34 protein-coding genes and 1 tRNA gene are annotated in these 41,665 nt (G+C 67.2%); 26 read left to right on the top strand and 9 right to left on the bottom strand.

The features are described 5' to 3' along the window. The 16 genes from VL973_RS06430 to VL973_RS06355 form a co-directional block, all read left to right on the top strand. A partial coding sequence (locus tag VL973_RS06430; protein WP_325283202.1) for a TonB-dependent receptor occupies positions 1-2,055 on the top strand: 2,055 nt, incomplete at its 5' end. A gap of 105 nt (positions 2,056-2,160) precedes the next feature. Continuing rightward, positions 2,161-3,423 carry a glycosyltransferase family 4 protein gene (locus tag VL973_RS06425; protein ID WP_325283201.1) on the top strand — a complete coding sequence of 421 codons (1,263 nt, stop codon included), beginning with the start codon at positions 2,161-2,163 and terminating at the stop codon, positions 3,421-3,423. Then, positions 3,423-4,520, top strand: coding sequence for a KpsE/RkpR family capsule polysaccharide export protein (locus tag VL973_RS06420; RefSeq protein WP_325283200.1), 1,098 nt, complete (start codon positions 3,423-3,425; stop codon positions 4,518-4,520). Before VL973_RS06425 ends, VL973_RS06420 begins: the two co-directional genes overlap by 1 nt. Continuing rightward, positions 4,517-5,326 (top strand): ABC transporter permease, encoded by an 810-nt coding sequence (locus VL973_RS06415; protein ID WP_325283199.1) that lies wholly within the window; start codon positions 4,517-4,519, stop codon positions 5,324-5,326. The genes VL973_RS06420 and VL973_RS06415 overlap by 4 nt, the downstream gene beginning before the upstream one ends. Then, complete coding sequence (locus tag VL973_RS06410; RefSeq protein WP_325283198.1) at positions 5,323-6,717, top strand: ABC transporter ATP-binding protein; 1,395 nt, start codon at positions 5,323-5,325, stop codon at positions 6,715-6,717. Before VL973_RS06415 ends, VL973_RS06410 begins: the two co-directional genes overlap by 4 nt. After that, positions 6,714-8,006, top strand: coding sequence for a glycosyltransferase family 4 protein (locus VL973_RS06405; protein ID WP_325283197.1), 1,293 nt, complete (start codon positions 6,714-6,716; stop codon positions 8,004-8,006). Before VL973_RS06410 ends, VL973_RS06405 begins: the two co-directional genes overlap by 4 nt. Then, on the top strand, positions 8,006-9,169 hold the full coding sequence (locus tag VL973_RS06400) for a polysaccharide biosynthesis/export family protein (RefSeq protein WP_325283196.1): 1,164 nt from the start codon (positions 8,006-8,008) through the stop codon (positions 9,167-9,169). The genes VL973_RS06405 and VL973_RS06400 overlap by 1 nt, the downstream gene beginning before the upstream one ends. After that, positions 9,166-10,371 carry a glycosyltransferase family 4 protein gene (locus VL973_RS06395; RefSeq protein ID WP_325283195.1) on the top strand — a complete coding sequence of 402 codons (1,206 nt, stop codon included), beginning with the start codon at positions 9,166-9,168 and terminating at the stop codon, positions 10,369-10,371. Before VL973_RS06400 ends, VL973_RS06395 begins: the two co-directional genes overlap by 4 nt. An 18-nt stretch (positions 10,372-10,389) precedes the next feature. Then, positions 10,390-11,571, top strand: coding sequence for a CDP-alcohol phosphatidyltransferase family protein (locus tag VL973_RS06390; RefSeq protein ID WP_325283194.1), 1,182 nt, complete (start codon positions 10,390-10,392; stop codon positions 11,569-11,571). Then, a complete protein-coding gene (locus VL973_RS06385) occupies positions 11,564-12,484 on the top strand; it encodes a CDP-alcohol phosphatidyltransferase family protein (protein WP_325283193.1) in 921 nt (306 codons plus the stop codon). The genes VL973_RS06390 and VL973_RS06385 overlap by 8 nt, the downstream gene beginning before the upstream one ends. Beyond that, positions 12,481-13,572: an inositol-3-phosphate synthase gene (locus VL973_RS06380; protein WP_325283192.1), complete on the top strand. Its 1,092-nt coding sequence runs from the start codon at positions 12,481-12,483 to the stop codon at positions 13,570-13,572. Before VL973_RS06385 ends, VL973_RS06380 begins: the two co-directional genes overlap by 4 nt. Before the next feature lies 1 nt (position 13,573). Then, positions 13,574-14,269: an NTP transferase domain-containing protein gene (locus VL973_RS06375; protein ID WP_325283191.1), complete on the top strand. Its 696-nt coding sequence runs from the start codon at positions 13,574-13,576 to the stop codon at positions 14,267-14,269. 90 nt (positions 14,270-14,359) lie between these two features. After that, positions 14,360-15,772 (top strand): CehA/McbA family metallohydrolase domain-containing protein, encoded by a 1,413-nt coding sequence (locus tag VL973_RS06370; protein ID WP_325283190.1) that lies wholly within the window; start codon positions 14,360-14,362, stop codon positions 15,770-15,772. Between the two features lie 68 nt (positions 15,773-15,840). After that, on the top strand, positions 15,841-16,338 hold the full coding sequence (locus VL973_RS06365; RefSeq protein ID WP_325283189.1) for a sigma-70 family RNA polymerase sigma factor: 498 nt from the start codon (positions 15,841-15,843) through the stop codon (positions 16,336-16,338). A gap of 1 nt (position 16,339) precedes the next feature. Beyond that, entirely contained in the window at positions 16,340-17,254 is a 915-nt protein-coding gene (locus VL973_RS06360; protein WP_325283188.1) for a FecR family protein, read from the top strand. 91 nt (positions 17,255-17,345) lie between these two features. Next, a complete protein-coding gene (locus tag VL973_RS06355) occupies positions 17,346-20,366 on the top strand; it encodes a TonB-dependent receptor (protein ID WP_325283187.1) in 3,021 nt (1,006 codons plus the stop codon). A 62-nt stretch (positions 20,367-20,428) separates the two neighbouring features. Here the strand turns inward: VL973_RS06355 and VL973_RS06350 are convergent, their stop codons facing one another. Next, on the bottom strand, positions 20,429-23,458 hold the full coding sequence (locus VL973_RS06350) for a TonB-dependent receptor (protein WP_325283186.1): 3,030 nt from the start codon (positions 23,456-23,458) through the stop codon (positions 20,429-20,431). A 228-nt stretch (positions 23,459-23,686) separates the two neighbouring features. After that, entirely contained in the window at positions 23,687-24,436 is a 750-nt protein-coding gene (locus VL973_RS06345; protein ID WP_325283185.1) for a FadR/GntR family transcriptional regulator, read from the bottom strand. A gap of 230 nt (positions 24,437-24,666) precedes the next feature. Here VL973_RS06345 and VL973_RS06340 point away from each other — a divergent pair, with 230 nt between their 5' ends. Genes VL973_RS06340 through VL973_RS06325 form a run of 4 tightly spaced genes read left to right on the top strand, consistent with a single transcriptional unit; the run spans position 24,667 to position 29,526 of the window. Then, positions 24,667-26,067, top strand: a complete 1,401-nt coding sequence (locus VL973_RS06340) for a 3-keto-disaccharide hydrolase (RefSeq protein ID WP_325283184.1) — start codon at positions 24,667-24,669, stop codon at positions 26,065-26,067. Between the two features lie 17 nt (positions 26,068-26,084). Beyond that, positions 26,085-27,398 (top strand): Gfo/Idh/MocA family protein, encoded by a 1,314-nt coding sequence (locus VL973_RS06335; RefSeq protein ID WP_325283183.1) that lies wholly within the window; start codon positions 26,085-26,087, stop codon positions 27,396-27,398. A gap of 17 nt (positions 27,399-27,415) precedes the next feature. After that, positions 27,416-28,255 carry an FAD:protein FMN transferase gene (locus VL973_RS06330; protein ID WP_325283182.1) on the top strand — a complete coding sequence of 280 codons (840 nt, stop codon included), beginning with the start codon at positions 27,416-27,418 and terminating at the stop codon, positions 28,253-28,255. Continuing rightward, positions 28,252-29,526 (top strand): Gfo/Idh/MocA family protein, encoded by a 1,275-nt coding sequence (locus tag VL973_RS06325; RefSeq protein WP_325283181.1) that lies wholly within the window; start codon positions 28,252-28,254, stop codon positions 29,524-29,526. The genes VL973_RS06330 and VL973_RS06325 overlap by 4 nt, the downstream gene beginning before the upstream one ends. On the opposite strand, the gene VL973_RS06320 is transcribed toward VL973_RS06325, so the two are convergent. Both VL973_RS06320 and uxuA read right to left on the bottom strand, forming a co-directional pair. Then, positions 29,516-30,835 carry an MFS transporter gene (locus tag VL973_RS06320; RefSeq protein WP_325283180.1) on the bottom strand — a complete coding sequence of 440 codons (1,320 nt, stop codon included), beginning with the start codon at positions 30,833-30,835 and terminating at the stop codon, positions 29,516-29,518. The genes VL973_RS06325 and VL973_RS06320 overlap by 11 nt on opposite strands. Before the next feature lie 51 nt (positions 30,836-30,886). Continuing rightward, a complete protein-coding gene (uxuA, locus tag VL973_RS06315; RefSeq protein ID WP_325283179.1) occupies positions 30,887-32,101 on the bottom strand; it encodes a mannonate dehydratase in 1,215 nt (404 codons plus the stop codon). Positions 32,102-32,212: 111 nt separating this feature from the next. On the opposite strand from uxuA, the gene VL973_RS06310 reads away from it, so the two are divergent. After that, positions 32,213-33,382, top strand: a complete 1,170-nt coding sequence (locus VL973_RS06310; protein WP_325283178.1) for a Gfo/Idh/MocA family protein — start codon at positions 32,213-32,215, stop codon at positions 33,380-33,382. Positions 33,383-33,581: 199 nt separating this feature from the next. Here VL973_RS06310 and VL973_RS06305 read toward each other — a convergent pair. From VL973_RS06305 to VL973_RS06295, 3 genes are all read right to left on the bottom strand, one after another. Beyond that, positions 33,582-33,658, bottom strand: a tRNA-Arg gene (locus tag VL973_RS06305). 136 nt (positions 33,659-33,794) lie between these two features. Then, a complete protein-coding gene (locus VL973_RS06300; RefSeq protein WP_325283177.1) occupies positions 33,795-34,907 on the bottom strand; it encodes a M14 family metallopeptidase in 1,113 nt (370 codons plus the stop codon). Further along, positions 34,904-35,506 carry a DUF4136 domain-containing protein gene (locus tag VL973_RS06295; RefSeq protein WP_325283176.1) on the bottom strand — a complete coding sequence of 201 codons (603 nt, stop codon included), beginning with the start codon at positions 35,504-35,506 and terminating at the stop codon, positions 34,904-34,906. Before VL973_RS06295 ends, VL973_RS06300 begins: the two co-directional genes overlap by 4 nt. Before the next feature lie 165 nt (positions 35,507-35,671). On the opposite strand from VL973_RS06295, the gene ykgO reads away from it, so the two are divergent. The 3 genes from ykgO to VL973_RS06280 all read left to right on the top strand — a co-directional run bounded on the left by ykgO (position 35,672) and on the right by VL973_RS06280 (position 38,135). Then, on the top strand, positions 35,672-35,797 hold the full coding sequence (ykgO, locus tag VL973_RS06290; protein ID WP_066575973.1) for a type B 50S ribosomal protein L36: 126 nt from the start codon (positions 35,672-35,674) through the stop codon (positions 35,795-35,797). Between the two features lie 20 nt (positions 35,798-35,817). Then, positions 35,818-36,444 (top strand): HAD family hydrolase, encoded by a 627-nt coding sequence (locus tag VL973_RS06285; protein ID WP_325283175.1) that lies wholly within the window; start codon positions 35,818-35,820, stop codon positions 36,442-36,444. 71 nt (positions 36,445-36,515) lie between these two features. Beyond that, complete coding sequence (locus tag VL973_RS06280) at positions 36,516-38,135, top strand: alkaline phosphatase family protein (protein WP_325283174.1); 1,620 nt, start codon at positions 36,516-36,518, stop codon at positions 38,133-38,135. 21 nt (positions 38,136-38,156) lie between these two features. Here VL973_RS06280 and pyk read toward each other — a convergent pair whose 3' ends face one another. Continuing rightward, complete coding sequence (gene pyk / locus VL973_RS06275) at positions 38,157-39,614, bottom strand: pyruvate kinase (protein ID WP_325283173.1); 1,458 nt, start codon at positions 39,612-39,614, stop codon at positions 38,157-38,159. Between the two features lie 78 nt (positions 39,615-39,692). On the opposite strand from pyk, the gene VL973_RS06270 reads away from it, so the two are divergent. Continuing rightward, on the top strand, positions 39,693-40,058 hold the full coding sequence (locus VL973_RS06270; RefSeq protein ID WP_325283172.1) for a DUF1244 domain-containing protein: 366 nt from the start codon (positions 39,693-39,695) through the stop codon (positions 40,056-40,058). A 9-nt stretch (positions 40,059-40,067) separates the two neighbouring features. On the opposite strand, the gene glmM is transcribed toward VL973_RS06270, so the two are convergent. After that, positions 40,068-41,408: a phosphoglucosamine mutase gene (gene glmM, locus VL973_RS06265; RefSeq protein ID WP_325283171.1), complete on the bottom strand. Its 1,341-nt coding sequence runs from the start codon at positions 41,406-41,408 to the stop codon at positions 40,068-40,070. Positions 41,409-41,480: 72 nt separating this feature from the next. Between glmM and VL973_RS06260 the strand changes: the two genes are divergently transcribed. Further along, positions 41,481-41,665, top strand: a 185-nt coding sequence (locus tag VL973_RS06260; RefSeq protein ID WP_325283170.1) for a cation:dicarboxylate symporter family transporter, incomplete at its 3' end; no start/stop codon positions are given.

Genomic DNA, 41,665 nt, shown 5'->3' with positions numbered 1-41,665 from the left:
CCGCCGCCGCCGCCGCCGGCCCCCGATCTCATCGTCATTGCCAGCAAGCGCGATACGACCCGCGATCACTTCGCCGGACATGTCGCCACCGTATCGGGAACCGAGCTGGAGCGCGGCGGCACGGGCGGCACCGACCGGCTGGTCCAGCGGCTGACCAGCGTCACCTCGACCTATCTCGGTGCCGGGCGGAACAAGCTGTTCATCCGCGGCATCGCCGATTCGAGCTTTACGGGGCCGACACAGGCGACGGTGGGCCAATATTATGGCGATCTGCGGCTGAGCTACAACGCGCCCGATCCCGATCTTCGCCTGGCCGACCTGGCGGCGGTCGAGGTGCTGGAAGGGCCGCAGGGAACGCTGTATGGCGCGGGTTCGCTCGGCGGACTGATCCGGCTGGTGCCCAATCCCGTCGACTTGTCCGACGCCAGCGGAACCGCGGTAGTCGGCGCGTCGGCGACGACGCATGGTCGGCCCGGCTACGACGCGCAGGCAGTGCTCAACCTGCCCGTCGTCTCGGACCGGATCGGGGCGCGCCTGGTCGCCGGCAGCACGGTGGAGGGCGGCTATATCGACAAGCCGCTGCTCGACCGGGTGGACGTGAACCGGACGGTGATCGACAGCGGCCGTGCAACCCTGCATTTCGATCTCGGCGGCGACTGGAGCGCCGAGATCATCGGCATCGGCCAGCGGATTCGCGGCGACGACAGCCAATATGCCGACCGCGACGGTGAGCCGCTGACCCGCTCGGCCGCGGTGGTCGAGGGTTTCAGCGCCGACTATGGACAGGGTCAGGTGGTGGTGTCCGGCCGGCTGGGTGACGTCAAGCTGCGATCGACCAGCGGCATCACGGCGCACGACCTGCTCGAGCGTTATGACGCGACACTGCCCGGCGGACCCGACCGAGTGTTCGAACAGGCGAACCGCACGCGGATGCAGGCGAACGAGACGCGCGCCTGGCAGACGGCGCGTGACGGGTCCGGCTGGCTGGCGGGGGTCAGTTATATCCACAACCGCTCCCGCTTGCTGCGGCTGCTGGGCGCGCCCGATCAGCGGATGCCGGCGACCGGCGTGGTCAACAGCGTGACCGAATGGACCGCTTACGGCGAAGGCAGCTTTCGCCCGCTCGGTCCCGTGCTCGCGACGCTGGGGGTGCGCGCCACGCGGTCCACGCTGAACGGCCGTGCCGAGGACATTTCGTCCCGCAGCGACGCCGTCGCACTGGCGGAGGCCCAAGCAGAGCGGACGCAGACGATCGTCCTGCCGGCCGCGTCCGCGCTGATCGACGCGGCGCCCCGGCTGAAGCTGTTCGTGCGGTATCAGGAGGGCTTTCGCCCCGGCGGCCTCGCGATCGAGGGTGATGATGTCCGCCAGTTCAGGAACGACAGGGTTGCGACGATCGAGGCCGGCGCGCGCTATGCCTCGCCCCGGCTGGACTTCCGCCTGACGACGGCGCGGGCGGCATGGCGCGACATCCAGGCCGATTTCATCGACGGATCCGGCCTGCCCAGCACCGCCAATATCGGCAATGGCCGCTTGTGGACCATCGAGGCGGTGGCCGAGGTGCGGCCCGTCGACGGCCTGCGGATCGAGGGCGCCGTGGCCTATAATGACGGACGGATCGGGGAGCCGTCGACCGCGCTGATCGCGCTGGCCGCCGCGACCGGGGACGAAGCCGAACAGCAGTCGGCGCGCACCCAGGCGCTGGAAAGGCTGGCGCAGATCCCGAACATCGCGCGCATCACGACGCGGATCGGCGCGATTTACAGCGGCGATGTGGGCGGCGGCGAGCTGACGGTCGATGGCTGGGCGCGCTATATCGGATCGTCCCGCCTTGGCGTCGGCCCCGTGCTGGGCCAGCGGCAGGGCAGCTATCTGGATACGGAGGTGACGGCACGCTTCGCCGTTGCCGGGATCGGCTTTTCGGCGACGGTCAGCAATGTGTTCGACACGCGCGGCAACCGTTTCGCGCTGGGGACGCCGTTCACCACCGGGCGCGATCAGGTTACGCCGCTGCGTCCGCGAACCTTCCGGATCGGCATCGACACCCGCTTCTAGCGACCGACGCGCGGGAAAGGGGCGGACGGTCCAAGGTTTCGGCGTAAGGTCTCCGTCTGCGCCAGGATGGATAGGCAAAGTAGCAGCTTCTGGAACGCGGCGGAAATGGCGGCGCCCGTCCGTTTCCCCGGCCTTCTCCCCGTCCTTCTCGACGTCACCCGGCTGATCTCGCTGCGCTGGACCGCGCGTCCGGCGAACGGCATCGATCGTGTCTGTCTCGAATATCTCCACCATTTCCGGGACCGCGCGCGCGCGGTCGTGCAGCATCGGGGCATCATCCGGGTGCTGGACCGGGCCGCCTCCCGCCGGTTGTTCGACGATCTGGCGGACGGGCGCGCCGCCGGCGCGCGGAGCCGGATGGCCGGCCACATCGCCGGTGCGCTTGCCAGCCGTGCTCGTCCGGTGCCGGGCAGCCTTTACCTGAACGTCGGTCACACCGATTTCGACCTGCCCGTCCATGCGCGCTGGGTGGCGCGCCACGCATTGAGAGCGGTTTATTTCGTTCACGACCTGATCCCGGTGCTGCACCCGGAACACTGCCGCCCCCACGCGGTCGTGCGCCACACCGGCCGGGTCGATGCGGCATTGCGGCACGGTGCGGGGATCGTCGTAGGAAGCGCGGCGGTTGCCCGCGACCTGCACGACCATGCCGAGAGGATGGCGGTGCCCGCGCCCGCCGTGATGGTCGCGCCGCTGGCGGGCGCCAGGCTACCCGCCGCGCCTCCCGCCGGATCCACTGCGCCCTATTTCCTGTGCGTCGGCACGATCGAGAGCCGCAAGAACCACGCCCTTCTGGTGCAAGTGTGGGCGCGTCTGCGCGCCCGCCCCGGCGCGGCGCCCGCGCGGCTGGTCATCGTCGGCCGCTGGGGCAGCGGCAGCGCGTCGCTGCGTTCGGCGCTGGCGGCGTCGCGGATGGCCGGCGGCCTGATCGAGATCGTCGAGGATTGCGGGGATGAAGTGCTGGTGTCGCTGATGCTCGGCGCGCGCGCGGTGCTGATGCCGTCGCTGGCCGAGGGGTTCGGCCTGCCCATGGCGGAGGCGCTGACGCTTGGCGTGCCCGTCATCGCCAGCGACCTGCCCTGCTTTCGCGAAGTCGGTCAGGGCATTCCCTGTCTGCTCGACCCGCATGATGTCGATGCGTGGTGCGAGCGGATCGGCGCGTTCGATTGCGCGGCGGCATTGCGCCAGCGCCGGATCGATGCGTTGCGGGGATATTGCCCGCCCAGTTGGGAAGAACATTTCGAGCGGGTCGATCCGTGGCTGGCGACGCTTCCCCATGGCCGCGCCGATGCCGGCATTGGCGGCACGCGGCGCGCCATCGGTGCGCGCGGCATCAGCCGCGACCTGCGCCTTGGGACCCGGCGCTGATGTTGTCGCCTTTGCGTCGATTGTCGCCGCTGTTCATCGCGCTGGTGGTCGCACCGACCATCGCGGCGATCCTGTATTTCGGGGTGTTCGCCAGCGACGTCTTCATATCCGAGGCGCGGTTCGTGGTGCGTAGTCCGAGCCGCGCGGCGGCGACCTCGATCGGACAGGTCCTGAGCGGCGCCGGACTGAGCGGCGTTTCCGAGGAGAGCAACGCGGTCGTCGAATATCTCGAATCGCGCGCGGCGCTGCACGATGCGGACAAGGACGGGCTGCTGTCGCGCGCCTATTCGGCGACGTCCGTTTCGATCCTCGACCGTTTCGGCGGGCTGTTGGCGCCCAATCGCGAGCGCTTCTTCGACTATTATCTCGGCAAGGTCGAGGTCGAGCCGGACACGACCACACAGGTCCTGCACCTGAGCGTCAGCGCCTTCGACCCTGACCAGGCGCGCGCCATCAACGAACGGTTGCTGGAACAGTCGGAGGCGCTGGTGAACCGCCTGTCGACGCGCGCGCGCACCGATGCGCTCTCGGTCGCGGAGGATGACGCACGGGCCGCGCAGGCACGTGCGCGCGAAGCGGCGATGCGGCTCGCCGCCTACCGCAATCGCGCCGGGATCATCGATCCCGAAAAGGAGGCGGAAGCGCGGCTGCAAGGCATCTCGAAGCTGGAGGACGAGCTGGTATCCGCCCGCACCCAGCTTCAGCAGATGGAAGCGTTCACCCCGGCCGCGTCGCAAATCCCGTATCTGCGGACGCAGATCGACAGTCTGAAGCGCGAGATCGCGCGGCGGCGGTCGGGCGTGGCGGGCGGCCGCAACTCGCTCTCGGCGGCGGCGGCGCGCTATCAGGTGCTGCTGCTCGACAGCGAACTCGCCGCCAAGCATCTGGCCGCGACACTGGTTTCGCTGCAGGACGCCCATGCCGAGGCGCGGCGCAAGCGCGCCTATGTCGAACGGATCGCCGCGCCGAGCCTGCCCGACTATCCGATCCGACCCCGCCGGCTTGGCGGCATTCTGGCCGTGTTCGTGCTGGGCCTATTGGCATGGGGCATCCTGACCGTGCTGGTCGCCGGCGTGCGCGAGCATCGCGAAGGATGAGCGGGCTGCCTTCCGCGACCGGCGCCGTCAGGATGCGCGACAGCCTGGCGGTGCAGGGCCGTGTCCTGCACGCATTGCTGCTGCGCGAGATGCTGACACGCTATGGCCGCCACAATATCGGCTTTCTGTGGCTGTTCGTGGAGCCGATGCTGTTCACGCTGGGCGTCGCGGCGCTGTGGACGGCGGCGCAGGCCTATCACGGCAGCGACCTGCCGATCGTCGCGTTCGCGCTGACCGGCTATTCCAGCGTGCTGCTGTGGCGCAACATGCCGGGCCGGTGCATCGGCGCGCTGTGGAGCAACCTGTCGCTGCTCTATCACCGCAACATCCGCGTGCTCGACATCTATGTGGCGCGCGTCCTGCTGGAGTTCGGCGGCGCGACGATGTCCTTTGTCGGGCTGAGCGCGCTTTTCGTCGCGCTGGGCTGGATCGATCCGCCGCGCAACATCCTGGAGGTGGTGGGCGGCTGGCTGCTGATCGCCTGGTTCGGCGCCGCCCTGGCGATCACGCTGGGCGCGCTCAGCCATCACAGCGAGCTGGTCGACAAGCTGTGGCACCCGGCATCCTATCTGATCTTCCCCTTGTCGGGCGCGGCGTTCCTGGTCGACGCGCTGCCGGCGGCGGCGCAGGAATATGTGCTCTATATCCCGATGGTCCACGGCACCGAGATCGTGCGCGAGGGCTATTTCGGCAGCCGCATCGAGGCGCATTACGACCTGGGCTATGTCCTGCCCTTCTGCCTGGTGCTGACGTTCATCGCGCTCGGCACGACGCAGTGGGTGGCGCGGCGGGTGGTGCCCGAATGATCCGCCTGACCGATGTGTGCAAGGTGTATCGCACCCGCGCCGGCGACAATGTCGTGCTCGACCGCGTGGGCTTTCAACTGCACAGGGGCGAGCGGCTGGGCGTGCTGGGCCGCAACGGGGCTGGCAAGTCGACGATGGTGCGCCTTATCAGCGGCGCCGAACGGCCCACATCGGGCCGGGTCGAACGCGGCATGTCGGTGTCGTGGCCGCTCGCCTTTGGCGGGGCGTTCCAGCCGACCCTGTCGGGCATCGACAACATCCGCTTCATCAGTCGCATCTACGCGCAGGATTTCCAGCGCAACCTGGCCTTCGTCGCCGATTTCTCCGAGCTGGGCGCTTATCTGCGCGAGCCGGTGCGAAGCTACTCGTCGGGAATGCGCGCACGGCTGGCCTTCGCGATTTCGATGATTATCGAGTTCGACTGTTTCCTGATCGACGAAATCGGCGCGGTCGGCGACGCGCGCTTCCATGATCGCTGCAATTACGAGCTGTTCCGCAAGCGGGGCGACCGCGCGATGGTGCTGATCTCGCACGATCCGGGCTATCTGCGCGATCATTGCAACCGTTTCGCGCTGCTCCATGGCGGCCGGCTGGCGCTGTTCGACGATTTCGACCCGGCCTATGACCATTTCCGCGAGGCGATCGGGCTGGCCGCCCCCCCCGCGATCGACCGCGCCGCCGCCGCCGACCGCGCCGCGCTGATCGAGGTGGCGCAGCACCGCGCGCTGGGCGACGACCGTTTTCGGCTGCTGGTGCGCGAGGGCGACTGGCGACGCGATGCCGGCGACTGGAACGCCGCCGGGGAACGCTATGCCGCCGCGCTCGCGCTCCACCCCTGGCAGCGATCCTACTGGGTGCAGCTGGGTCATGTCGCAAAGGAAAGCGGGCATTTCGCGCGGGCGGAACTGGCCTATCGCACTGCCTGCGCCCTGGGCGAGCCGGCGGCCGACGTTGTCGAGCATCTGCGCTTCGTCGTCGCGCGCGGGGGCGGCGATGCCGCGGCCTGGCCGATCCATCCCTATCGCAAGGGGCCAGCCCATCAGCAGGTGCCCGGCCGCCCGGATGTGGAGGCGGTGGCCTGGCTGCTCTGGCACGGCGCTGTCCCGGCCGAGGAAGAGGCGGTGCACCTGTTGCGTCACCATCCGACCTGCGACGCCATGGTCGCGGCCATGATCCGGGATCACCGCTTTGCCAGCGGCTCCGGCGGCGCCGCCGATGACGGACACGCGCATGGCGACGCGATCCGCGTGCTCGCCCTTTCCCACCTCGCGTCCGACGAAGCGGATGCCGTGCTGGCGCGCATCGTGGGTGGCGAAGCGGCGTGGCCGACCGCCGCCGGGGCGGGCGCGTTCCGCGACTGGCCGGAAACCCAAAAGGCGCTGTTCGAATGAAGAACGTTCTGATCGACGGCTATAATCTGGGCCTGGAGAAAGGCACCGGGGTCGCGACCTACGCCCGCAACCTCAGCCTGGAGGTCGGGCGGCTGGGGCACCGGACGTCGGTCCTCTACGGCCTCGGCGCGCCGCCCGCCCGCGACCCGCTGCTGCGCGAGATCGCGTTTTTCGACAGCGAGACGAGCACGCGGCGCAGCCGGTTGCGCGATCTTGCCGGCATCGTGTCGCCGCTGGCGGCGCGCGCCGCCGCGGTTCCGGTCACGGGCGCGGTCGTCACGCGCCAGTTCGGCGCCCGCCTCCCCCATTATGACACGCTCTACAACGCGCCAGACCTGTTCCGCCGCGCGCATGGCCGGTTCCATGCATGGGGCCGCGTGACCCCGGTTCGCCTGCCGGCGCGCGTCGATCTGGCGCACTGGACCTATCCGCTGCCCTTGCGCGTTCCCGGCGCCGCCAATCTCTACACGCTGCACGACCTGGTGCCGCTCCGGCTGCCCTACACCACGCTGGACAACAAGCGCCGCTATCTGGCGCTGTTGCGCGAAATCGCACGGCGCGCCGATCACATCGTCACCGTTTCCGAATGCTCGCGCCGCGACATCATCGACCTGACCGGCATCGCCCCCGACCGCGTCACCAACACCTATCAGTCGGTCGCCATCCCCGCGCGCCTGATCGAGACGCCGGAGGCACAGGTCGCCCGCGAGGTCGAGGGCGCGCTGGGTGCCGGATACAGGGATTATTTCCTGTTCTGGGGTTCGATCGAGCCGAAGAAGAATATCGGCCGCATGGTCGAGGCATATCTGGCGAGCGGTATCGAGACACCGCTCGTCATCATCGGCGCGCGCGCGTGGCGGGCGGAGGGCGAGCTGCGCCTGCTCGACGCGCTTGCCCCCGGAAAGCCGGCGCGCGGCGACGTGCGGCGCGGACGGATCATTCAGGTGCCCTATGTGCCGTTCGGCCTGCTGGTCAGCCTGATCCGCGGGGCCAAGGCGGCGCTGTTTCCTTCACTCTACGAGGGGTTCGGCCTGCCCGTATTGGAAGCGATGCTGCTCGGCACGCCGGTGCTGTGCGCCGATACGTCGTCCTTGCCCGAAGTCGCCGGACAGGCCGCGCTGGCGGTGGATCCCTATGATAGCGCCGCGATCGGTGCCGGGCTGCGCGCGCTCGATGCCGATGCGGGTCTGCGCGCCGACCTTGCCCGGCGTGGGCGGGAGCAGGCGGCGCTGTTTTCGCCCGAACGTTACCGGGCGCGCCTGTCCGCGCTCTACCAGGGGTTTCTGTGATGCCATCGATGCCGCCCAGCCGCGCCGCCGCGCTGCTCGCCTTCCTGCTCGCGGGCTGTTCCAGCGTCGGCGGATCGGGTCCGTCGTCGGGCGCGATCGTCCGCGCCGGCAATCCTTCGGCTGCGGCGCAGGGCATCAGCATCGTCGCGCTGGATGAAGCGGTCGCGCGCCGCACCACCGCCTATGCGCGGTCGCGGCAGTTCGACGATGTGTTCGACGCGGTCGCACCCAGCGGCACGGTGATCGGCACCGGGGACGTGCTCGACATCGCGATCTGGGAAGCGCCGCCCGCCGTGCTGTTCGGCGCCACGGGGCCGGGCGCGGGACCGGGCGGGTCGCTGGCCCAGAATGCCGGTATTCCGCAACAGGTCGTGGGCGAGGACGGCGCCGTGACCATCCCCTTTGTCGGCAGCCTGGTGGTTCGCGGCCAGACGCCGCAGGCGGTGGGGCGCGCCATCGTCGCGCGGCTCGCGGGCCGGGCGCACAGCCCGCAGGCGATCGTCCGCCTGGCGCAGAACGACAGTCGCGCCGTGACCGTGATGGGGGAGGTGGGTGCAACCCGCCGCGTCCCGCTCACGCCGCGCGGCGAACGGCTGCTGGATGCGATTGCCGCCGCGGGCGGGTCGCGTCAGCCCGTCGTCAAGACCACGGTCCAGCTTACGCGCGGCGGGCGCACCGCGGCGATGCCGCTGGACGCCGTCGTGCGCGATCCCGCGCAGAACGTGGTGTTGCAGCCCGGCGATATCGTCACCGTCGCGTTTCAACCCTACAGCTTCGTCGCGCTCGGCGCGGTGGGACAGAATGCCGAAGTGCCGTTCGAGGGCGGCGGCATCAGCCTTGCCCAGGCGCTGGGGCGGATCGGCGGGCTGCGCGACGACCGGGCCGATGTTCGCGGCGTCTTCATCTTCCGTCTGGAACAGCCCGCCGCCCTCGACCCGGCGGTCCTCGATACCGCGCGCACGACGGCGCAAGGGCTGGTCCCGGTCGTCTACCGCCTTGACCTGGGTCAGGGCGCTTCCTTCTTCACCGCGCAGGATTTCGTCATCCGCGACCGCGATGTGGTCTATGTCTCGAATGCGCCGATCGCCGACCTGCAGAAGTTCCTGAACATCGTGTCGAGCGCGGCCTTCTCCGTCACCGGCATCAACAACGCGGTGCAATGACCGGCGCTGGCGACGCCGTGGCGACGGTCTGCATCGACTGCCGATATATCGGACCGCGACCGAGCGGGATTGCCGAGGTGGTTCGCGGGCTGGTCGACCATCTGCCGGGCCTTGCGCCGGACCTGCGCTTCCTGCTGCTGCGGCATCCGGCGCATCCCGGTTCGCTGAGCGACGCGCCGAACGTGGCGGAACAGGTGGTGGCGCACCCCGCAAACGGTCCCGCGACGATGTGGTGGCTGCCCAGGGTCGCCGACCTGACGGGCGTCGACCTGTTCCACGCAACCTTCAACACCATGCCGGCGGGCCTCGCCATGCCGTGCGTGGTGACGATCCACGACATCATGCGCCTGACCAACCCCGGCTGGTGCCGCACCGGCCTTCGCGGGGCGGTGGAGCAGGGGTTCTATGGCCATGGCCTGCGCCGCGCCATCCGGTCGGCCGATGCCATCGCCGCGATCAGCGGCGCCACCGCCAGCGCGGTCGCCGCCTTTCATCCACCGGCGGCGGCGCGCACGGCGGTGACATTGTCGGGTGTGTCCGCCCGGTTCCGGCCCGGCATTACCGAACCGGCAAGGCTGGCCGCGCTGGGGCTGACGCCCGGCCGCCCGTTCGTGCTGACGGTGGGACAGGACGCGCCCTACAAGAATCATCCCGGCGTGATGCGCGCGTTCGCGATCGCGTTCGGGGCCGATCCCCGGATCGACCTGGTGATCGTCCAGCGTCGCGGGCGGGGCAGCGGGGCGCTCGACCGCCTTGCGCGCGATCTCGGCATCGCCGGTCGGGTGCGCTTCCTGCCGGCGGTCGACACCGACGCGCTGGTGATGCTCTACCAGGCGGCGTGCGTGCTGCTGCACCCGTCCTTCGCGGAAGGCTTTGGCAACCCGGTCGCCGAAGCGATGGCGTGCGGCTGCCCCGTCGTTACCAGCGACACCTCCGCGATGCCGGAGGTTGCGGGCGGGGCGGCCCTGCTGGCGGACCCTCACGACTCGGCATCGATCGCCGACCGGTTGCTCGCGGTGATGCGCGATCCGGCACTCGCCGCCGGGATGCGCGCCGCCGGGCTGGTGCGCGTTCAGTCACTGCAATGGCGCGATTTCGCGCTTGCCAATCTGGCGATCTACCGGCGGGTGCTCGCCCGCGGGCCGGCGCGTTATTTTGGCCAAAGGTTTTCGCGCGATCATTCCGTCAACGTCAGGACGTAGCCAGCGGGAACAATCGCCTTGCCCCAGATCCTTGTCCTCTTCTCCGGCGCCGCGACGGCGGAATACCGCGTCGCGGGCATCCCCGCCGCAGCCCGTGCGGCGCACGCGCTCGCCGCGCTGGAGCACAGCGGCGACATCGATGGCTGCGCGATCATCGCCGGTCCCGACTGGACGCCCGGCGCCGAGGTCATCGCCGAATGCGCGCGGCTCGCGCCCCGGTTGCCGACGCGTTTTTCGGATAGCGACCCTGGCGATGACGTCGTGGTCGTCCGGGGCGAAAGGTTCGTGGCGGCGGTCGCCAGGCAGCCCGGCGAACCGCGGCGCGACGGCGTTCTGCCCGTCCTGTTCGACGCCCTGTCCAGGCCGGACGCGGCGCCTGTCGGCGGTGCCGCCGGTATGCGGGCGCTGCGCCGGGCGAGCAGGGACATCCTGTCGATGACCGGCAAGGCAGGCGACGGCATCGTATCGCGATACGTCAACCGGCCGATCTCGCGCGCGATCAGCGGCCTTTTGCTCAAGGTGCCGGGTCTGACGCCGTTCCATGCCAGCATCGGCACCGCCGTGCTGGGCATCGCGATGACGCTTGCGCTGATCCTCGGCAACGGTCCCGGCCTGATCGCGGGGGCGATCCTGTTCCAGGCGGCGTCGATCTTTGACGGGGTCGATGGGGAAATGGCGCGAGCGACCTGCCGGACCTCGAGGGAGGGCGCGACGCTCGACAGCGTGATCGACGCCTGCACCAATCTGGCTTTCGTGACCGGCGTTACCGCCAATGTGGGTCTGGCGGGCGACCTGTCCGGCGCGCTGGCGGGCGGGATCGCGTTGCTGGCGCTCGCATCCGGGCTGCTGCTGATCGGCACGACGGTGACGGCCGCGGGGGAGCCGGTCAACTTCGATATCGTCAAGAAGCATTTTCGCCGCAACGGCCGGCCGAACCGCATCACGGAGTGGCTGATCCACCTGACGATGCGCGACTTTTTCGCGGCGGCCAGCGCGGTCATGATCCTGGCGGGGCTGACGCATTCGCTGCTGATCCTCTTTGCGGCCGCTGCGGTTGGCTGGTTCGCCGTCACGCTCGGCGTCCTCCGGCACGCAACCCGAAGCGGACCGGCCAAGCCCCGCGTTGTTCGGGGTATCAAAATGCCGGTCGCGCAACATGCCGGCGCATCGGTGCAGGATCGCCGGCATCCCCGTGGCTGAGGACGACGCGACGATCACGATCGATCGACCGCGCGGGTTGCGGGTCGAAGCCGATGGTTCGCGCGACCGGCGGATCGAGGACCTATCCAACCTGTATCTGATCCATCCGGCGGCGCGCGCGCTGCTGCCGGTCGCGCTGCGCCTGGGCGTGTCGGCAAATGCCGTGTCACTGAGCGGCCTGGCGCTCGGCGCGATCGCCGCCGCTTGTTACGCCCGGTGGGACAGCGCATGGCTGGCGCTGCTCGGTCTGCTCTTTTCGACCGGCTGGATGGTCGCCGACGGACTCGACGGCATGATTGCGCGCGCCACGGGCACCGCGAGCGCGACCGGCCGGTTTCTCGACGGCCTGTGCGATCACGGCGTGTTCATCCTGATCTATGTCTCACTGGCGATGTCCGTGGGCACCGTTACCGGCTGGACCCTGGCAATCGTTGCTGGCGTTTTCCACGCGGCCCAGTCGAGCCTTTACGAGGGAGAGCGCGCGCGGTTCCAGCGCCGGGCGAAGGGCATTGCGCGAACCACGCCACCGGTGATCGCGGGCAATCCGCTGGTCCGCGCCTATGATCGGCTGGCGACCAGCATCGATCACATGGCGCTGCCGTTCGAACGGCGCATGGCAAGCGACGCCGACCCTGTCGCCTTTGGCCGCGCCTATGCCCGCGACGCGGTCCCCATCATGCGCTGGATGACCCTGCTCAGCGCCAACGTCCGGATCGGCGCGATTTTCATTGCCGCTCTGCTGGGCGACCCTGCGCTGTTCTGGGCGTTCGAGATCGCCATCCTTTCCGCCGTCGCCGCCATTGCTCTCGTTTCGCACCGCAAGGTCGAGCGGGGTTACGCGGCCCTGTCCCCCTCTCGCCCGTCCGCAAGCCTGTTCGCGGACACGACCAGCAAGGAACAAGATTACCGATGAACACCATCAGGATCGCTCTCGTCGGCGTCGGAAACTGCGCCAGCTCGCTCGTGCAGGGGCTGGAATATTACCGGGAGGGCACCAACCACACGGTCGGCCTGATGCATTACGAGGTCGGCGGATACCGGCCCTGCGACATCAGCGTTGTCGCGGCCTGGGACGTCGACGCCCGCAAGGTCGGCAAGGATGTGGCCGAGGCGATCTTCGCCAAGCCCAACTGCACCGCGATCTTCGCCGCCGATATTCCGCCCACCGGCACGGTGGTCCGCATGGGCAGCGTGATGGACGGCATCGCCGATCACATGTCCGACCATGACGATGACCGCACCTTTATCGTCGCGCACGATCCGCAGCCGAGCAAGGCCGACGTCGTCGCCGCGCTCAGGCGTTCGGGCGCGGAGGTCATGCTGAACTATCTGCCCGTCGGCAGCCAGAAGGCCACGGAATTCTATGCCGAATGCGCGCTTGAAGCCGGGGTCGCGTTCGTCAACAACATCCCCGTCTTCATCGCATCCGACCCCGCATGGGCAAAGCGGTTCGAGGACGCCGGCGTGCCGATCATCGGCGACGACATCAAGGCCCAGCTCGGCGCGACGATCGTCCACCGCGTGCTGACCGACCTGTTCGCCAAGCGCGGGGTCAAGCTGGAGCGCACCTACCAGTTGAACACCGGCGGCAACACCGACTTTCTCAACATGTCGAACCACCGCCGCTTGGCCTCCAAGAAGATCAGCAAGACCGAGGCGGTGCAGTCGGTCGCCGGCGAGCGGCTGCGCGACGAAAATGTCCATATCGGCCCGTCCGACTATGTCCCGTGGCAGAACGACAACAAGGTCTGTTTCCTGCGGATGGAGGGCGCGATCTTTGGCGGCGTGCCGATGAACCTGGAGCTTCGTCTTTCGGTCGAGGACTCGCCCAATTCCGCCGGTGTCGCGATCGACATGATCCGCTGTGCGAAAATCGCGCGCGACCGCGGCATCGCCGGCGTCATCGATCCGGCCAGTGCCTATTTCTGCAAGCATCCACGCAAGCAGATGACCGACGACCTCGCGAAGATGGCGGTCGAAGACTTCATCAAGGCGGCCTGACGTGATTCGCACGGCGGTGGTCCTTGCCGCGGGCGAGGGAAGCCGGCTGCGCGAGGCGGCCGCATCCAAGCCGCTGTGCCCGGTCGCCGGACGGCCGCTGATCGACCACGCGCTTGCCGGGCTGGCGGCGGCGGGGATGGACCGGGCAGTGGTCGTGCTCGGCTATCGCGGACAGGAAGTGGCGCGGCACATCGCCTCGCGCCCACAGCCGCTGCTTGTCGATCTCGTCTGGTCGGACCCGAGCCTGCCGAACGGGGTTTCGGTCATGATGGCCGAGCCGATGCTCGGGAACGAGGACGCCCTGCTCGCGATGTGCGACCATCTGGTCGACCCGGCGCTCTATGCCAGCGTGGCCGGGTGCGGGGCCGGTCCCGGCCTCACGCTCGGCATCGACCGACGGCTCGGTCATGATTGGGTCGACCCGCTGGACGTCACCCGCGTCGCCACCAGCGGCGATCGGATCATCGCGATCGGCAAGGGGCTGCAGGAACATGACGCTTACGATACCGGCGTATTCGTCATCAGCGAGAAACTGACCGCGATGCTGAAGACACTCGCATCGCCCTCCCTGACGGAGGGCGTCCGCCTGCTCGCGGATCGTGGCGAAGCGCGCGTGGTCGACGTCAGCGGTTTCGCCTGGATCGATGTGGATGAGGTCCGGGCGCTGACCCTGGCGGAGCGATATTGGGGACGTTGACCCGATACCCCGGTCCGACCCGCAGGCATCACATGACTGTCGCACTTGTCGAATAGCGTCCGCGCTCTTTGCCGATAGCGGGATGCCGAAATGCCCAATCATTCGATGCTGTTCCTGAAACTGTTGCCTGCCCTGCTGCCGCTCAGCGCGCTTGCGGCGCAGGAGCCGCGCTGGCTGGCGGGCGATCATCATGTCCACAGCATCTATAGCGCCAAGTTCCGCCCCGATCCCGCCGCGCCGGACAACCTGCCCGAACCGATCCTTGGCGGCGATTCGCGTCACACCACGCTTCGCAACGCGCAGATGGCGCGGCAACACGGTCTCGACTGGATGGTCACGACCGATCATGGCGGGCCGGGCCATTCGCAGATCGCCTATGATCGTGCCTGGCCCGATATCGTGGCGGCGCGGCGCGCCATGCCCGACCTGGTGCTGTTCTATGGCATGGAGTTCGACGTGCCGGGTGGCGAACATGCCAGCTTCATCCTGCCGATCGAACCCGGTGAGCGAGCGGCGTTGCGCCGGATCGAGGGCGGCTTTGGCAAGCGCGAACCCTGGCCCGCCGACCCGTCGCGCAGCACCAAGCCGCGCATGATCGAAGCCTTGCGCGCGATGGCGGCGTTGCCCGCGCCGCCGGTGCTGATCGCCAATCATCCCTCACGCACCGCAACCGGCCTTGGCGCCTGGGGCCTGCACAGCCCGGCCGAATATCGCCGGTGGCAGCAGACCGCGCCCGATGTCGTCGTCGGCATGGAGGGCGCGCCGGGGCATCAGGCGGCGCGGCCGAAGCCCGGCCTTGACACCGCGCATGGTTCGCGCGGGCTGTATGGCGGCTATCCGACAATGGGCGGCTTCGACCAGATGACCGCCGTGCTGGGCGGGGCGTGGGACGCCATGCTGGGACAGGGGCTGCGCTGGACGATTACCGCGACGTCGGATTCGCACGGTCACTGGCGTGAAGGGGGCGCCGATTTCTGGCCCGGTGAATATGCCAAGACCTGGGTATTTGCAGAGCGGAACTCGGCCAGCATCCTCGACGGATTGCGGCGGGGCCGTGTGTTCGTCGCGACCGGCGGACTGATCGAGCGGCTCGATGTCGGCGTCCGTGCCGGGGGGGGCAGCGCGGCGATGGGCGACAAGCTGGCCGTCGCGCCGGGAGCGCCGATGACGGTGACGATCCGATTTCGTCCGGCACAGGCCGCGAATGCCGATGGCGCGGTGCCGCGGGTCGATCATGTCGACCTGATCGCCGGTGAGCGAGCTGGCGCGGCGGGCGATCACAATCCGACGACGCGGGTGGTCCGGCGTTTTGCCGCGGATGAATGGCGTCGCGACGGCGCCGACTGGGTGATCGAGCATCGCATGATCGCGCCGTCGCGTCCGGCCTATCTGCGCGTGCGCGGCACCAATACCGTTCAGGCGGAACCGGCGCCCGACACGCCCGGTGAAAGCCCGTGGGCTGATCTGTGGTTTTATTCGAACCCCGTCTACCTGGGCGAATAGCGGCCACCGTCATCGCAATGCCGCCAGACTGTCACGAAAGCGTATCGCTGACTGCCTAGCCGGGCGGCATGGCTGAACAGGCGGCATCGGGAACCATGGGTCTCTTCGCGGGCTGGACGCGGTTGCGTGACCAGATTGCGCGGATGACCGGCCGCGATGATGCCGAGGACCTGTTGCACGACGCGTGGGTCGGTCTTGCCGAGCGACAGGTGGTCGCCGACCGCCCGGCGGCGATGCTGGCGCGCGCGGCGGCCAATCGCGGCATCGACGCCTATCGCCGCGAACGGCGCGTGGGACCGGCATTGCCGCTGGAGGTGGCGGGCGAAATCGTCGCCGATGCGACTCCGCTTCAGGACGAGACATTGATCGCGCGGCACCGGCTGGAGCGGTTGCGCGGCGGGGTGGCGCAATTGTCGCCACGCACGCGCGAGATTTTCTTGATGCACCGGCTTGAGGGACGTAAGTATCGGGAAATTGCCGAAGAACTCGGCATCAGTCAGAGCGCGGTCGAAAAACATGTCGCGCGGGCCATGGCCCATCTGACCGACTGGATGGAGACGTGGTGACGTGACCGCTCGCAGCGAGCCGGAAAATGCAAACCGGCAAGCGGCGGAATGGCTGGCGCGGCTCCATGCCGACGATCGCGGCCCGCGCGACGATGCCGCGTTCCGCCGCTGGCTGGCGGCGCATCCGCGCCATGCCGACGCGTTCGAGCAGGCGTCAGCCGTGTGGGAGGCGGTCGGCGGCATCGGCGTAGTCGAGGCTCCGTCGCAACCTGTGCGCCTTTCGCGTCGTGCGGTGATGGCGGGCGGCGCGGCGGCCATTGTCGCCGGCGGCGCGACCCTTGGCTGGCGAGAGGCCAATGCGGGTGTCTATCGCACCGATATCGGCGAACAGCGGCGCGTGCGGCTGGACGATGGCACGCGCGTGATGCTCGACACCGCGACGCGCATCCGGTTCCGCGCGGGCAGCGATGCGCGGTTCCTGTCGCTGACGGCGGGGCGCATCGACCTGGAGGTCGCGGCCGATCCCCGCCCCTTCGTCATCGAGGCGGGCGACCGCGCCGCCCGACTGCGACGCGGACGGGTCGATGTGCGCCATGACGATGGCCGCACCGCCTTTACCGCGATTGACGGCGCGCTGGCGATCGGGGGCGGGGCAGGGACGTTGGCGGCCGCGCATCGCATCACGCTGGCCAGCGGTTTCCCGGACCGCATCGACCGGCCCGAACTCGACGACCTGACGGCCTGGCAGAGCGGGCGGCTGGCCTTTCGGGACGAAACGCTGGCGGGGGCAGCGGCGGAAATGAACCGCTATACGACCCGGCCGCTGCTGGTCGGCGACGATGCGGCGGCGGCGATGCGGCTGAGCGGCCTGTATCGTGCGGGCGATCCCGAAGCATTCGCCCGATCGGTCGCGCTGCTGCTGCCCGTCCGGGTCGAGGCCGACGACCAATCGGTGCGGATTTTCGCCGAGCGCTGATTTTTTTGCCCGCAGGGGGGTGAGGTAAATCGCCCGGTAATCGTCGGTGGACCGGGACGCCCATAACGGGCGCGGGTTGGGGAACATCATCATGACGAAGTTGAAGCGGCAGCTTTGCCGCACGGCGGCGCTTGCGCTCGTGATTTCTGCGGTCGCACCGGGCATCGCCACGGCCCAGGCAGCGGGCCGCCAGGTGCGCGTCGCGCTGGCGGCACAGCCGATGGGCCGCGCGCTGGAACAGCTCGCGCGCCAGAGCGGCAGCGACATCCTGTTCACGCCGGCGGCCGTCGCGGGTCTGGAAGCACCGGCGTTGACCGGCGCATTCGATGCCGAAACCGCGGTTCGCCGCCTGATCGTGGGCAAGCCGCTCGACGTGACGCGCGATGCGCGGGGGGCGTTGATCGTGCGCCCTCGCGCGGCGGCGGCCGGACAAACGCTTCCGGTCGCGAGCGATGAGATGGGCGAGGATGTCGTCGTCACCGCGCCCTTTTCCGCCGGTGTCGAGGCCGCGCTGGATGTGAAGCGCAAAGCCGATTCGATCTCCGACGCGATCGTCGCGGCCGATATCGGCAAGCTGCCCGCCTTCAACGTCGCCGAAGCGCTGCAACGCGTGCCCGGCGTCACCATCGTTCGCGAAGCGGGCGAGGGCCAGTTCATCAGCGTTCGCGGCCTCGGTCCCAATTTTCAGGCGGTGACGTTCGACGGTATGCCGCTGGCCTATAACGAAAATATCCGCAATTCGGGCCAGTCGGGACGCCAGTTCCGGCTTCAGGTGCTGCCCGCGACGCTGATCGACAGCATTGTCGTGACCAAATCGCCGACCGCCGATCTGGTTGAAAACGGGATCGGATCGAATGTCGACATCCGGCTGATCGACCCGCTCGACCGCGACAGCTTCATCGCCGCCACCGCCTTTGCCGGTTATGAGGAGCGCACCGACACGGTGAACCCGAACGGTTCGCTGGCGGCGGGGTGGCATAATGCCGACAAGACGCTGGGCGTGCTGGCGGGTGTTTCCTATTCAAGGCGCGAAGTGCAGTTCGATCGCCTGCGCCTTGGCTGGACGGACACCGAGGTGCCGGGGTTCGGCACGATCCGCACGCCGGGCGATGCCCAGCCTTATCTGGAGCTTGAGGACCGCGAACGCATCAGCGCGGTGGCGGGCATCCAGTGGCGGCCCACGCCCAATCTGGAGTTCGACCTCGACGGTCTGTTCTCGCAATTCAACAACGAGACGTTCGAGCGGCGGCTGACCTATTATATTCCCAGCCAGCTCGACCGGCTCGACCCCGAGACCGCGGTGGTCGAGGACGGGCGGCTGGTCGCGGGCACGATCCGCGGCGCACGCATCCGCAACTATTCCGAATATCTCGATCAGTCGCATCGCAACCTGCAACTCAATGCCACGATGAAGCTCGATCTCGACGGCTGGCAGTTCGAACCGCGCTTCAGCTATGCGCGCGCCGACAGCGATCTGACGACGCCGATCCAGCGCGTTCAATATCGCACCGCCAGCGGGCGCGGCGGCGATCTGACGTTCGATTTCAGCAATGACGTGCTGTCGGACGCCAGCGTCAATTCGCTGTTCACGACGCTGGACCTGACCGACGCTTCGCTGATGCCGTTCGAAAGCTTTGCCGTGCGGCCGATCAATTCGCGCGACGAGGACAAGACGGCGGTTCTGAACGTCACCCGCGATACCGAACTCGATCTGGGCGGCCTCAGGATCACCAAGGTGATGTATGGCGGCCAGTATTCGGATCGCTATCGCGACTATCGCCGACGTGACCGCAATGCCGCCCTGCGGGAAGGCGTGACGCAGACCCCCGATTTCCTGGGTTTTCCGGTCCCGTCCAACGCGTTCGACCAGTCGATCGGCCGGTTCCAGCCCTGGACCAATGTCGATTGGGGTCTGTTCAATCAGGCGTTCACGCTGGGCAGCGCGTTCGACGGCGTGAACCCCAGCGCCGACGACCTGACCCCCACCGCCGCCGACCTGCAAAACTCCTATCGCATCGGCGAGGAAGTGGTCGCGGGCTATGGCCGGATCGATTTCGCCACCGACGCGGGCAGCGTGCCCGTCACCGGCAATCTGGGCCTGCGCTATGTCCGCACGGCGACCGACGTGCTCGGCACCACGGTCAGCCCGGTGCGGGCCGCCGACGGCACTGTGTCCACGGAAGTGACCCCACTGGAGACGCGGGCGAACTATGCCGAATGGCTGCCCAGCGCCAATGCCAGCTTTGCGGTCGCCGACAATATCCAGCTGCGGCTGGCGGCGGCGCGGACGATGACGCGCCCGTCGCTGTCGGAGCTTCGCAACTCGATCAACACCAACAGCGTCACCGTGACGCAGATCTTCAACCAGGGCGCCGCCGCGCTGGCCGATCCCGACCTCAATCTTCAGGCATCGGCAGGCAATCCCAACCTGCGCCCCTATACGTCGTGGAATCTGGACGTATCGTTCGAATGGTATTTCGACCGGTTCGGGGCGTTTACGGCCGCCGCCTTCTATAAGGATGTCAGCGACTATATCGCGTCGGATTTCGAGACTCGGACGCTGGCATTCGCGGTCAATGACGGCTCGACCCTGCCCGTCAATGTGCTGGTGGCGACGCCCACCAATGTCGGCGACGCGACGATTTCCGGGATCGAGCTTGGCTATACCAACAAGCTGTCCTTCGGCCTCGGCGTGACCGCGACGGCGACGTTCGCCACGTCGAAACTCGAACTCGATCTTGCCAATGTCGGGGTCCAGTCGGCGGGCATTCAGGGGGTGTCGGACACCAGCTTCTCGATCACCCCGTTTTTCGAGCGCGGCCCGTTCGAGGTCAATGTCAGCTATACCTATCGCAGCGCTTACCTGACCGATGCCGGGGCGGTGGTGACATCGCTGCCCAGCGCCGACGATGTGGTCAATTTCTATCAGGACGGCTTCGGCATCCTGGATGCGGGCGCCAGCTATGACATCCTGCCCAATATGGAGGCGTTCGTTCAGGTGACGAACCTTCTCGACAGCCGCCAGGTTTCCTATGCCGGCACGCGTGCCGAGTTCAGCGAAATCCACACCTTTGGCCGCAGCGCGAATTTCGGGTTGCGCGCCAAGTTCTGATCCTTTGCCTGACATAAGGACCGGTCCCCGACTCTGATGCCGGAGACCGGTTTTCGTATCGCTCAGAACTGGAAGTTGGCCGCGAGGGCAAAGGTCCGCCCGAAATAGGATGTATAGAGCGGATCACGCCGCACGCTGTCGACATACATGCGCGTCTGTTCGTTGGTGATGTTCTGAACCTCCGCGATCAGCTTGACGTTTTCGGTCAGATTGTAGGACGCCGATGCGTCGACAAAGATCGTGTCGGCCATGCCCACCACGTCACTGTCCGCCGAACCCGACGGGATGCTGGTGAAATAGCCCGCGCGGTAGTTCAGCGTCGAGCGGATGCTGAACCGGTCATCCTCATAAAACAGCGTGCCGCTGGCGGTTTCGGGCGACAGGCCGACCAGCGGCGCCGTCGTGGTCAGCGTCGGCACGCCGTTCGCGCTTTGCAGGATATAGTCGATGTCCGAACGGACGCGCGTGAAATTGGCCAGCACGCCGAAATTGCTCAGCACGCCCGGCAGGAAGGTCAGCGGCAGTTGCAGATTGGCCTCGAACCCGCGCAGCGGCCCGCCGGGCGTGTTCTCGCTGCGGCTGATGGTGAACAGATCCTCGGGCGTCACATTGGTGTCGACCAGCAGCGAATCGGGCAGGCCCAGCTCGCTGAACGGCACCAGCGAGGTCGTGTTCTGGATATAGGTTTCGATGTCCTTGTGGAAATAGGCGACCGAGAACAATGAGCCGGGTGCGAAATACCATTCCACCGCCGCGTCGAAGGTGTTGGCGCGGATCGGGTCGAGGAACGGGTTGCTGAACGAACCCGTGCGGATCGCGGTGTTGACGTTGCCGCTGGGGATCAACTGACCATAGGACGGCCGCGACATGACGCGCGCGGCGGCGAGGCGGGCGATGATGTTGTCGGTGAGATCGATCGCCAGATTGGCCGAGGGCAGCCAGTCTTCATAAGTGCGGTCGACCGATGCGATCACGCCGATCGTCGGGAACGCCGATCCCGGCGGCCCGGCGGTCGGAATGACGCCCTGGGTGGCGAGTTCGGTATGGACATAACGCACGCCCGCATCGCCGCGCACCGACAAAGGCAGCGTGTCGCGCGTGTCGAACTTCACCATCAGATAGCCCGAGGCATATTTCTCATCCACCCGGCCAAAGCCGCGCCCGCACTCGACGCTGCAGAACTGATAATTGTCGAAGCCCACGGCATCGCGGAACCGGTCGGGGTCGATGGTGACGAAATCGGACATCTGGCCGCCCAGATTGTCGGCCACGCCCGTCGTGGTCGTCGCGAAATCGGCGATGTTGACGCCGGCGGGCAGCGTCAGCGGCAGGCCGAAGGCCGGGGTCAGGCTGCGTTCGTCGAGGCTGAAATCGCCCTCGCGATATTGTGCGCCGCCGACCACCTTGAAATCAGGCGCCGCTTCCCATTCGCCATTCACTTCGAACGTGCGGTTGATGACCACATTCTGCCGGTCGAACGACGAAATCTGACCCTGCTGGTCGCCATTGGCGAGCGGCGGCCCGTAGAGATAGATTGACGGATCGGCGATATCGACGCCGTAACCAAGTGCGGGAATGTCGGGATTGTCGCGGAAGTCGATTGAGAAATCATCGGTGTCGTTGGTGTCGATCGCGACCTGCAACTTGTTCACGTCCAGCCGCGAATCGGAAAAGCCGACCAGGCCGTAAAGCCGGAAGCTGTCCGAATAGCGGTGTTCGAAGTTCAGGTTCACCTGCCGGAAGGTCGAGGTGAAGCGTTCGTCCTGCATCTCCGACCGCAGGTCGACGCCGTCGAACAGCGCATAGATCAGCGAACCCTGGTCATCGACCTCGATATCGCGCACCGACATCATCGGCTGGCCGTTGTTCGACGCGTTGCGCCCCATCGACCGGGCGTCGATCATCGAATCGAGGCGGTTGACCTGGAACCGGGCATACAGGCCATCGATCGAGATGTCGGTGTCGTCATCGGGCTGCCATTGCAGCGTCAGCGACCCGGCGATGCGTTCCTGCGCCTGGCTGGATTTGACCGGACGCGGCAGGCGGGGGAGGAACACGCCGCCGCCGGGGCGACCCGATACCCCCTCGCGGCTCATGATATAGTCATATGCCTCCCGCGTGCTGGTGCGCGGGTTGCCGGTGCTGCAGTTGTTGGCGTCGGCGCCGACCGAATTGCCGCTGTTGGCAAAGCCGTTGGCGGGCGAGTTCACCGGACTGCCATTGAAGGTGTAGCCGATGGGCGTACAGAACGGGAACAGCACGTTGGTCGTGGTGCTCGCCCCCGGCGCGGTCGGCACGTTCTGACCCAGGCCCGCGACATAGGTCGGCAGGACGTTGACCGCCGAATAGGCATATTCGTCGATATGCCGCTTTGAATAGGCGACGGTGCCGAGAATGCCGAAGGTGTCGCCGAACTTCTTGGACACCAGCGCCGACAGGCGCGGGTCCACTTCCCTTGCGATGTCGTTGTAGATGCCGCGCGCGGTGGCGGAAAATACGAAGTCCTTGCGGTTGTCGAACGGCTTTGGCGCCTTGAGGTCGACGGTCGCGCCCAGCGACCCTTCCTCGACATCGGCCGACATCGTTTTTCGCACCGCCAGTGACGAGAAAATCTCGGTCGGGAAGGTGTTGAAGTCAAAGGAACGGCCCGAACCGCTCCCGACGCCCCCGCGAATGTCGCTGGCGCTGACCTGCGAGATGCCCTCCATGCCGTTGATGCGGACGCGGGTGAACTGCGCGCCCAGGCCACGGACCGAGATGTTGCGCCCCTCGCCGCCATCGCCGCGCGACAGGGCGACGCCGGGAATGCGCTGCATCGATTCGGCAAGGTTCGAGTCGGGGAACTTGCCGATATCCTCGGCCACGATGCTGTCGATCGCGGCGGTTTCCTCCCGCTTCTGGACCAGCGCGTCGTTCAGGGATGCGCGAAAGCCCGTGACGATGATGTCATCGGCCTGGGTTTCGGCGGCAGGGGGTGTTTCGGGCGGCGGTGGTGCGTCGGCCGTCTGGGCGGCGGCGGGCGCGGCGATCAGCAACGCCAGCACGCTGGACGACGCAAACAGGCCGCATTTGCGGTGCGATTCCATGGTCATATCCCCTCCAACAAGTCGATTCGTTCACGAGCGATCTTGCGTTCCGGCGCGATGCGCTGACGGCATCTTGAGTCCCGGATCAGATGAGGGGGGTAACACCGCCAATGCTGTCTGACAACATCGGCTAACAACTTTCGCAGCCGGCTTGACCGATGATGCGCCAGAACGACACCGGATGCCGCCGGGCCGCGATGAAGACGGCGTGAATAGCTTTGCGTAAAGCGCCGGTCAGACCGTGCGGCGTTCCAGCGCGCGGCGGCGACGGGCCGTTTCGGCGCGCGCGCGCTCAACCGCTTCGGTTTCGGTCACGTCGAGCAGATGGGTAATCAGCCGGTTCAGGTGGTCGCGCATTGCGCTGCGCGCCTCCACGGGGGAACGCCGCTCAAGCGCGCGCAGGATGCGACCATGTTCGGACAACCGGCTTTCGGTGCCCAGATGGCCCGCCTTGCGTAGAACCTCGCGCGCCAGTGGCGAGCGGAAGCGCATGTCCCAGAAATCGGTCACGGCGGCAATGATGACCGCATTGCCCGTCGCTTCGGCAATGGCGATGTGGAAGCGGCGGTCGGCGGCCTCCGCGGCGGCGGTATCCTCCTGCGCCATCTGGTCGACCAGGGCGCGAAGCTCATCGAGCTGTTCTTGGTCGATCTCCGTCGCGGCGACAGCGGCAACCTCGCCTTCCAGCAGGCGGCGCGCCTCGATGATCTCGAACGCGCCGATATCGAGTTCGGTGTCGGTCCCGCTGGCGGCGGTGGAGGCCAGCACGAACACGCCGGACCCTTTGCGCGCTTCGACCAGCCCCTGCATCTCCAGCGCGATCATCGCCTCGCGGATCGTCGGGCGGCTGACGCCGAAGCGTTCGGTCAGGTCGCGTTCGGCCGGCAGGCGCGAACCGACCGGATAGGTGCCCGCCGCGATATCGGCCATGATCGCGTCGACGATCCCGCGATATAATTTGCCGCCATGTTCGCCCGATTTCATTCCGTCCCTCGCTGATCCCGAAAGATCGCCGCCGTTTCGTCGCCCCGTCGGCTTGCCGCCTCTGACGGGGACGGTCAAGCTGGGCTGACGCCTGGCATGTCAGACAGCGCTATTGCATGTGGTCGGACCACGCCATAGGATCATCGGGCAAGGCGTTCGGTTCCTCGGCCCTCCAGGAGTCGGGATCACGGGCGGCGGCGGATACAGGAACGGTTTGGAGGGGATCGACCGTGAAGCGACGGATCGCGTTTGGCGTGCTGATGGCGGCAATGGGCCTGCCCCAGCTTCATGCACCGGCAGCGGCTCAGACGACGGCGTCGGGCTGGCGGGACATCACCCCGCGCGCCGGGCTGGCCGGGTGGCACGTGGCGGGCGGCAAGGCGCAATACCGGATCGAGAATGGCGAACTGGTCGGGCGCGCGGCGGCCGATACCCCCAATAGCTGGCTGGTCTCCGACGACCGATATGGCGATTTCATCATCGAGTTCGAGGCAAGGACCGATCCGCTGCTCAATTCGGGCGTCATGATCCGGGGTCAGAGCCGCCCCGATTACCGGAATGGCGTGGTCCATGGCTATCAGGCCGAGATCGATCCGTCGAAGCGTGGCTGGAGCGGCGGGCTGTATGACGAACAGCGCCGGCAGTGGCTGTATACGCTGGGCCGTAACGATGCGGCGCGCACGGCTTTCAAGCCCGGAGACTGGAACCGTTACCGGGTGGAGGCGATCGGCAACCGCATCCGCACGTTCGTCAACGGCGTTCCCGCCGCCGATCTGGTCGACGATACCGATGCGCGCGGCTTCATCGCGTTTCAGGTTCATTCGGTGCCCGACGAAATTGCCGCCAAACGCCCCGAAGTGCGCTTTCGCAATATCCGCCTGATGACCGACGCGCCCGCGCGCCACGCGCTGCCCGAAACCGGGCTGGAGCAGCAGGGATGGCTGGCCAACCAGTTGAGTACGGGCGAAAAGCGTGACGGCTGGTCGCTGTTGTGGGACGGCCGCACCACTGCCGGGTGGCGCAGCGCCAAGGGCGCGGCCTTTCCGGCGAAAGGCTGGCGCATCGCCGACGGGGTGCTGACGGTCGAGAAATCGGACGGTGGCGAATCGACCAATGGCGGCGACATCATCACCACGCGCGAGTTCAGCGATTTCGAGCTGTCGGTCGATTTCCGGCTGACGCCGGGCGCGAACAGCGGCATCAAATATTTTGTCGACCCGAACCTGTTGAAGGGAGAGGGGTCGGCGATCGGCCTTGAATATCAGTTGCTTGACGACAAGCTGCATCCCGATGCCAAGATGGGGCGTGACGGCAACCGCACGCTGGGGTCGTTGTATGACCTCATCACGGCGCGCAACCTGTCCGATCCTGACAGCCCCGGCAAACGCTTCAACCCGCCGGGCGAATGGAACCGCGCACTGCTGATCGTGCGGGGCAATCACGTCGAACATTGGCTGAACGGATACAAGGTCGTCGAATATGAACGCGGCTCGCCCGAGTTCCGGCGGCTGGTCGCGTCAAGCAAATACGCCAAATGGCCGCGCTTCGGCGAATGGGAATCGGGCCCGATCCTGCTGCAGGATCATGGCGACCGGGTGGATTTCCGGTCGATCAAGCTGCGCGAACGCTGATAAGGGGAGGGGATTCGATGTTCGATCGACGCATGATGATAAAAAGCGCCGCCGCCGCGACGGGGCTGGCGATGACCGCCAAAAGCTATGCGCGGATACAGGGCGCGAACGACCGGCTGCGCGTGGGCGTCGCCGGGATCAACGGGCGCGGCCAGGCGCATATGAGCGCGTTCGCCAAGCTGCCCAATGTCGAGGTCACGCACCTGATCGACGTCGACGCCGCGGTGCTGGCCAAGCGCGCCGACGAATTTGCGGCGAAGGGCAATACCCGCCCGCGCACCGAGCGCGATTATCGCCGGCTGCTGTCGGGCCGGGACATCGACATCATCACCGTCGCCACGCCCGATTTCTCGCACGCCAAGATCGGCGTCGATGCGATGAACGCGGGCAAGCATGTCTATCTGGAAAAGCCGATCGGCATTGCGCCTGCCGAGGGCGAAGCACTGATCGCCGCGCAGAAGCGCACCGGCCGCGTGCTTCAGGTCGGCAACCAGCAGCGATCGAGCCGGGAAACGCGGCAACTGCTCGACATGGTCCGCGCCGGCGAACTGGGCGAGGTGTATGAGGCGCAGACCTGGTATGCCAATAATCGCAAGTCGATCGGCAAGGGGCAGGTCGCCGCACCGCCGCCGACGCTCGACTGGGATCTGTGGCAGGGACCACGCCCGCGCGACCGGTATCGCACCAACCTGGTCCATTATAACTGGCACTGGTTCTGGAAATACGGGACCGGTGAAATCTGCAACAATGCGATGCACGAACTGGACATCGCCCGCTGGATGATGGGCGTGACCTATCCCACCACCGTGTCGGCACGCGGGTCGCGTAACTTCTTCGAGGGTGACGACTGGGAGATGTATGACACAATGGCGCTCGACCTGAATTACGACGACGACCGCGTGATCCGCTGGAACGGGCAGAGCTGCAACGGGATGCGGACCTATGGCCGCGGACGCGGGGTGCTGCTGCTGGGCACCAAAGGCTCGGCGGTGGTCGACCGCAACGGGTTCGAACTTTACGATCTGGCCGGCAAGATGGTGCGCGAGGTCAAGGCGCCCGCCGAGTCCGAGACGACCGGCACCGTGGGTGAGGGCGCACTCGACGTCTATCACGCGCAGAACTTTGTCGACGTGATCCGGGGGCGGCAGCAGGCGCTGGCCTCCCCCATTCAGGAGGGGCATATCAGCACGACATTGTGCCACCTGGGCAATATGGCCTATCGCACCGATGCGATGCTGACCGTCGATCCCGCCACCGGCCGCCCGTCGAGCGCCGATGCGATGAAGCTGTGGTCGGTCGAATATGAACCCGGCTGGGAGCTTCGCGCCTGACCGACACGGTGATCGACATGCGCGAGGTGCGCTTCGCGGCGATGGGCACGCGCATCGAACTCCACCTGTTCGGCGCGGGCGACGCCGATGCGTTGTTCGAGGCGCAGCGAGCGGTCGAGGCGGTGGACGATGCACTGACCATCCACCGCCCGTCGCCCGCGACTGCGCTGAACGAGCGGCTGGCGAGCGGCGGATCGGTGGCGGTTGACGATCCGTTGTTGCTCGATGCGCTGTCGGGCATTTGCGAAGCATGGCGGCAGACCGCCGGGCATTTCGACCCCACCGCCAGCGCCGGGCAGGCGGGGTGCTGGGGCGATGTGCGGGTCGATGTCGCGGCAGCGCGGATCGAGGCCGAGGGTCCCGCCGCGCTCGATTTCGGCGGGTTCGGCAAGGGTTACGCCCTTGACCGTGCGCTATCGGTGCTGCGCCGTCACGGCGTCCGGTCGGCGCTGTTGTCTGCGGGGGAAAGCTCGATTGCGGCGCTGGGCGAACATCCGTTGGGCGGGGCATGGCCGATCGCGGTCCCCGATCCCGTGCAACCGGGATGCGAGTTGATCCTGCTTGAGATCGTCGACCAGTCGATGTCGGTTTCGGCCACCATCGGCGCGGGCTTCATGGCGCCCGGACGCGCGGCGATGGTGCGTGCCAGTGACGGCACCGTCGTCACCGCGCCCGCGACGGCGATCGCCATCGACGACAGCGGCGCGCTGGCCGAAGCGATCAGCACCGCGCTGATCGTCGCGCCGGTTGCCGCCACGCAAAAGCTGATCCGCGAGCGGCCGCATGGCCGCCATCTGTTCACCCATCGAGGCGTGCCGATCGTGCAGGCCGGTGCTTACGGGACCCCAGACCTATGAACGAACGCGATTTCGACCTTTCCCGCCGTGCCTTTCTGGACCGGGTGCTGGCTGCCTCAGCCGGCGTGGGCGTGCTGTCGGCGGCACCATGGGCGGCGGCGGCGGCGGCCGCCGCCGCACCGGCGCAGGGGGAGCGCGTGCGGCTGGGCGTGGTCGGCACGGGCGACCGGGGCCGCGCGCTGATCCAGAACATCGCCAAGACCCGCAACTGCACCGTCGCCGCGATATGCGATATCTATGCGCCGAACCTGGCGCGCGGCAAGGCGCTGGTGCCGGCATCGACGCCCGCCTTTGCCGATTATCGCGCGATGCTCGACGCCGGGGGGCTGGACGCGGTGGTGATCGCGACCCCGCTGGACCTGCATGCGCGGCAGACCTTTGACGCGGTCGATGCGGGGCTGCACGTCTGGTGCGAAAAGGCGATGGCGCGCACCGTTGCCGATTGCGGCGCGATGATTACGCGCGCGCGGGCGGGTGGCAAGGTGCTCCAGGTCGGACACCAGCGCATGTTCCACCCCACCTATCTCGACGCATTGAAGCGCGCCAAGGCGGGCGATATCGGCGCCATCACCCAAATCCGCGCAAGCTGGCACCGCAACAAGAGCTGGCGGCGGCAATTGCCCGAAGGCGCCGGCAGCGAACTGGACCGTCAGCTCAACTGGCGGCTTTATCGTGATCGCTCAGCCGGGTTGATGACTGAACTCGCCACGCACCAGCTTCAGGTCGCCAACTGGTTCCTCGACGCATTGCCGACGCGCGTCATGGGTTCGGGCAGCATCTGTTTCTGGAAGGACGGGCGCGAGGTCTATGACCATGTTGCGCTGATCTATGACTATCCGGGCGGGCGGAAGACGATCTATTCGTCGCTGCTGAACAATGCCCGCTATGGATGCGAGGAGCAGATTCAGGGCAGCAAGGGGACGATCGAGCCTGAACTGGGTCGCATCTATTCCGAAAACGCGCCGCGTGCCGCGCAACTGGCGCAGTTGCAATGCGACGTGCAGGGCGGTCGCAAGCGGCCGATCCCGATCGGCGGCGCGACCTGGTTCCCCGAACTGCCCGTCCGCACCCCCGGCGATCCGCTGAAATGGGGCGAGTATGACGAAACGATGCTCCAGTTCGAGGGCTTTGGCGAAGCCGTCCGCAGCGGGCGCGAATTGCCGGGCCTGTTGTATCAGGCCTATCACGCCAGCGTCGCATCGCTGCTCGGGGAGCAGGCGATGGACACCGGGCGCATCATCGAATGGCCAAAGGATCTGGTCAGCGTGTGACCGTCGGGGCGGGCGCGGCCTCCAGCCGGGGGACGAGCAGGTGAACGATCGCCAGCGCGACCAGATAGGCGCTGCCCGCCCAGACGAACACCGGGGCATAGCTGCCGACGCTTTCTAGCACCCGGCCGACATAATTGGCCATCAGCATACCCCCGACGGCGCCCGCCGCGCCGCCGATGCCCATCACCGACGCCACCGAACTGCGTGGGAAGGTATCCGACACCATGGTGTAGAGGTTCGAGGACCAGCCCTGATGCGCCGCCGCCGCCAGGCCGATGATGCCGACCGCGGTCCACAGTCCCGATACCGTGCTGGCCGCAAAGATCGGCAGCACGCACAGCGCGCAGACCAGCAGCGCCAGCTTGCGCCCCGCATTGACGCTGTAACCGCGCCGGATCAGTGCTGACGACAGCCAGCCGCCGCCTACGCTGCCGACATCGGCCAGCAGATACACCGCGATCAGCGGCGGGCCGAAGCTGGTCAGATCCAGCCCGTGGCGCTTGGCAAAGAAATCGGGCAGCCAGAACAGGAACAGATACCAGACCGGATCGGTCAGGAATTTTGCGCTCATGAACGCCCAGGTGCCGCGATGGCGGAACAGCGTCCGCCACGGAATCTTCGGTTCCTCCTCCATCGTCGGCGCGTCGGCGTTGATATAGGCAAGCTCGGACGGGGACACTTTCGGATGTTGCGCGGGTGCGCGATAATAGATCAGCCACACTGCCAGCCAGACAAAACCCAGCATACCCGTGACGATGAACGCCGCCTGCCAGCCGAACTGGATCGCCAGCACGGGCACGACGATCGGCGTGGCGATGGCGCCGACATTGGCCCCGGCGTTCAGGATGCCGGCAGCGAGCGCGCGCTCCTTTTTGGGGAACCACTCGGCCACCGACTTGATCGCTGCGGGGAAGTTCGCGGCCTCGCCCAGCCCCAGCGCGAATCGCGCGAATGAAAAGCCGCCCGGCGTGCGGAACAGCGCGTGCGCCATCGCCGCGAAGCTCCAGATCGCGATGGCGCCGGCATAGCCCAGTTTCGACCCGATCCGGTCGATGATCGGCCCGCACGCCAACAGGCCGATGCCGTAAGCGGCCTGAAACCAGAAGACGATGGTGCCGTAATCGATTTCGCTCCAGCCAAGCTCGGCCTGAAGCGTGGGCTTCAGGATGCCGATGATCTGGCGGTCGATGTAATTGATCGTGGTCGCGAAGAAGAGCAGCGCGCAGATGATCCAGCGGACGTTGCTGGCCGGCTTTGTGGGGCTGGCCGGTGTGGGCGGGTGGCCGGGGGCCGCTTCGGGTGCCGTCACGCTGTTGCTCTCCTTGATGCGGATGTCCCGCCTTGTCCGGTTGTCGGGGCCTCAGCCCTGTGCGAGTGCCGGTTGTTGCGCGCGGACATGGGCGATGCCGCGCTCCAGCCCGCGCAGTTCGGCCAGCCCGCGCATCCGCCCCAGCAGCGAATAGCCCGGCAGCGTCACTTTATCGAGGTCGTCGAGCATCTGGTGGCCATGGTCGGGCCGCATCGGGATCGACCGGCCTTCGCGCCGTTGCAGTGCGTGGATCGCCGCGACGATGCCCGCCATCCCGGCATCGCCCGCCAGATGCTCCGCCTCATGAAAGGCGCCGTTCGCTTCGCGCTGGACCGAACGCAGGTGGAGAAAGCCGATGCGGCTGCCCAGCCGCTCGACCATGCCGGGCAGGTCGTTGTCGGCGCGCGCGCCGAACGATCCGGCACAGAAGCACAGGCCGTTGGCGGGACTGGGCACCGCGTCGAACAGGCGGGCGACATCGGCCTCGGTGCTGACGACGCGCGGCAGGCCGAACAGCGGGAAGGGCGGGTCGTCGGGATGCACGACCAACCGGATGCCCAGCGCCTCCGCATGGGGGCAGACCGCCTCCAGAAACGCGATGTGGCTGGCACGCAGTCCGTCGGCGCCGAGGTCGCCATAGAGCGCCAGCGCGTCCCGGAAGCGGCTTCGGGTGAAGCCGTCCTCGCTGCCCGGCAAGCCGGCGATGATCGTGCGTTCCAGCGCGTCGCACTGTGCCGTGTCCATTACGGCGAAGCGGCGAGCGGCGCTGTCGACCATCGCGGCGGAATAATCGCGCTCCGCCCCCGGACGACACAGGATATGAAGGTCATAGACCGCCGCGGCTTCCAACTCGAAGCGCAGCGCGCGCGCGCCGTCGGGCAGTTCCCAGCCAAGGTCGGTGCGCGTCCAGTCGAGCACCGGCATGAAATTATAGGTGACGACGCCGATCCCGCATTCGGCAAGATTGGTCAGGGTGTGGCGATATGCGTCGATATAAGCGTCGCACCCCGCCGAACGCGTCTTGATCGCGTCATGCACCGGCACGCTTTCGACAACGGTCCAGCCAAGCCCGGCGGCCTCGATCCGGCGCTTGTGTTCGCGGATGCGGTGGGTCGGCCAGATCTCACCATTGGGGATGTCGTGGAGCGCGCTGACGATTTCGGAGGCGCCGGCCTGGCGGATCTCGCTCAATTTCACCGGATCAGATGCGCCGAACCAGCGCATTGCCTGCGTCATGTACACGGGATGCTGCCCCCTCTCGCTCATTTGCCCCGGCTTCGGTGCCGTTTCACATTGGCTAACATAGCGAAGGTAGCAGGCCAATATAAAAACCTGTAAGACATCTTTTGTGACGTAGCTATCCAGGAGAGGACGGAGATGAACCCGATCGACCGACGCGCGCTGCTGGCCGGGGCCGGCTTTGCCGGAGCAGGCGTAGCGCTGACGATGAGCGGGGATGCGCGCGCGCAGTCGGGCACCCAGGGCAATGCCGCGCCCGATACGGGCGCGCCACGCGGTGCCGACCCGAGCGCGCGGCACCGCATCCGCTTTGGCGTGATCGGTCTCGACCATTCGCACATCTACGCCATGACCGATGCGCTGATCCGCGGCGGTGGCACGCTGGCGGCCGTCCATGCCCCCGACGCACGGCAATTCGCGGCGTTTGCGCGTCGTTACGGCAATGTGAAGCGTGCGCGCAGCGAGGCGGAAATCCTTGAGGATCAGGGCATCCGACTGGTCGCCAGCGCGTCGATCCCCGATCTGCGCGCGCCGCTTGGCATTCGCGTGATGCGCGCGGGCAAGGATTTCCTGTCGGACAAGCCGGGTATCACCAGCCTCGACCAACTGGCCGATGTGCGCGCGGCGATCCGCGAGACGCGGCGCAAGTTCGCGATCATGTATTCCGAACGGTTCGAAGTGCGCGCCGCGGTCAAGGCGGGCGAACTGGTCAAGGCCGGCGCCATCGGCAAGGTGGTGCAGACCGTCAACCTGGCCCCGCACCGGATGAGTCCGGCATCGCGCCCGCAATGGTTCTTCGACACCGCGCGCTATGGCGGCATCCTGACCGATATCGGCAGCCACCAGGCCGACCAGTTCCTGTTCTATACCGGCTCGACCCGTGCCGATGTTGTTGCGTCACAAGCGGGGAATGTCGGCACGCCCGAACATCCGCGCTTTCAGGATTTCGGCGACATGACGGTGACGGGCGACGGCGGAACCGGCTATATCCGCGTCGACTGGTTCACCCCTGACGGCCTGTCGACCTGGGGCGACGGGCGGTTGTTCATCCTGGGCACCGAGGGGTTCATCGAACTGCGTAAATATGTCGATGTCGCCGGTCGTCCGGGGGGCGATCACCTGTTGATTACCGACGCCAACGGCTCGCGTTACATCGATTGCAGCAAGGTGCCGCTGCCCTTCGGCCCGCAATTCGTCAGCGACGTGGTTGAGCGCACCGAGGTGGCGCAGGACCAAGCACAGGCGTTGCTGGCCGCCGAACTGGTGCTGAAGGCCCAGGCACAGGCGCGTCCCCCAATGCTCGGGTGACAGGGCAGCAGACAGACCGGCGCCGTGCGGGGCTTGTCATAGCTGCTCGGGGATTGCGGCTCAGTTCGAGCCTGGCGGACATCGACACGACGAACCTTCGCAACCGAGGCGTGCGGCAGGCACCAATATGCCGACGCATCTCGCCGGGAAGACGATGGAAAGCGGGACTGGCGCCCCTAGTCTACCCGCCTATTGAAATTGGCGCACCCGACAGGATTCGAACCTGTGGCCTCTGCCTTCGGAGGGCAGCGCTCTATCCAGCTGAGCTACGGGTGCGTGGTGGCGCTGCGTAGCAAAGCGGGCCGGTGGGCGCCAGAGGCTTTGTTGCGCGGGGCTTTTGCCCTTTGCCCGGCGATGAATCCGCTTTTGGCGGTGCACCCGCCAACCGCCAGGTGCGCCGCGCCGTTCGACTTCAGATCAGTTCGGCCAGCGTGTCGAGACAGGCATGGGCCAGCGCCTTTGATCGATCGGGCGACCAGCCATGCACCGCGTCGGGCAACGGGTCGTGATCCTTGAACGGCATTTCCAGCGTCATCGAAACCGCGCCGAATCGTTCGGCGAGCTGGTTGGTCGACATCGACAGATTGGCTCGGCCCGGCGGTGTTTTGTCATAGCCGAGCGCCGTCTGGAACAGCGGCGTGTTATCCGCCAGCCGCTGTTGATAGGCATAGAACCGCTCGCCCAGTGTATCAGTCCAGCTTGGAATCCCCTCGAACCCGGCCAGGAAATTGGCGGGGATCGCCTCGTCGCCGTGCACGTCCATGGCCCAGTCGACGCCGGTCGCATCCATGGCATTTCGAACGCACAGCACTTCGGGCGAGCGATCGGGCGTCGGCGCGTGCCATTCGCGGTTGAGGTTCACGCCCGCCGCATTGGTGCGAAGGTGCCCGCGCCGCGAGCCATCCGGGTTCATGTTGGGCACCAGATGCAGCGTTGCCTTCTCCCGCAGCAGCGCGGCCGTCGCGTCGCCGGGGGTGGTGATTTTTTCGAGGGCGCCTTCCATGAACCATTCGGCCATCGATTCGCCGGGGTGCTGACGAGCGTAGATCCAGACCTGTTTCGGCCCGGTGCCGACGTCGAGGCAGTCGATCGCCTGCCGGTCGAGCGAGTGGCCCAGCGTCCGGTGCGACACCCCCGGCATCGCCGCCATGCGCGCGATCAGGTCGTGGTGCCGCTCCATCGAATAGGGCGCGAAATAGGCGAACCACGCCACATCGCCGTCAAACCGGTGGGTGAAGCTGAGCACGCCGTCGCGATATTCACTGGCCCCGACCATCGCCCATTGCGCGCGATCGGTGGACAAGCGCGGGCGATAGCCCGGCCAGCCAAAGGCATAGGCCGCCCCGCCTGCGTTCATCAGGCGGAAGGTCAGCGTGCGCCCCTTTATCCCGCTCACGCGGAAATGGAACCACTGATAGAAGTCCGAATGGGCATCGCGGCGGATATTCAGGTCCACCCGGTCGCCGTCGATGCCCACCAGTTCGATATTGCCGCTGTCAAAAGCGGCGTTCACGTCGATCGTCATGGCACGGTGGTAGTGAATCCCGACTGCCCCGGAAAGTCCCTGAACAATGCATTTGCCAGCCGACCGGCCTGTGCCTGCGCCGCGCCGACATCGGCAGGGGCAGTGCCCGCGGTGCGCGCATTCCCTTCCCACACCACGGTCTGGTCGGTGCGGCGGCGCAGCTTCACCGTCATTTCATTGCCGATCAGCGCGCGCGTCGATCCACCGAGCTGCGTCGACAGGCCGCCGCCGACACCGCCGCCCCGGCCGCCCGAAACTCCGCCCAGACCCAGCCCGATCTGTGGCCCCACGCGGGTGGTGCCGACCTGCTGGCGGTCCATCGTCACTTCGAGCAGATAGAGCGAGCCGGCGCCGTCGGGCACGCGTGTGAAGCCGATTCGCGACAATTCGGCGGCGACCGCGTCGACCTGCATTCCGTAATCGCTCGACATCGTGCCCGGACCGGCCGCGTCGCGATCAATGCCGAACGTGCCCGGTGCGATCGGTTCGCCCAGATGATAGCGAATCACCTCGACCGGCCCGGTTCGTGCACCGCCCATCGTGCAGGCGCTGGCAAGCGTGGCGGTGGCGGCTAGAACGGCAATGGACGCGATACGCATGGCGGTTTCCTTAGAGATGCCGCCGGGCGATTCCACGGCCCGGCGCGATATCGTAACGCACCGGCAACGCTTTGGCTTCCCCGCTTTCGCCTTGACGCGGGCGGGCCGCGCGGCTAGGCGAGCGCCTCACTTTTTCCCGCGAAATATTTGGACAGCGAGCCGGTCATGAAGATCGTCAATTCACTCAAGTCGCTCAAGGGGCGTCACCGCGACAACCGCGTGATCCGCCGCCGTGGCCGCGTTTACGTCATCAACAAGACCCAGCGCCGCTTTAAGGCACGCCAGGGCTGATCGCCGCCGGGACCGGGGCCATGGACACCATGCCTGCCCCACATGCCGTTATCTTTGATATCGGCAATGTCCTGTTCCACTGGCATCCGCGCTTCCTTTACGAGCGCCTGATCGGCGACGATCGGGCGCTCGAAGCGTTCGTGCGCGATGTGGTGACGCCCGAATGGCATTATCAGCATGATGAAGGCCGCGCCTTTGCCGAAACATCGGCCGAGCTGGCCGCGCGCCATCCCGAACATGCCGATCTGATCGCCGCCTGGGGTCCGCGCTTCAACGAAAGCGTTGGCGGGCCGGTGGCGGGAATGCACGAGATTGTCGAATCGCTGGACGCCGCGGGCGTGCCCATGTTCGCGATCACCAATTTCAGCCACGAATTCTGGCCCCCCTTCCGCGCGGCATGGCCCGCTCTGTTCGACCGGTTCCGCGATGTCGTCGTTTCGGGCGAGGAGCGGCTGGTCAAGCCCGATCCCGCGATCTACGCGCTCGCGCTCGACCGGTTCGGCCTGAGTGGCGAACAGGCAGTGTTTGTCGACGACAACCCCGCCAATGTCGACGCGGCATCGGCGATGGGTATCCACGCGCACCATTTCAGCGACGCCGCCGGGTTTCGCCGGTTTCTGATCGAACATCGACTCTTGGCGCGCTGAACGCCACGAAATCGTCATGCTGGCACGCGATGGGACGGTTTTACCGTTCAGCCGAAAGTCGCGCCATGTCGATGTCCCGCACCCTTGCCCGCGCCGCCGCGCTTCTGTCCGTGTCGGCGACCCCGCTGGCCGCGCAGGAGGCACCGGCCACGACGCCGCCAAAGCTGATCGTGATGGTATCGTCGGACCAGTTCTCCACCGACCTGTTCACGCAATATCGCCCCTATTTCACCGGCGGGCTGAAGCGCCTGTCCCAGGGGGTCGCGTTCCCCAATGGCTATCAAAGCCATGCCGCCACCGAAACCTGTCCCGGCCATGCCACGCTGATGACCGGCAGCCGTCCGGCGCGCACCGGTATCGTCGCCAACAACTGGTATGATTTCAAAGGGCCGCGCCCCGGCGAAGTCTATTGCGCGGAGGATGAGCGGCGCGGCACGTTTCGCGATTATGTGCCCAGCGACGTGCATCTGCGCGTCCCCACGCTTGGCGAGCGGTTGAAGGCGCGCGATCCGCGCACGCGCACCGTATCGGTCGCGGGCAAGGACCGCGCCGCCATCATGATGGGCGGTCATGCGATGGACCAGATCTGGTTCTGGCGCGACGGCACCGGCTTTGTCACCACGACGACGCCGACGCCGCCCGCTGCCGTCACGCGGATCAACGCGGCGGTCCGCAGCGAGATCGCGGCGCCTGCCCCCGCGCTCGACCTGCCGCAATGGTGCCGGGACTTCGCCAATCCGGTGACGGTGGGCGAGGCGCGGATGGGCGACGGGCGGTTCGAGCGGGACGCGGGCGAAGAGAGCCGCTGGAAGGCCTCCCCCCGCTTTGACGATGCCGTCACCAGACTGGCGGTCGCACTTGTCGAGGATATGAAGCTGGGTCGCGGCCCGGCGACCGACGTGCTGACCGTGGGCCTGTCGGCGACCGATTATGTCGGCCATCGTTACGGCACCGGCGGGTCGGAAATGTGCATCCAGGTCGCCGCCGTCGACCGCGCGGTCGGCGAACTGATGACTGCGCTGGACGCAACGGGCGTCGATTATGTCATCGCCTTTTCCTCCGACCATGGCGGCAACGACCTGCCTGAACGCGAGCAGCAGCGCGGCGTGCCCGCGGCCGCGCGCGTCGATGTCGCGCTGGCCCCGGCGGCGCTGGGCCGGACGCTGGCGCCCGATCTGGGCTGGACGGGCGGGCAGTTGCTCTATGGCTCGCTCAACGGCGATGTCTGGGTCGCGCCCGAAGTCACCGATCCGGCGATGCGAGCGCGCGTGATCGAGGCGGCGGCGGCCGCCTATCGCGGCCACCCGCAGGTCGCCTCCGTGCTGACCGCCGACGACGTGCGCGCGACGCCGATGCCGACGACGTTGCCCGACAGCTGGACGCTGATCGAGCGACAGCGTGCGGCCTATGACGCCGAACGGTCGGGCGATTTCGTCGTGTTCCTGAAATCGGGCATCACGCCCAGCCAGGGCGGCGCGACGCATGGCAGCCCGTGGGACTATGACCGCCGCGTGCCGATCCTGTTCTGGCGCCGGGGGCTGAGCCATTTCGAACAGCCGCTGGCGGTGGAAACGATCGACATCATGCCCAGCTTCGCGGCGCTGGTCGACCTGCCGCTCAAGCCCGGCGAGGTCGACGGCCGCTGCCTCGACCTCGATGGCGGGGCGGGGGACAGCTGCGCGGGGGACTGACCCCCGCGCAGCCCGCGCGCCTCAACCCTCGTGGTTCTTCAATTCGTCGCCGATGATCTGGGTGACGTGCAGCACGTTGGTTGTCCCCGGCACGCCGAACGGCACGCCGGCGCAAACCACCACACGCTCCCCGCCCTTGGCCAGGCCGTGGCGCAGCGCCATCCGCTTGGCCTTGGCGACCATTTCCTCGAACGAGGCGACATCGCGCGTCTGAACCGCGTGCGTGCCCCATAGCAGACCCAGCCGCCGCGCGGTCTGTGCACGCGGGGTCAGCACCAGGATCGGCACCGACGGGCGTTCGCGCGCGATCCGCCGTGCGGTCGAACCCGACAGGGTGAAACAGATGATCGCCGATGCATTGGCGGTCAGGGCGATGGCCTTGGCCGCCGCCGCCAGCGCGTCCGCCGTGGTCGGGTCGGGCGTGGTGACGGTGAAGTGCACGCGGTCGCCATGCGCGGGATCGCGCTCCACCGAATTGGCGATCGCGTCCATCATCATGACCGATTCGGCGGGCCAGGCACCGGCGGCGCTTTCGGCCGACAGCATGATCGCATCCGCGCCGTCGTAAACAGCGGTCGCCACGTCCGACACCTCGGCACGGGTTGGTGTGGGCGCGGTAATCATCGATTCGAGCATCTGCGTCGCGACGATGACCGGGCGGCCCAGCCGGCGTGAGGTCTCGACGATGCGCTTTTGCAGCGGCGGCACCGATTCGGGCGGCAGTTCGACGCCCAGATCGCCGCGCGCGACCATCACGCCGTCGCACTGCTCGACAATCTCGTCCAGCCGCGCGACGGCGGAGGGCTTCTCGATCTTGGCCAGCAGCGCGGCCTTGCCCGCGATCAGCTTGCGCGCCTCGGCCAGATCCTCGGGCCGCTGCACGAACGACAGCGCGATCCAGTCGGCGCCCTGCTCGACCGCAAAGGCCAAGTCGCTGATATCCTTTTCGGTCAGCGCCGCCATCGGCAGCACCACGTCGGGGACGTTCAGCCCCTTTGAATTGGACAGTGCGCCGCCGACCTCGACCACCGTTTCGATCCGGTCGTCGTCATGGTCGGTGACGCGCAGCGTCAGCTTGCCGTCGTCAAGGAGAAGCCGCGCATCGCGCGCGATCGCGGCAAAGATTTCGCGGTGCGGCAATTCGACGCGCGTCGCGTCGCCCGGCTCGGGCGACCGGTCGAAGGTAAAGGTCTGGCCGGTTTCCAGAGTGACGCGGCCATCGGCGAACTTGCCGACGCGCAGCTTCGGCCCCTGAAGATCGGCGAGGATCGTCGTCGGGCGGCGATATTCGGCCTCCAGCGCGCGGATCGCTTCGATCACGGGCACTTTCGATGCCTGATCGCCGTGGCTCATGTTGATGCGGAATGCGTCGGCGCCGCGCTCGAACAGCCGGGCGATCATTTCGGGGCTGCTGCTGGCGGGTCCCAGCGTCGCCAGAACGCGCACCTTGCGCGTGCGTGGCGGCATGGCCTTGGTCATTGGATACGCTCCTCGGCTTGTCCGCGGCGGTTGGTAGCCGATATTGGCCACGGATCAACCGTGCATAGGATTGCGAAAATGGCAGACATCGACAATTTGGACGACAAGGTCGCCGCCGCGGCGTTTCGCCGGCTGGTCAGGCACCTTCGCCACCGCACCGATGCCCAGAATGTCGACCTGATGGGTCTGGCCGGATTCTGCCGAAATTGCCTGGGCGACTGGGTGGCGGAGGCCGGCGGCATGTCGAAGGACGCGGGCCGCGAGCTGGTCTACGGGATGCCCTATGGCGAATGGAAAGCGAGGCACCAGTTGCCCGCCACCCCCGAACAGATCGAGCGCATGAACGAAAGCGTCGCCCGGAACGCACAAGAGGACGCGCTGGACGAGGCGCTGGCGGAAAGTTTCCCCGCCAGCGACCCGCCCGCCATGACCGAACCGCGATAAGCGCTGGGGTCAGGCCGCCGCGCGCACCGCGTCGCAGATGCGGTCGACCACCGATTCGACCTGTGCGGCGTCATCCCCCTCGGCCATCACCCGGATGACGGGTTCAGTGCCCGACGGGCGGATGACCAACCGCCCCCGGCCCGCCAGTTCCAGTTCGGCGGCGGCGATCGTTTCGATCACGCTGGTTGCCTCCAGCGGCTTGGCGGGGCGTTCGTAGCGGACGTTTTTCAGCACCTGCGGCACGCGGTCGAACCGGTGGAGCACGCGGCTGGCCGGCGCGCCCGATCGCACGATCTCGGCCAGAACCTGAAGCGCGGCGACCAGCCCGTCGCCGGTCGTGCCATATTCCGACAGGATGATGTGGCCCGATTGCTCGCCACCGACATTATATCCGCGCGAGCGCATCGCCTCCAGCACGTAACGGTCGCCGACCTTGGTGCGGATCAACTCCAGCCCCTGCGCGCCCAGATAGCGCTCCAGCCCCAGATTGGACATGACGGTCGCGACCAGCCCGCCGCCGTTCAGCCGCCCGCGCCGCGCCCAGCCGGTGGCGATCGTCGCCATCAACTGATCGCCGTCGATCACCTGACCCTGTTCGTCGACCACGATCAGTCGGTCAGCGTCGCCGTCCAGCGCGATGCCGATATCGGCGCCTGTTGCGACGACGGTTTCCTGCAACACGCCGGGCGCGGTCGATCCCACGCCGTCATTGATGTTGCGGCCGTTGGGCGTGACGCCCAGCGCGACCACTTCGGCCCCCAGTTCCCACAGCGCCGATGGCGCGACCTGATAGGCGGCGCCATTGGCGCAATCGACCACCACTTTCAGTCCGTCGAGGCGCAGATCGTCGGGAAAGGTCGACTTGGCGAAGTGGATATAGCGGCCGCGCGCATCCTCGATCCGCTTGGCGCGGCCGATCTCGGTCGAGGGGACCAGCGGCACCTGGCCGTCGATCAGCGCCTCGATCGCTTCCTCGTCGGCATCGGACAGCTTGTAGCCGTCGGGGCCGAACAGCTTGATGCCGTTGTCGGCAAAGGGATTGTGGCTGGCGGAAATCATCACGCCGATGTCGGCGCGCATCGACCGCGTCAGCATGGCGACCGCAGGCGTCGGCATCGGTCCCACCAGCACAACGTCCATGCCGACCGACGTGAAGCCCGCCGTCATCGCATTTTCGAGCATATAGCCCGACAGCCGCGTATCCTTGCCGATGACCACGCGGTGGCGGTGATCGCCGCGCAGGAAATGCGCGCCCGCGGCCATGCCGACGCGCATCGCCATTTCCGCCGTCATCGGCGACATGTTGGTCGCGCCGCGAATTCCGTCGGTGCCGAAATATTTTCTTGCCATCGGGCGTTGCCCCTTCACCTTGCATCACTGCTATGGATCGCCTGATAGCGCGCGTTTTTGGGAAGGGCGAGCATGTCGCAGCCGATGCGAATCCTGTTGGCACTGATTGTGGGCATCGCCGCCGGTGTCCTGCTGGCCGCGGCACGGCCCGACGCGGCGCTGGCGGGCACCGCCGTCGCACAGCCGATCGGCACGATGTGGCTGAACGCCCTTCGGATGACCATCGTGCCGCTGGTGGTTGCGCTACTGGTAACGGG

Source organism: Sphingomonas sp. (assembly GCF_035490575.1).
Classification (GTDB): Bacteria; Pseudomonadota; Alphaproteobacteria; order Sphingomonadales; family Sphingomonadaceae; genus Sphingomonas.
Note: the sequence above shows the minus strand (reverse complement) of the source record. Positions and strands in the feature narration are given on the sequence as shown.

Coding starts and splice junctions, on each gene's coding strand:
- VL973_RS06325 (WP_325283181.1), top strand. CDS start 28,252: ATGAACGAACGCGATTTCGACCTTTCCCGCCGTGCCTTTCTGGACCGG.
- VL973_RS06345 (WP_325283185.1), bottom strand. CDS start 24,436: ATGAAATCGGGCGAACATGGCGGCAAATTATATCGCGGGATCGTCGAC.
- VL973_RS06425 (WP_325283201.1), top strand. CDS start 2,161: ATGGCGGCGCCCGTCCGTTTCCCCGGCCTTCTCCCCGTCCTTCTCGAC.
- VL973_RS06420 (WP_325283200.1), top strand. CDS start 3,423: ATGTTGTCGCCTTTGCGTCGATTGTCGCCGCTGTTCATCGCGCTGGTG.
- VL973_RS06285 (WP_325283175.1), top strand. CDS start 35,818: ATGGACACCATGCCTGCCCCACATGCCGTTATCTTTGATATCGGCAAT.
- VL973_RS06270 (WP_325283172.1), top strand. CDS start 39,693: ATGGCAGACATCGACAATTTGGACGACAAGGTCGCCGCCGCGGCGTTT.
- VL973_RS06395 (WP_325283195.1), top strand. CDS start 9,166: ATGACCGGCGCTGGCGACGCCGTGGCGACGGTCTGCATCGACTGCCGA.
- VL973_RS06400 (WP_325283196.1), top strand. CDS start 8,006: ATGCCATCGATGCCGCCCAGCCGCGCCGCCGCGCTGCTCGCCTTCCTG.
- VL973_RS06350 (WP_325283186.1), bottom strand. CDS start 23,458: ATGACCATGGAATCGCACCGCAAATGCGGCCTGTTTGCGTCGTCCAGC.
- VL973_RS06310 (WP_325283178.1), top strand. CDS start 32,213: ATGAACCCGATCGACCGACGCGCGCTGCTGGCCGGGGCCGGCTTTGCC.
- VL973_RS06330 (WP_325283182.1), top strand. CDS start 27,416: ATGCGCGAGGTGCGCTTCGCGGCGATGGGCACGCGCATCGAACTCCAC.
- VL973_RS06415 (WP_325283199.1), top strand. CDS start 4,517: ATGAGCGGGCTGCCTTCCGCGACCGGCGCCGTCAGGATGCGCGACAGC.
- VL973_RS06405 (WP_325283197.1), top strand. CDS start 6,714: ATGAAGAACGTTCTGATCGACGGCTATAATCTGGGCCTGGAGAAAGGC.
- VL973_RS06355 (WP_325283187.1), top strand. CDS start 17,346: ATGACGAAGTTGAAGCGGCAGCTTTGCCGCACGGCGGCGCTTGCGCTC.
- VL973_RS06380 (WP_325283192.1), top strand. CDS start 12,481: ATGAACACCATCAGGATCGCTCTCGTCGGCGTCGGAAACTGCGCCAGC.
- VL973_RS06300 (WP_325283177.1), bottom strand. CDS start 34,907: ATGACGATCGACGTGAACGCCGCTTTTGACAGCGGCAATATCGAACTG.
- uxuA (WP_325283179.1), bottom strand. CDS start 32,101: ATGAGCGAGAGGGGGCAGCATCCCGTGTACATGACGCAGGCAATGCGC.
- VL973_RS06410 (WP_325283198.1), top strand. CDS start 5,323: ATGATCCGCCTGACCGATGTGTGCAAGGTGTATCGCACCCGCGCCGGC.
- VL973_RS06280 (WP_325283174.1), top strand. CDS start 36,516: ATGTCCCGCACCCTTGCCCGCGCCGCCGCGCTTCTGTCCGTGTCGGCG.
- ykgO (WP_066575973.1), top strand. CDS start 35,672: ATGAAGATCGTCAATTCACTCAAGTCGCTCAAGGGGCGTCACCGCGAC.
- VL973_RS06365 (WP_325283189.1), top strand. CDS start 15,841: ATGGCTGAACAGGCGGCATCGGGAACCATGGGTCTCTTCGCGGGCTGG.
- VL973_RS06370 (WP_325283190.1), top strand. CDS start 14,360: ATGCCCAATCATTCGATGCTGTTCCTGAAACTGTTGCCTGCCCTGCTG.
- VL973_RS06335 (WP_325283183.1), top strand. CDS start 26,085: ATGTTCGATCGACGCATGATGATAAAAAGCGCCGCCGCCGCGACGGGG.
- VL973_RS06295 (WP_325283176.1), bottom strand. CDS start 35,506: ATGCGTATCGCGTCCATTGCCGTTCTAGCCGCCACCGCCACGCTTGCC.
- pyk (WP_325283173.1), bottom strand. CDS start 39,614: ATGACCAAGGCCATGCCGCCACGCACGCGCAAGGTGCGCGTTCTGGCG.
- glmM (WP_325283171.1), bottom strand. CDS start 41,408: ATGGCAAGAAAATATTTCGGCACCGACGGAATTCGCGGCGCGACCAAC.